Here is a 54,917-nt window from a genome sequence, read left to right on the forward strand (position 1 = left end):
TCGTCCTGCACGTAGCCCCACAGCAGGTTGTTCAGCGGGCGCAGCGGGTCGATCTCGACGTGCGCCAGCGCGTCGCGCTCGCCCGGCCCGCGGATGTTCTGGAAGCGCCGGGTGATGCTGTTGACGGTCTGCACCAGCATGCCTTCCTCCTGCCAGTACGACCAGATCAGCTCCAGCAGGCAGGGGTTGCCCAGCTTTTCCTGGAGGATGCCGTAGCAGTTGTCGCCCTGGCCGTCGCGGCCGTGGCGGACATCCTCGAAGCGGTTCAGCTTGAGCGGGATGTCCGGCAGCTTGGCGCGGATCACCGCCAGGTAGGGCAGGGTCTTGTTGCCCTGCACGTCGACCAGGTATTCCGCGCTGACCGGATAGGGCAGGTCGCGGCGGTCGAAGTAGGCCTCGTCCTTCTGCGCGTCGAACGGCCGCGGCTCGGCCAGCACCCCGCAGTTGACCATGACGAAGGCTTCGGTGGCGGCCTTGACCACCCGGTAGGCGTCGGCGCCGGCGAACGGCAGCAGCCGCTGGCTGCGCAGGGCGGCGAACTCCTCCGCCTTGTGCTCGAAGCGCTCGCTCTCGAAGGGCGCCAGGTCGGTGGGCTTGGCCTCTCCGCAGAACAGCCAGTTCATGTAGCCCAGGTAGTTGTTGAACGACAGCGCCTCGGTGCTGTTGAGGATGGCCTGCCAGAAGGCGGTGTCGGGGGTGGAGGTGGTCTGCGTGCGTCGGCGGCTGACCTGCAGTTCGCCGGCCACGTTCTGCACATTGGGCAGCACGCTGAGTTCGCCGTGCACGCTGAGTTCCGGGCTGCCGGTCAGCTGGGCGGTCCAGCTCATCAGGCCTTGGGCATGCGCGTGGTAGAGGTATTCGCGCACCTGCCGGTCGCCCTCCAGGCGTTCCTGGTAGCCGGGCATCACCGTGCCGCCGCTGGCGATCAGCGCGGTGGTGAAGTCGCGGCCCAGCGCCTTGCGCCAAGACAGGCGCATCAGCAGCGACTGGCCCTGGGGAATCTGGTTGCAGGGCGTCGTGGTGCAGTCGTCGCCGGCGCGGAAGGTCTCGACGGCGAAGCCGAACGGCAGCGCACAGCAGGCCTGCACCTGGCAGCCGGCGTGCACCTCGCCCTTCCAGCTGGCGGACAGGCCATGGGCCTCGGTGCTCGCCTGGTAGGTGCCGGCGCACGGCAGCGTCACCAGGCAGTGGCCATCCGCCCCCGTCATGCCCTTCCAGTCGAAACGGTCGTTGAATACCCGCACCGGGGCGCCGCTGATCGCGCCCTTGCTGCCGGCCTCGTCGTGGACGAACACGTCGAGCGTGGCGGGCTGGTGGGATCCTGAGTCGTGAGCTTTCATGTCAACCTCCTGCCGGCTAGCGGGTAGCCAGGCCATGTTCTGATTCCAGCCAGGCTCGGCTGGTGGCTCGCTGGAGCACCGCCGTGCGGCAGGCCGATGCCGTATCGAGGGTGCTGCGCAGCGCCCAGTGGGTGAGCAGTTTGCTCAGCAGGGCGCTCTCCGCCTCCGGACTCAGCCGCCCGTCGACGCGGCTCTGGCCGAGCACGGCGAACACCAGGGTGGGCGGCGCGCGGTACATGCCGGCCGGCGCCCGGCACCAGCTGCGGTACAGGTCCGCCAGGCGCCGCGGCTGTCGTTCGCGCACCGCCAGCGCTTCGTGCAGCGCCTTGCCGCGCAGGCGTGGCGGGCGATGGTTGACCAGCAGGCTGACGAACGCCGGCATGGTCGCCCGCAACTGGTCGAGCAGGCGCAGGCGCGCCGGATCCAGGCCCTGCGGCGGGTACAGCGATTGCCACAGCGCCGCCAGGCGCGCCCACTGCGGATGCGGGTAGAGGGCCTGGCCGATGGCGCAGCTCAGCGTGACCCTGATCCACGGCACCGGATGCGGATCGTCCAGGTTCAGGCGGAACATGAACGGCCGCGGCAGGCTGACCACGCCCATCAGGCCCAGCGTCGAGCAGATGCCGACCCGCGCCACCGACCAGAAGTCGGCGACGATCTCCGAGATCCAGCGCGCCCACAGCTGCCAGGCCTCGCGGTCGGCGGCGCTGCCGCGCTGCATGCCCTGCAGCAGCGGCCGCAGCGAGTCGACCAGATCGAGCAGCGCCGCCGCCTGATGGCCGACCTCGTGGATCAGCGAGGAGGCGATGCCGCTGCCGACCATCCGCTCGCGCGGCACGCGAATGATCGCCACCGGGTTGCTGCCGCCGCCCGGCAGGCGCGTGCGCGCCCGGCGGATGGCGGCGCCGATGCCGCGGTCCAGGTAGCAGATCACCGGCGGCACCGGGTAGTAGCTGCCCGCCAGGGTCAGGGCGTCGGCCGAGACCACGTCGAGGCCGGACATCCACACGCCGGTGTCGTGCTCGCTGCGCTGGGAGATCACGTCGTTGAACAGGTCGAACTGGGTGAGCACGGCGTTGAAGCGCAGACGCAGGAAGGAAAACCTGCGCTGCGCCTCGGCATCCGTGGCCAGCCGGGCCGACGGGCCGCCCAGCCAGCCGAGGAAACCCTGCACCAGCGCGCCGACATCCCGCTTGCCGGCCAGCAGATGCTGCTCGATGGCAGTCTGCGCGCCGGGCAGCAGGGCCGCTGCCGGGACCATCGGCTCCAGCAGGGCGAACGGGCGCACCTGGGCCAGCCGCGTCAGCAGCGCGCGTGCCTCCTGAGCGAGGATCCAGGCAGCGAAGGGCGACATGGCCGCTACACCCCGTAGAGGACGATCTTGTTGCCGTGGCGCACCCAGCGCCCGCTCATGCTACGGCCGCTTCGCGCCGTCGCCCCCAGCGGCTGCCGGCCGGCGCCGAGCAAGCCGGGCGCGAGCTGCCGCGAGGCGGCGATGGCGGCGGCCTGGGCCACCTTGTGCGGGTTGGCGCCGGGCGGGGCGGCGGCGGCCTTCTGCACGGTGTTGGCGGCCAGGCGCACGAACTGGCGGGCGCCCTCGAACTCCAGCTCCTCCTGCTCCATGGTCTCCGCTTCGAGGCCCAGGGCGCGGCCCGCCGCCGAGGCCAGGCCGCTGCCGATCTTGGCGCCCAGCGGCCCGCCGACGTAGGCGCCGAGGGCGCCACCGGCCAGCGGCAGGGCCTTCTTGGCCACCCCCTTGAGCACGCCGCCGAGCGCCTTGCCGACCGGCGAGCGGACCACCTGACCGACCGCGCGGCCGGCCTTCTTCAGCAGGTTGCCGAGGAACTGTTCGAGCTCCTCCTCGTTGCTCACTCCCAGCAGCTCGCCGGCCAGTTCCAGTTCGTCAGCCTCGCTGAGAATGGTTTCGTCGGCCATCTCGCCCGACCACTCCTGTTCGCCATATTCGAAACTCTCGGTTTCGAATGCCGACAGCTCGGGCATGTATTCCATTTGCGTGCGATCGATGTCGTGCATGATTGACTCCTTATGAGGGGAGGCGCCGGTCCGCGTGGGATCAGCTGTTGTCGACGATGATGTGGTGGCCCTGGCGAACCCAGCGCCCTTGCTCACTGCCCGGCAGGCCCGAACGGGCGCCTGCGGACTTGCGGCCCGGTTGCGCTGGCAGCAGGCCCGGCGCGTGGCGCTGCGCCGCCCTGTGCAGTGCCGCGCGGGCAACTGACTGCGCGTTGCCGCCCGGCAGCCGTAGCGCCGTGCGGGTCGCGCTGTTGGCCAGGCGCACGAAACGCCTGGCCGCCTCGAATTCCTGATCCTCCGGGCTCAGCCCTTCCAGCTCGAGGCCGAAGTAGCGCCCGGCCGCCGCCGCGGTGCCGGACGCGCGGGCGCTGCCCGGCCGTCCGCTCAGCGCCCGCTCCAGCACCGGCAGGGTGCGCCGCGCGGTGGCGCTCAGCAGTGCCGCCAGGGCGCGTCCCTGCGCCGAGCCGGGCGCCAGACCGGCGCGCGCCTGCAGGCGGGTGAGCAGCTGCGCCAACTGGGGCGGGCTGCGGACTTCCAGCAGCGCCGCGGCGAACTCCAGCTCGTCCAGTTCGTCCTGCTCGGCGGCGACGGGGCGCAGCGCCGGCTGCTGTAGCTCGAGGGCTGCGAACTGCGGCTGGTAGTCGAGAAGCGCGCGCGTCATGCCTGGATCCTCCTGTCGCGGCCGGTGCCGGCGGGGTGGCGAAGCCTGCAGGGCATATCGCAAGGGGCGTGCCAGCGGCGCAGGCGCGTTTGGCCGGGGTTAGCGTGGCCGTCGGGCGAAAGGAACTTCGCGCGGGGCGGCCGGCTTGGGGTGCGGGGGTGAAAAATGCTTCGCGCCTGGCGCAGGCAGCCGAACCCGCTGGCGCCCGGGGACGATCTGTCGTGGGAATGCCGTGCATTGCGCCGGCGGGATTGGCTAACCTGCGCGCATTCGCCAACAGGAGGTTTCCATGAGCTTCGAGATCCGTCCCGCCCAGCCTGCCGACGCCGAACAGATCCTCGCCTTCATCCGCGAGCTGGCCATCTACGAGCGCGCCGAGCACTCGGTGGTGGCCAGCGTCGACGACATCCGCCGCAGCCTGTTCGCCGAGGGCGCCCCGGCCCGTGCGCTGATGTGCCTGCGCGATGGCCGGCCGGTCGGCTACGCGGTGTACTTCTTCAGCTACTCGACCTGGCTGGGGCGCAACGGCATCTACCTGGAGGACCTCTACGTCACGCCCGAACAGCGCGGCAGCGGCGCGGGCCGTCAGTTGCTGCGCCACATCGCCCGCGAGGCGGTGGCCAACGACTGCGGGCGGCTGGAGTGGAGCGTGCTGGACTGGAACGAGCCGGCCATCGGCTTCTACCGCTCGCTGGGCGCCGAGCCGCAGGACGAGTGGGTGCGCTACCGCCTGGAGGGCGAGGCGCTGCGCAGCTTCGCCCGGGGCTGAAGCCGCGCAGCCGGGCTCAGCACTTCACCAGCGCCGGCCGCCACCAGCCGGGGAGCAGCGCGCGGACCGCGGGCTGGGCGAAGCGGTCGTCGAGCAGGTACACCACGCCCTCGTCCGAGGTGGTGCGGATCACCCGCCCGGCGGCCTGCACCACCTTCTGCAGCCCGGGGTACAGGTAGGCGTAGTCGTAGCCGTTGTCCGGGCCGAACAGCTGCGCCATGCGCGCCTTGACCTCCTCGTTGACCTCGTTGACCTGCGGCAGGCCGAGGGTGGCGATGAAGGCGCCGATCAGCCGCTCGCCGGGCAGGTCGATGCCCTCGCCGAAGGCGCCGCCGAGCACGGCGAAGCCGATACCGCGCGAGTGCTCGGTGAAACCGTCGAGGAAGGCCTGGCGCTCGCCCTCGTTCATGCTGCGGCTCTGCGCCGTGGTCGGGATGTCCGGATGCAGGGTGGCGAACAGCTCCAGCACCTGCTGCAGGTAGGCGTAGCTGCTGAAGAACGCCAGGTAGTTGCCCGGCCGCGCGCGGTACTGCGCGGCGATGACCCGGCAGATCGGCGCCAGGCTCGCCGCGCGGTGCTGGTAGCGGGTCGACAGGTTGCGCACGATGCGCACCGCCAGCTGTTCGGCGGCGAACGGCGACTCCACCTCCAGCCAGCGGCTGTCCTGCGGCAGGCCGAGCAGGTCGCGGTAGTAGTCGGCCGGGCGCAGGGTGGCGGAGAACAGCGTGGTGCTGTGGGCGTTGGCGAAGCGTTCGGCGAGGAAGGGCGCCGGCACCAGGTTGCGCAGGCACAGGGTCGAGCGGCTGCGACTGGCCTTGCCGGCATGCCGGCTGATGTCGAACAGCGAGTGCGGCCCGTAGGCCTCGGCGAGGCGGCAGAACTGCAGGGCATCCAGATAGAACTGCAGCAGGGCGCGCTCGTTGCCGTCGGGCTGGTCGGTCAGGTGGTCGGTGATGGCGCTGACCGCCTTCTGCAGCGCGGCGACGAACAGGTCCGGCACGCCGGGCAGGATCTGGTAGTCGCTGTCCTGGTCGCGGTTGAGCTGGTTCCAGTGGCGGCCGACCCGCTCCAGCGGGCTCTTCAGCTTGGCCGGCGCCGACTTGCGCATGTCCATGAACACGTGCTGGTCCAGCTCGGCGGTGTACATGCCGCGCGCCCGCTCGACCAGGTTGTGCGCCTCGTCGACCAGCACGGTCACCCGCCAGTCGTTGAGCACCGTCAGGCCGTGGAGCAGGGCGCTGAGGTCGAAGTAGTAGTTGTAGTCGCCGACCACCACGTCGGCCCAGCGGCACAGCTCCTGGCTCAGGTAGTAGGGGCAGACCTGGTGGGCGAGGGCGATCTCGCGCACCTCGGCCTGGGTCAGCCAGCGCCGCCCGAGCGCCGCCAGCCGCGCCGCCGGCAGGCGGTCGTAGAAGCCCTTGGCCAGCGGGCAGGACTCGCCGTGGCAGCTGCGCTCCGGGTGCTCGCAGGCCTTGTCGCGCGCCACGTGTTCGAGCACCCGCAGCGGCAGCTCGGCTTCCTGTTGGCGCAGGCTGGCCAGCGCATCCAGGGCCAGGCGCCGGCCCGGCGTCTTGGCGGTGAGGAAGAACAGCCGGTCGAGCCGTTGGCCGGGGAAGGCCTTGAGCTGGGGGAACAGGGTGGCGAGGGTCTTGCCGATGCCGGTGGTGGCCTGCGCCAGCAGCGTGTCGCCGTCGCGGGCGGCACGGTAAACCGCCTCGGCGAGCTGGCGCTGGCCGCGGCGGAACTCGGGCCAGGGGAAGCGCAGGCAGGTGAGGCCGGCGTCGCGCGCCACGCGGTGCGCCTGCTCCTGCTCTGCCCAGGCGATGAAGCGCTGGCACTGCAGGGCGAAGAAGGCCTCCAGCTCGGCCGCCGCGAAGCGCTCGCGCAGGACGGTCTCCTTCTGCGTGAGCACGTTGAAGTAGACGACCGCCAGCTCGATCTCGGTGAGGCCCTCGCTCTGGCACAGCAGCCAGCCGTACACCTTGGCCTGCGCCCAGTGCAGCTGGCGGTGGTTGTCGGGGATGCGCGCCACGTCGCCGCGGTGGGTCTTGATCTCCTCCAGCAGGTTCTCCAGCGGGTCGTAGCCGTCGGCGCGGCCGCTGACCCGCAGGCCGGGATAGCCGCCGGCCAGCGGTAGTTCGGCCCGGTAGTGCGGGCCGCGCCGCGCCACCACCGTCTGGTGGCCGGCGATGCCCTCCTGGGCGGTGGGCGCCGGGGTGAAACGCAGGTCGAGGTCGCCGGCCTTGGCGGTGAACTCGCACAGCGCACGCACGGCGACCGCATAGCTCATGCCGCGGCCCAGTTCACGTAGCAGACCTCGACCGGGATGCCGTGCGCGGCGGCGAAGGCCAGCCAGCGCTTCTGGTTGTCCTGCAGGCGGTCGCCCGGACCCTTCACCTCGATAAGCCGGTAGCGGCGCTCGGCCGGGTGGAACTGGATCAGGTCGGGCATGCCGGCGCGGTTGGCCCTGAGGTCGCCCAGCAGGCGTTCGCAGCAGGCGCGCAGGTGCGCGGCGGGGATGCAGTCCAGCGCCAGTTCGAGCAGCGCCTCGTCGAGCAGGCCCCAGAACACGAAGGGCGACTGGGTGCCGAACTTGTCGCGATGCAGCTGGCGCACGTGCGTCCGGTAGCTGCCGTCGTCCAGGCGCGCCAGGCAGGCGTCGAACAGCGGCTTGCGCCGTGCGTAAAAGTCGCTGCTGTACAGGTCGACCGGGCCGCTGTGGAAGGGGTGGAAGAAGGCCCCCGGCAGCGGCGCGAAGATCGCCTCCCAGCACAGCAGGCCGAACAGGCTGCACAGCAGGGTGTTCTCCACGTAGTGCACCGGCGCCTCCGCGCGGTGCAGATGCTCGCGCACCGCGTGTTCGACGCTGCCATGCGCCGGGCGCGCCAGCACCAGCTGGCTGTTCGTCTCGGCGACGGCGGTGCGGCGTTTCGGCGCCGGCAGGCCGAGCTTGCGCGCCAGGCGCGGCAGGGCGCGCTCCAGGCGCTGGGCTTCCTCGTCGTTGTGCGGGCTGGCGCTCGCCTGCACGGCCAGCGCGTGGGCCTCGGCGTGGCGTTCGAGCTTTTCCAGCACGCGGATCTGCCGCCAGCGCGCCTCGCCGTGGGCGCAGCGCCGGTACAGGTCCAGCGCCGCCTCGGCCGCGCCGTCCTTCTCCAGCTGCTGGGCCAGCTTGAACAGCAGCCGGGCGTGGCGCGACTGCAGGTAGGGGTTGGCACTGGCGAAGTCGAGCAGGCCGTCCAGCACGGACTCGACTGGCTCGCCAGCCTCGAAGCGCTCGCGCCGTTCGCGCAGGAACAGGTAGTCGTCGACGTCCGCGCGGCAACGGAAGCCGCGCGACTCGGGGCTGATCGGCACCGCTTCGTAGCGGAAGATGCCCAGGTCGGTGAGGACGAACTCCGACCAGTCCTGGCTCAGGTTGCCGAAGAACAGCAGGCGCAGGCGGTCGCACAGTGCGCCGACCTGCAGGCTGTACAGGCGCTCGTCGAGGCCCGGGCACCAGGCGGCGAATGGCTGCGCCGGCAGCTCGAGGGCCGCGAGTTGCGCCTCCAGTTCGGCCTTCTTCTGGCTGGCGCGGCGGTCGGCCAGCGGCAGATGGGCGAGCAGCTCGTCCTTGCGCAGCAGGGCGGCGACCTCGCGGGCCTCCAGCGGTGCGCGGTCGCTGAGCCAGCCCAGTTCGAGCAACGTCGCCGCCGCCGCGTGGGTGGCACCGATCTCGGCGTACTGCAGCTTGCTGGCGCGGAAGTGGCAGCCCTTGCGCATCACCATGCGCACCAGCAGCGCCTGCGCGGGCAGCGGCAGCGCGGCGAAGCGGGCGATGAAGGAGGATTCCTCGGCACTGAGCAGATCGGCATAGCGTTCGCCGACCCAGGCGAGCGCGGTGCGGAAGTTGCCGAGGTAATAGAGTTCGGGAGGCAGGGGCGCGGACATGGCGCGATGATCTGTATAGGCATCCAGCATGTCAACGCTGTGCGTCGGATTCGTTGCCGCCCGCGGGCGTCGTTGCCGGAGCGGGCGCCGGGGCGGAAGTCGCCATCGCGCGGATAAAAAAACCGCCCGTACCTCGCGGTACGGGCGGCCAAGATCGGGTAACGCCTCTGAAAACCCGATCAGCTCACAACATGCTCATGCAATTTGCTGGGCCTTGGCCGGCTGGATGTGCACCACCTGCACCGGCACCGCCTCGACCTTCGGCTGCGGCTTGGCATAGCGCTGCGGGGAGAAGGCGTGCAGCAGCTGCGCCTCGCGAGACTTGACGCGCTCGACGCTGGCCAGCTTGACGTGGCCGTAGCCGCGGATCTCCTCGGCCAGCGCGGCGATGCGCACGGCGGCGTCGAGGTTGTCCTCGGTCAGCTGCGGCAGCAGCTCGCGGATGCGCGCGGCGTAGTCCTCGATCAGCCGGCGCTCCATGCGCCGCTCCTCGGTCTTGCCGAACAGGTCCAGCGCGCTGCCGCGCAGGGCCTTGGCCTTGGCCAGCAGCGGGAAGACCTTGGCAAGCCACGGGCCCAGGGTGATCTTGCGCGCACGGCCGTCCGCGCCCGGGCGCGACAGCAGCGGCGGGGCCATGTGGAATTCCAGGCGGAAGTCGCCCTCGAACTGCGCTTCCAGCTGGGCGCGGAACTGCGGGTCGCTGTATAGACGCGCCACCTCGTACTCGTCCTTGTAGGCCATCAGCTTGGCGTAGCCGCGCGCCACCGCCGGGCTCAGGCGCAGCTTGGCCTGCGGGCCGAGCAGGGCGCGTTCGGCCTTCGCCACCTCGTCGACCAGTTGGCGGAAGCGGCGGGCGTAGGCGGCGTTCTGGTAGTCGGTGAGCAGCAGCTCGCGGTGGGCGACCAGCTCGTCGAAGTCCTCGATGGCGCGGAACTCGTCGATCTCGGCGCTGCGGCTGAGCAGCTGGCGCAGGCCCTGCGGGTTGGCGCGGGCCAGGCGGCCGAGCCCGAAGGCGGCCAGGTTCATCGGTACGGCGACGCCGTTCAGCTCGATGGCGCGCTCAAGCGATTCCAGGCTCAGCGGGATCAGCCCGGCCTGCCAGGCGTAGCCCATCAGCAGGATGTTGGCGCCGATGCTGTCGCCGAGGGCGCGCTGCGCCAGGCTCTGCGCGTCGCACAGCTCCAGGCCGGCCTCGCCGACGGCGTGGCGGATCTTCTCCAGCAGGCCTTCGGTCTGCAGGTTGGCGTCCGGGTTCTGCACGAATTCGGCGGTGGGTAGCACGTGGCGGTTGGCGACCACCCTGGTGCGGCCGTGCTTGACGCTCTGCAGGGCGTCGGCGGAGGCGGCGACCACCAGGTCGCAGGCGAGCAGGGCGTCGGCCTGCTGGGTGTCTATGCGCACCTGATTGAGGCGCTCCGGCACGTCGGCCAGGCGCACGAAGGACAGCACGGCGCCGCCCTTCTGGGCGAAGCCCATGAAGTCGAGCACGCTGGCCGACTTGAATTCCAGGTGGGCGGCCATGCTGATCAGCGCGCCGACGGTGACCACGCCGGTGCCGCCGACGCCGGTGACCAAGAGGTCGTAGGGCGCGTTCCAGACGTGGGCCGCCGGGCGCGGCAGGTTGTTCAGCAGCTCGGCGAGCGCGCGCTGGCCTGCTTCGCCCTGCAGGGCGCCGACGCCCTTGCGCACGCGACCGCCCTTGACCGAGACGAAGCTCGGGCAGAAGCCGTTGACGCAGGAGTAGTCCTTGTTGCACGACGACTGGTCGAGCTGGCGCTTGCGGCCCAGTTCGGTCTCCAGCGGCACCAGCGACAGGCAGTTGGAGGCCACGCCGCAGTCGCCGCAGCCTTCGCACACCGCCTGGTTGATGAACAAGCGACGGTCCGGATCGGGGAACTCGCCCTTCTTGCGGCGGCGACGCTTCTCGGCGGCGCAGGTCTGCTCGTAGATCAGCACGGTGACGCCGGCGGTTTCGCGCAGTTCGCGCTGGATCCTGTCGAGATCCTCGCGCGGGTGGAAGGCGGTACTGGCCGGGAAGCGGTCGCGCTGGCTGGCGTACTTGGCGATGTCGTCGCTGAGCACCACCACCTTGCGTGCGCCCTCGGCGGTGACCTGCTGGGCGATGGCGTCGACGGTGATGGTGCCGTCCACCGGCTGGCCGCCGGTCATGGCCACCGCGTCGTTGAACAGGATCTTGTAGGTGATGTTGGCCTTGGCGGCGATCGACTGGCGGATCGCCAGGTAGCCGGAGTGGTAGTAGGTGCCGTCGCCGAGGTTCTGGAACACGTGCGGCACCTGGGTGAAGCGCGAGTGCGCCGCCCAGTCGACGCCTTCGCCGCCCATCTGGATCAGGCCGCTGGTGTCGCGGTCCATCCAGTTGGCCATGAAGTGGCAGCCGATGCCGGCCAGCGCGCGCGAGCCTTCCGGCACCTTGGTCGAGCTGTTGTGCGGGCAGCCGGAGCAGAAGTAGGGCGAGCGGCGCACTGCGTCGGCCAGGTTGCTCAGCTGCGACGGCGCGGTGAAGTCGCGGACCAGGTGGCGGCGGTCGAGATCGGCGGTCTGGCGGGCCAGCCAGTCGGCCAGCACCGGCATGATGCGCGACGGGCGCAGCTCGCCGAGGGCGGAGAGCAGCGGCTTGCCGGCGGCGTCCTGCTTGCCGAGCAGGCGCGGGCGCAGCTCGCTCGGCTGGTTGTACAGCAGCTCGCGCAGCTGGCGCTCGATCACCGGCGCCTTCTCCTCGATCACCAGCACCTCGTCGAGGCCGCGCACGAAGTCCAGCGCGCGGTTCGGCTCGATGGGGAAGGACAGGCCGATCTTGTAGACGCGGATGCCGGCGCGGGCCAGGTCGTCGAGGGAGATGTCCAGGCGACGCAGGCACTCGAGGAAGTCGAGGTGCGCCTTGCCGCAGGTGACGATGCCGAAGCGCGCGTTGTCGCAGGCGACGATGGTCTTGTCGATGCTGTTGCTCTTGGCGAAGGCGCGCACCGCGTCGAGCTTGTCGGCCTGGCGGGCTTCCAGCTGCAGCGAGGGCAGGTCCGGCCAGCGATAGTGCAGGCCGCCGGCCGGCGGGGTGTAGTCCACCGGGGCGTCGAAGCGGGTCTGGATGCGGTCCAGATCGACGGTCGAGCCGCTTTCCACCACCTCGGACAGGGCGGTGAAGCCGACCCAGGCGCCGGAGAAGCGCGACAGCGCCCAGCCGTACAGGCCAAACTCGAGGTATTCGGCGATGGTCGCCGGGGAAACGGTCGGCACGCTCCAGGCCTGGAAGGCCAGGTCGCTCTGGTGCGGCATGGAGGAGGACACGCAGCCGTGGTCGTCGCCGGCGACGATCAGCACGCCGCCGTTGGGCGAGGAGCCGTAGGCGTGGCCGTGCTTCAGGGCATCGCCGGCGCGGTCGACGCCCGGGCCCTTGCCGTACCAGTAGGCGAACACGCCGTCGACGGTGCGCTGCGGGTCGGATTCGACCTGCTGGGTGCCGAGCACCGCGGTGCCGCCCAGTTCTTCGTTGATCGCGGGGAGGAATTCGATCTGGTTGTCGGCCAAGAGGCGCTTGGCCTTCCACAGGGCCTGGTCGACCATGCCCAGAGGCGAGCCCCGATAGCCGCTGATGAAGCCGGCGCTGTTGAGGCCGCGCGCGCGGTCGAGGGCGCGCTGCATCAGCGGCAGGCGGACCAAGGCCTGGGTGCCGGTGAGGAAGATCTGGCCGCGGGTGGCTTCGAGGCTGTCGCTCAGGCGGTAGTCGTCGCGCAGCTGCACGGTGCTGGCGCGCTCGGTCGCATGGGTCATTGTTGTTGTCCTGCGAGAGGTGTTGTTCTGTGGGGAATAGTGTTCCCCAGCGCAGGCGGTTTTTTGTTTCTCTTTTTCCCTGGTAGACGGTAGATTCGAGAAAAAATTAATCGATATTTCGGCAAAAGGAGAATGTCATGCTCGACAAGTTCGCCCGCCAGCTGCTCAGCGAACTGCAGCGCGACGCCCGGCAGACCATGCAGCAGCTCGCCGAGAAGGTCGGCCTGTCGACCACGCCCTGCTGGCGGCGCATCAAGGAGCTGGAGGAGGAGGGGGTGATCCGCCGTTACACGGTGCTGGTGGATCGCGAGAAGGTCGGCCTGCAGAACTGCGTGTTCGCCGAGGTGGCGCTGAGCCGCCACGCCGGCGACGTGACCGCCGAGTTCGAGGCGGCGGTGGCGGCTACCCCGGAGATCGTTGCCTGCTACGCCACCACCGGCAAGGCCGACTACCTGATCAAGGTGGTCACCAGCGACATCAAGGCCTACGATCAGGTGCTGCAGCAGCGCATCTTCCGCCTGCCCGGGGTGGCCAGCGTGCACACCAGCGTGGTGCTCCGGGAGGTGAAGGACGAGGTGAGCCTGCCGCTGTAGCGGGCGCTACCAGATCTGGTAGGGCGTGCCCTGGTCGGTGGTCCGGTAGCGGACGGGGGGAGCCGCTGGCTGCGGAATGCCCGGCGCTACGGGTTGCGCCTGCGGGCGCAGCGGTTGCGCCACGCTGCGCGAGGGCGGCTCGTAGCGCAGCGGCCGGGCCACGCTGGCGGCCAGGCTGCCCTCGATCTGGCCGGAGATGTGGTAGACCCCGGCCAGCACGCCGTTCTCATGGTTGCGCATCAGGTTCAGCCAGTCCTCCTGAAAGGCGGCCTGCAGGTTGTTGCGCAGGCGCGATTCCATCTTCGGGCGCTCCTTTTCCCGCAGGATGGCGCTGATGCCCGCGGTGCCCAGCGACAGCGCCATGCCGGCGGCGCCGCCGATCGCCGAGGAGATGGCGCCGGCGACACTGCTGGTGGCGAGCTCGTTGACCAGGCTTTCGCTGGTCTTCTGCGCCACGTTGGAAATTCCGGGGTCCGAGGACCAGTCCTTGCTGCGTCCGGGCGATTGCTGAATCCGCGCGATCAGCGCCTCGTAGGCCGGCATCCCGTCCAGCCGCTTCGCCTCCACGAGCTGGTACAGCGAGGCGCCGCCCGACGAGGAACCCAGCGAGATCGCCGGAATGGCCTGCAGATGATGGTCGAACTGATCCGCGGGCACGCCATAGCGCTGCGGCAGCTTGCGCACCTGCAGGCCGAGTTGCTGGATGTAATAGCGGGTGGCCTGCTCCATCACCTGGTCCGGATCGACCTGCCTGGCGACCGGCTCCAGCACCAGGTCGTGGTACTGCTCCTGCAGGTAGACCGCCAGGCGCTGCACGGTCGGATCCTTCTCGCCATCGGCATTCATCTTGTACCAGGCGACTTTCATGGTCAGCCACTGCCGGGTCCAGTAGCTGGAGTACCAGGGAATGAATTCGGCTTCGGTGCGCTGGTAGACCAGGTCCATCCAGCGCTGCATGTTCTGCTGGGCGTAGCTGGAGGCCTGCTCGCTGGCGCTCAGCGAGGCGGCGAAGATGTCGCTGTCGATCTGGCGCCAGGTGCTGGCCGAAACGTGCGGGGGCGGCGGCTGGGGGGGACGTTCCCTGCCGGCGCAACCGGCAAGGCTCAGCAGCAGCGCCACGATCAGCAGGCGCAGGCAGAGCAGCGGCGGGTCGACCAGCTGACTCGACAGGGCAACGACATCCGCTGTCTGGCGCGTCCCGGGCGGGGCCTTGACGTTGTACATGGGACTTCGAAGGCTCCGCAGACCTCAAGGGGCTGCGCTTTCCTTCCTCGCGAACTGCTGCGGAGCTCATGCAGTCGCCAGCCACGCCTGCGGGGCGTCCCGCAGGTCCGCCACCGTCGCTTTCAGTCTAGTCCTCGCCTGCGGCTCACGGAGCGTCATCCGGCGAGCGGTGCACCGGACTGGCGAAAGATGGGAGGTGGTGGCCGGGGCCAGCTGGAGAAGGGCTCCCGAAGGCGGCGCCTGGGCGCCACCTCCGGGAGGGGGTGACGCTTACTGCTTGGCTTCGACTTCCGCCTCGACGCGGCGGTTGATGGCGCGACCTTCGGAGGTGGCGTTGTCGGCCACCGGGCGGCTCTCGCCATAGCCGACCGAATCGACCCGATTGGGCGCGATGCCATACTCGTTGACCAGTACGTCACGCACGGCGTTGGCTCGCCGCTCGGACAGGCGCTGGTTGTAGGCGTCGGTGCCCACCGAGTCGGTGTGGCCTTCCACGACGGTGCTGGTCTGCGGGTACTCGTTCATGAAGTCCGCGACCGCCTTGATGTCGGCCTTGTAGCCTTCCTTGACCACGGACTTGTCGAAGTCGAACTTGACGTCCAGTTCCACGCGCACCACGGCGGGTGCCTGAGCCATGGGTTCGGGCTCGACCGGCGCTGCTACCGGCAGCGGGCAGCCACGCTCGTCCACCTGGGTACCCTTCGGCGTGTTGGGGCACTTGTCCTCCTTGTTGACCACGCCGTCGCCATCGGCGTCGCCGTGTACCCAGCAATAGGCCGCGCCGGTGATGGCGCCGATACCCAGGCCGCCGGCTGCCCAGCTGGAGCTTTCGATGGCGCCGAGGCTGGCGCCGACCACGCCACCGACTGCCGCGCAAGGCGGCCAGTCGCTCTGCACCAGTCCGGCGCAACCCGACAGCAGGCCGCTAACCAGAGCCAGGGGTAAAGCAGTCCGCACTATTCTCATTCTTGGTTCTCCTCGATTGATCGGGCGCATTGCTTAGCCGGCCTTGCACCTCGCACCTTGCAGGCAGACCAATGCAGGAAAGTGTTGCACCGGAAACGGCGTTGTCAAAAAGCCTGCGCGTTTAGTGCATAAAGACTGATGGATGTCATGCCGGAGGCGATCGATGTGAGCCGTCCGGGCGGATAGCCCGTCATGCCAACCCGAGCCACGGCCAGCCGGCGGGATACGCCGCGGCCGACCACTTCCAGGGAGTGCGCCATGAGTACCCACGAATCTTCCAGCCAGCTGTCCTCGTCCTTCGACTGCCCGCTGCGCGACGGCGAGCGGCTGATCCAGCGCATCGACGCGCGGCTGGCGCAGATCGGCGGCGGTATCCCGGTCAACCGCCTGCTGCCGTCGCGGCAGCGCCGGATGATCGGCGCTTGGTGCTTCCTCGACCATGCCGGCCCGGCGCGTTTCGAGCCGGGGCAGGGCATGCACGTCGGCCCGCACCCGCATATCGGCCTGCAGACCTTCACCTGGATGATCGAGGGCGAGGTGCTGCACCACGACAGCCTGGGCTCGGAGCAGGTAATCCGTCCCGGTCAGGTCAACCTGATGACCGCCGGACGCGGCATCAGCCATAGCGAGGTGTGCCTGGACGACCAGCGCGTGCTGCACGCGGCGCAGCTGTGGATCGCCCTGCCGGCCGCCGACGGCGAGTGCGCGCCGGCCTTCGAGCACTACCCGGATTTGCCGCGCTGGGCGCGCGACGGTTGCGATTTCACCCTGCTGGCCGGGCGCTTCGAGGGGCAGCGGGCGCCGACGCGGCTGTATTCGCCGCTGCTCGGCGTCGAGCTGCGCAGCGCGGCTGGCAGCCAGCTGGAGCTGACGCTGGAGAGCGCGTTCGAGTACGGCATCCTGCCGCTGGAAGGCGAGGTGCGCCTCGGCGCCGAGAGCTTCGCCGCCGACCAGCTGGCCTACCTGGGGCGCGGTCGCGAGCGCCTGCACCTGGAGCTGGCGCCGGGCAGCCGCGCCCTGCTGCTGGGCGGCGAACCGTTCGGCGAGGAGATTCTCATCTGGTGGAACTTCGTCGGCCACAGCAAGGCGCAGATCGCCCGGGCGCAGCGCGACTGGGAGGCCGGCAGCCCGCGCTTCGGCGGTGTGCCGGGCTACGACGGCGCCCCGCTGGTGGCGCCGCCGTTGCCGTGGCGGGAGGTCTGAGCCGGGGCGCTCAGCGCTCGATCGCCAGCGCCACGCCCTGACCACCGCCGATGCACAGGGTGGCGAGGCCGCGCCTGGCGTCGCGGCGGAGCAGCTCGTGCAGCAGGCTGACCAGGATGCGGCAGCCGGAGGCGCCGATCGGGTGGCCGAGGGCGATGGCGCCGCCGTTGACGTTGACCTTGTCGGCGTCCCAGCCCAGCTCCTGGCCGACCGCCAGCGCCTGGGCGGCGAAGGCTTCGTTGGCTTCGATCAGGTCGAGCTGCGCCAGGCTCCAGCCGGCCTTGTCCAGGCAGCGGCGGGTGGCGGCCACCGGGCCGATGCCCATGATCGCCGGATCGACCCCGGCATTGGCGTAGGCGGCAATCCGCGCCAGTACCGGCAGGCCGAGGCTGGCGGCCTTTTCGGCGCTCATCAGCAGCACCGCGGCGGCGCCGTCGTTGAGGGTCGAGGCGTTGCCGGCGGTGACGCTGCCGTCCTTCCTGAATGCCGGCTTGAGCTTGGCCAGCGCGGCGGCGCTGGTCTCGGCGCGCGGCTGCTCGTCGGTGGCGAAGACCAGCGGCTCGCCCTTGCGCTGCGGGATCGACACCGGGGTGATCTCGTTGGCGAAGCGCCCGGCCTCGATGGCGGCGCAGGCCTTCTGCTGCGAGGCGGCGGCGAAGGCGTCCTGCTCCTCGCGGCTGATGGCGTACTTCTCCACCAGGTTCTCGGCGGTGATGCCCATGTGGTAGTCGTGGAAGGCGTCCCACAGGCCGTCGTGGATCATGCTGTCGAGCAGTTGGGCATGGCCCATGCGCAGGCCGGTGCGCGCCTTGGGCAGCACGTAGGGCGCCAGGCTCATGTTCTCCATGCCGCCGGCGATCACCACCTCGGCGTCGCCGCAGCGGATCGCCTGGGCGGCCAGGTGCACGGCCTTGAGGCCGGAGCCGCAGACCTTGTTGAGGGTCAGCGCCGGCACCGCATGCGGCAGGCCGGCCTGGATGGCGGCCTGGCGCGCCGGGTTCTGCCCGGAGCCTGCGGTGAGCACCTGGCCGAGGATTACCTCGTCGACGCTGGCCGGGTCGAGGCCGGTCTTCTCCAGCAGGGCGCGGATCACGACGGCGCCGAGTTCGGGGGCGGGAATGTTGGCCAGCGCGCCCTGGAAGGCGCCGATGGCGGTACGGGTGGCGGCGACGATGACGACTTCGTGCATGGGGTCTTCTCTTGTTGTGATTGCGGATTGCGCTGGCGGACGAGGTGGCGCGCCGCCTGGGCGCTGGATGGTGGGAAATCGCTGCGCGAGTTTCCCACCCTACGCCGGTTCGGAGCCGGAGCGGGCTTCAGGCGAACTGCATTTCCGGGACATGCTCCGGGACGATCAGCTTGCCGGCGGTCTTGGCGACGATTTCCTCGACGCTCATCCCCGGCGCGCGCTCCTTGAGCACGAAGGCGCCGTTCTCGATCTCCAGCCAGGCGAGGTCGGTCAGCACCTTGCGGATGCAGCCGGCGCCGGTCAGCGGCAGGCTGCAGTACGGCAGCAGCTTGGACTCGCCGTCCTTGGAGGCGTGGGTCATCACCACGATGATGTTGTCCGCGCCGGCCACCAGGTCCATGGCGCCGCCCATGCCCTTGACCAGCTTGCCGGGGATCATCCACGAGGCGATGTTGCCCTGCACGTCGACCTCGAAGGCGCCGAGCACGGTGAGGTCGACGTGGCCGCCGCGGATCATGGCGAAGGATTGCGCGGAGTCGAAGATCGCCGCGCCGGTGCGCGCGGTCACCGTCTGCTTGCCGGCGTTGATCATGTCGGCGTCCAGCTCGTCCTCGCTGGGGAAGGCGCCCATGCCGAGCAGGCCGTTTTCCGATTGCAGCATCACGTCCATGCCCTCGGGCACGTAGTTGGCCACCAGGGTCGGGATGCCGATGCCGAGGTTGACGTAGTAGCCGTCCTTCAGCTCGCGCGCCACGCGCTGAGCCATCTGTTCGCGGGTAAGTGCCATCGCAGGTCTCTCTTGTCAGGTAATCGCGGGGCGCAGCGGCGCAGGGATCAGCCGCGCACGGTGCGCTTCTCGATGCGCTTCTCGAACGTCCCCTGGATGATCCGGTCGACGTAGATGCCGGGGGTGTGGATCTGGCTGGGTTCCAGCTCGCCGGGTTCGACGATCTCCTCCACCTCGACCACGGTGATGCGCCCGGCGGTGGCCACCAGCGGGTTGAAGTTCTGCGCGGTGTGGCGGTAGACCACGTTGCCGAAGTGGTCGGCCTTCCAGCCCTTGACGATGGCGAAGTCGCCGGTGATGGCTTCCTCGAGGATGTAGTGGCGGCCCCTGATCTCGCGCGCCTCCTTGCCTTCGGCGATCTGGGTGCCGTAGCCGGTGGCGGTGAAGAAGGCCGGGATGCCGGCGCCGCCGGCGCGGATGCGCTCGGCCAGGGTGCCCTGCGGGGTCAGCTCGACTTCCAGCTCGCCGTTGAGCAGCTGCTGCTCGAACAGCGCGTTCTCGCCGACGTAGGAGGCGATCATCTTGCGGATCTGCCGATCCTCCAGCAGCACGCCGAGGCCGAAGCCGTCCACGCCACAGTTGTTGGAGACCACGGTCAGCCCCCTGGTGCCGCGCCGGCGGATTTCCGCGATCAGGTTTTCCGGAATCCCGCACAGGCCGAAGCCGCCGGAGAGGATGGTCATGTTGTCGGTCAGCCCGGCGAGGGCCTCCTCGTAGCTGCCTACTCGCTTGTCGAGTCCACTCATGCTGGTGCGCCTCTTGTCTTTGTCGATCCGGCAGACCGGCTGCCGGGAAATGCCGGGGCACGCGCACGAAGCCTGTAGGGGCGAATTCATTCGCCCGGGAGGGCCGTGTTGGCGAATGAATTCGCCCCTACAGCGGACAGGCGTTGAAGCCGTTCATGCACTTGCCCTGGGGCACGTGCCGGAGAGCTTCACCGCTGGGTGTTGATTTGTTAAGTTTGTTTTTCAAAGCGATTGATTGGAAAAGCAAATCAATGACCGTCAAGCAACTGCGCGCCTTCCTCGCCGTGGCGCAGAGCCTGAGCTTCGCCCAGGCCTGCGAACGCCTGCACCTGTCGCAGCCGGCGCTGAGCCTGGCGATCAAGAGCCTGGAAGAGAGCCTCGGCGGACCGCTGCTGGTGCGCACCACGCGCAGCGTCAGCCTGACCCCGGAGGGCGAGACGCTGCTGCCGCTGGCCCAGCGCCTGCTGGCCGACTGGGACAACGCCGAGGAGCTGCTGCGCCAGCACTTCACCCTGCAGCTGGGGCGGGTGTCGATCGCCGCCATGCCATCCTTCGCCGCCAACCAGCTGCCCGCCGCGCTGAGGGTGTTCCGCGACCGCTTTCCCAGGGTGAACGTTGCCGTGCACGACGTGATCAACGAGCAGGTGCTGGACATGGTGCGCAGCCACCGCGTCGAGCTGGGCATCGGCTTCGAGCCGGAGCCGTCCGACACGCTGGCGTTCACCCCGCTGGGCACCGACCGCTTCGTCGCCGTGCTGCCGGCCGACTCGCCGCTGGCCGGGCAGGCGCAGGTGAGCTGGGCCGAGCTGCTGCAGCAGGACTTCATCGCCCTGCAGCGCCCGTCGGCCGTGCGCCTGCTGCTGGAGCAGAGCCTGGCGCGCGAGGGGCGCGCGCTGGCGGTGGCCTTCGAGAGCCATCAGCTGGTGACGGTCGGGCGGATGGTGGCCTGCGGGCTGGGGGTGAGCGCGGTGCCGTCGCTGTGCATCCGCCAGATGCAGGAGCTGGGCGCGTGCTGCGTGGCGCTGGTCGAGCCGGTCGTCGAACGGCGCATCGGTCTGGTCAGCCCGGCCGAGCGCAAGCTGTCGAGCGCGGCGCAGGCGCTGCGCGATGTGGTGATGGAGGTTGCGCGGACGAGCACGCCGCAGCTCGGGTAAAAAGGCGCGGCCGCCGGGGCGACCGCGCAAGCGCCGGAGAGCAGGACTGAAATCCCTCCGGCGTGGAGATGGGGGCGGTGCGCATGGCGCACCCTACGGGGTGTTGCAGGGTGCGCCATGCGTACCACGTCCGGCTCGTTGCCGGGCCGGACAGCCCCCGGCGATCAGCGGGCGGGTAGCAGGACTGAAATCCCTCCGGCGTGGCGATGGGGGCGGTGCGCGTGGCGCCCTACGGGGTGATGCAGGGGGCTCCATGCGCACCGCGTCCGGCGATCAGCGCGCCGGCAGCAGCACCCCGCGGCATTCGCCGAAGCCGATGGCCGGCTGGCCCTCGCGGCGGCAGCGGGCGCGCAGGATCACCTCGTCGCCGTCCTCGAGGAAGGTGCGCGTCTCGCCGCTGGCCAGGGTCAGCGGCTGCTTGCCGCCGAAGGTGCTCTCCAGCAGGCTGCCGAACTGGGTCGGTTCCGGACCGGACAGGGTGCCGGAGCCGAACAGGTCGCCCGGTTGCAGCTTGCAGCCGCCGACGCTGTGGTGGGCGACCATCTGCGCCACCGTCCAGTACATGTAGCGGGTGTTGCTCAGCGCCAGGCGTTGCGGTGCCAGGCCCTGCTCGCGCATGGCGGCGGTGAGCAGCAGCACTTCCAGCTCGATGTCGAGGCCGCCGTGGGCCTGGTCCTGCGCATCCAGCAGGTAGGGCAGCGGCTGCGGGTCGCCGGCCGGGCGCGGCGGCTGGGCGGCGCGGAACGGCTCCAGCGCCTCGGGCATCACCACCCAGGGCGAGACGCTGGTGGCGAAGTTCTTGGCCAGGAACGGGCCGAGCGGCTGGTATTCCCAGGCCTGCACGTCGCGCGCCGACCAGTCGTTGAGCAGGCAGAAGCCGGCGACGTGCTCGCCAGCCGCGCCGATGGCGATGGCCTCGCCCATCGCGTTGCCCTGACCGATCCAGATGCCCAGCTCCAGCTCGTAGTCCAGGCGCTTGCTCGGCCCGAAGCTCGGCGCTTCCTGGCCCGGCGGCAGGGTCTGGCCCTGCGGGCGGCGCACCGGCGTGCCGGAGACGCACACGGTGGAGGCGCGGCCGTGGTAGCCGATCGGCACGTGCTTGTAGTTGGGCAGCAGCGGGTTGTCCGGGCGGAACAGCTTGCCGACGTTGTTGGCGTGGTGGATGCCGACGTAGAAGTCGGTGTAGTCGCCGACCTTGGCCGGCAGCTGCAGCTGGCAGTCGGCCATGGCCGGCAGCAGGGCGTCGCCCTGGGCCTCCATCTGCGCCTGCGCCGGCGAGCCGGCGGCGAGCAGCTCGCTCAGCGCGGCGCGCAGGGCGCGGCGGGCGCTGGCGCCGAGAGCGAAGAAGGCGTTCAGGCAATCGCCGCTGGCGGCTGCGGCGGCGGCTTGCGCCTCGCCCTCGAACAGCCCGGCATCACAGGCGACCTTGAGGTCGAGGATGCGCTCGCCGATGGCGACGCCGCCGCGCGGCGCCTGGCCCGGCGGGCTGAAGATGCCCAGCGGCAGGTTCTGCAGCGGGAAGTCGGGGTGGCCGTTGGCCGAGGAAACCCAGCTGTTGCGGTTGGCTGCATTGCTCATGAATCAGTTCCCCTCCGGGGTGAAAGTCTTGGTGAGTCCGGCCCAGCAGGCGTCGTATTCGCGTTGCAGCTGCGGGCATTCCAGGGCGAAACGGGTCGGGCGCAGCACCTGGCCGCTCTCGAACATGAAGGCCATGGTGTTGTCGATCTTGTGCGGCTTGAGCTCGGCGGCGATGGCCTGGGCAGTGGTGGCGTTGTCCGGGCCGTGGGCGCTCATGCAGTTGTGCAGCGAGGCACCGCCGGGCACGAAGCCCTCGGCCTTGGCGTCGTACACGCCCTGGATCAGGCCCATGAATTCGTTCATCAGGTTGCGGTGGAACCACGGCGGACGGAAGGTGTTCTCGGCCACCATCCAGCGCGGCGGGAAGATCACGAAGTCGACGTTGGCCTTGCCGGGGGTGTCGCTCGGCGCGGTCAGCACGGTGAAGATCGACGGATCGGGATGGTCGAAGCTGACCGTGCCGATCACGTTGAAGCGGCGCAGGTCGTACTTGTAGGGCACCAGGTTGCCGTGCCAGGCGACCACGTCGAGCGGCGAGTGGTCCAGTTCGGTGGCCCACAGCTCGCCGCAGAACTTCTGTATCAGCGTGGTCGGTGCGTCGCTGTCCTCGTAGCGGGCGACCGGGGCGAGGAAGTCGCGCGGGTTGGCCAGGCCGTTGCTGCCGATCGGGCCGAGGTCGGGCAGACGCAGGGCGCAGCCGTGGTTCTCGCAGACGTAGCCGCGCGCCGAGTCGTCGAGCAGCTCGACGCGGAACTTCATGCCGCGCGGGATCACCGCGATCTCCAGCGGCGCGACCTCGAGCAGGCCCAGTTCGGTGGCGATGCGCAGGCGCCCGGACTGCGGGACGATCAGCAGTTCGCCGTCGGCGTCGAAGAACACCCGTTGCATCGAGGCGCTGGCCGCGTACAGGTAGATGCTGATGCCGCTGCTGACCTCGGCGGGGGCGTTGGCGGCCAGGGCGACCAGGCCGTCGACGAAGTCGGTCGGCGCCTGCGGGATCTCCAGTGGGCTCCAGCGCAGGCGGTTGGGGTCGACCGGGCCGAGGCCGCCGCCGGCGATCTGCCGCTCCAGACGCGCGAAGCGGCCGTGGGCGGCGGACGGGCGGATGCGGTACATCCAGGTGCGCCGCGATTCGCTGCGCGGCACGGTGAAGGCGGTGCCGGACAGCAGCTCGGTGTACAGGCCGTAGGGCACTCGCTGCGGCGAGTTCTGGCCGACCGGCAGGGCGCCAGGCAGCGCCTCGCAGCTGAACTCGTTGCCGAAGCCCGCCAGGTAGGCGAGGGCTTCAGGGGAGGGTTGTGCGTGCATAGGCATCTCGAATGTTTTTGTTATTTGCGTAAATTAATTTCGATAATCGTAATTATCCGCCGCGAATGGCGTCAAGCGCAGGCCATCGCAGGGGCCATGGCTCTGCTGTAGGGGCGAATTCATTCGCCTAGCAGGCCAAAGGCCTGCGCCTTTGAGGGCTGGGGGTGCTGCGCACCCCTTGGCGAATAAATTCGCCCTACAGGCCGCGAGATTGGCTTTGGCATCGGCCGCTGCGCCTGCCTTACCGGAACATCTCTTTGTAGCTGCCGTCATGCATCCACGCCGCGTGCTTCGGCGCGCGCTTGGTCTGCGCCCACTCCTCAAGCATGGCCCACTTCACTTCATCCAGCGCCGCGAGCATCTTCGGCGAGCCGGTGTTGGCGGCCAGCTCCAGGCGGTGGCCGTTGGGGTCGAAGAAGTAGATCGACTGGAACAGCGCGTGGTCGGTCGGGCCGATGACCTTGATCCCGGCCGCCTGCAGACGCTCCTTGGCCGCCAGCAGCACCTCCATCGACTCGACCTGCAGGGCCAGGTGCTGGGTCCATACCGGGGTGTTGGGATCGCGGCCCATCTCCGGCTGGGTGGGCAGCTCGAAGAAGGCCAGCACGTTGCCCATGCCGGCATCGAGGAAGATGTGCATGTACGGATCGGCCTCGCCGGTCGACGGCACGGCGTCCTCGGCGATCGACAGGATCAGCTTCATGCCCAGGTGCTGTTCGTACCAGCGGGCGGTTTCCAGAGCGTCCTTGCAGCGGTAGGCCACGTGATGGACTTTCTGCACGATCGGATTCATGACGGTCTCCCTTGCTCGATGGTTGCTGCGGCTTGCCGGTTCGGAAGAGGCCGATGGCGTGCGCGCATTTTGTTATGTGTAATTAACTTACGCAAAACGTAACTCGCGTCTCGGGGAGCGTCAAGCGTAGAATTCGCCATCCATCGCCACGCACAGGAAGGACCATGACAAGCGATACCGAGCGCGCCGCGGCGCCGCGGCGGCAGAAGGTGCAGTCCGCCGAGGTCGGCACCGACATCCTCAAGGGCCTGGCCGAACTGGCGCCGGCCACCTCGCTGTCGCGTCTGGCCGAGCACGTCGGCATGCCGGCGAGCAAGGTGCACCGCTACCTGCAGGCGCTGATCGCCAGCGGCTTCGCCGAGCAGGACGAGAGCAGCGGCCACTACGGCCTGGGCCGCGAGGCGCTGTTTGTCGGCCTGGCCGCCATCGGCCGCCTGGACGTCACCAAGGTGGCGCTGCCGCGCCTGGTCGAGCTGCGCGACGCGCTCAACGAGACCTGCTTCCTCGCCGTGTGGGGCAACAAGGGGCCGACCGTGGTGCACGTCGAGCAGGCGGTGCGCGCGGTGACCGTGGTCACCCAGGTGGGCTCGGTGCTGCCGCTGCTGGGTTCTTCCACCGGCCTGGTGTTCGACGCCTTCCTGCCGGAGGTGGAGAGCGCCGCGCTGCAGGCTCAGGCCCTGACCGAGCCGGGCGCGCCGACCGCCGCCGAGCTGCAGGCGCTGCGCGCGCAGATCCGCGCGCGCGGGCTGCACCACGTGCACGGGCTACTGATGTCGGGAGTCAACGCGCTGTCGGCGCCGCTGTTCGCGGCGGGCGGCAAGCTGGTCGGGGTGATCACCGTGGTCGGTACCGCGCCGGGTTTCGCCGCCGATCCGCAGGGGAAGCAGGCCGAGCGCCTGCTGGCGGTGGCGCGGGAGATCAGTGCGCGGATGGGCGGGCTCGCGCCGCAGTAGCGCGGGCTGCAAGGAAAAACGGCAACCCGGACGGTGAAAGCTGCCAGGCTGTCCGGGTTGCCGTGGAGGGAAACGGTTGGAGCCCTCTCCCGCGAGCGGGAGAGGGGAAGTGCGTTTACTCGGTGCTGAGCACACCGCGACGGATCTGGTCGCGCTCGATCGACTCGAACAGCGCCTTGAAGTTGCCCTCGCCGAAGCCGCTGTCGCCCTTGCGCTGGATGAACTCGAAGAACACCGGGCCCATCAGGGTTTCGGAGAAGATCTGCAGCAGCAGGCGCTGTTCGCCATTCTCCGCGGCGCCGTCGAGCAGGATGCCGCGCGATTGCAGCTCCTCGACCGGCTCGCCGTGGCCGGGCAGGCGGCTTTCCAGCATCTCGTAGTAGGTCGCCGGCGGCGCGGTCATGAAGCGCATGCCCAGGGCCTTGAGGGCGTCCCAGGTCTTGATCAGGTCGTCGGTGAGGAAGGCCACGTGCTGGATACCCTCGCCGTTGAACTGCATGAGGAACTCCTCGATCTGTCCGGCGCCCTTGGAGGATTCCTCGTTGAGCGGGATGCGGATCAGGCCGTCCGGCGCGGTCATCGCCTTGGAGGTCAGGCCGGTGTACTCGCCCTTGATGTCGAAGTAGCGGATCTCGCGGAAGTTGAACAGCTTCTCGTAGAAGTCCGCCCAGTAGGCCATGCGCCCGCGGTAGACGTTGTGGGTGAGGTGGTCGATCAGCTTGAGGCCGGCGCCCTGCGGGTGACGGTCGACCCCCTCGATGAACTCGAAATCGATGTCGTAGATCGAGTTGCCTTCGCCGAAGCGGTCGATCAGGTAGATCGGCGCACCGCCGATACCCTTGATCGCCGGCAGGCGCAGCTCCATCGGCCCGGTGGGGATGTCGATCGGCTGGGCGCCCAGTTCGAGGGCGCGGGCGTAGGCCTGGTGCGAGTTCTTCACCCGGAAGGCCATGCCGCAGGCGGACGGGCCGTGTTCGGCGGCGAAGTAGGAGGCGAGGCTCTTCGGCTCCTTGTTGAGGATCAGGTTGATGTCGCCCTGGCGGTACAGGTCGACGTCCTTCGAACGGTGGGTGGCCACCTTGGTGAAGCCCATCATGGCGAAGATGGGTTCCAGGGTGTTCGGCGTCGGGGCGGCGAATTCGATGAACTCGAAGCCCATCAGGCCCATCGGGTTTTCGAACAGATCGGTCATTTCGGTATCTCGCTTTCTAATCTCGTTGTCTTTGAGTCTGGCAGGTCAGCGGGCGCATGCCGGCACCGGCGGTGCGCAGGACACGCCACGGACGCTGCGAGCGAGGAAATCGCCGATCAGCAGCTTGAGGCCGAGGATCTTCATGGGCGTTGGCTCAGGCCGGCTTGTCGGCCTGGGCGTCCGGATGGGCCTTCTGGAAGGCCGGGTGCTCGAGGGCCAGGCGCTCGACGCGGCCGATGCGCGGGTAGGGCGACAGGTCGACGTTGAAGCGGCGTGCGGCGTACAGCTGCGGCAGCAGGTAGACGTCGGCCAGGCCCGGTGCACCGAAGCAGAAGCCCTCGTCGCCGATCAGCGCCTCGACGGCGCGCAGACCCTCGCCGATCCAGTGGGCGATCCACTGCTGCACCTGCTCCTCGTTCAGCCCCAGGCCGCGCAGGCGGTTGAGCACCGCGACGTTGTGCAGCGGATGGATGTCGCAGCCGATCAGCGCCGCCACGCCACGCTGGCGGGCGCGCTCGAGCGGATCGCCCGGCAGCAGCGGGACCTGCGGATAGCGCTCCTCGAGATACTCGATGATCGCCGGCGACTGGATCAGCAGCGCGCCCTCGTCGCTGCGCAGGGCCGGCACGCGGGCCTGCGGGTTGATCGCGCGGTAGGCCGGCTGCAACTGCTCGGTGACGCCCGGCGCCAGGTTGACCGGCAGGTGATTGGCCTCCAGGCCCTTCAGCGCCAGGGCGATGCGCACGCGGTAGGAAGCGGTGGAGCGATAGTAGGTATAGAGGTCCATGGGCGCGTGCTCGTCGTAATTATTTTATGCGTAACGCATTTATGTTTTGTGCAATTTGCGGGTTGGCGGTGCCAGTGTCAAGTCGGAAAGCGCTCATGCCCGGGCGGCGCAGGCCGCCGCCACGACGAGGGCGGCAGGCGCTGCGCGTCTCGGTTGCCCTCAGTGCCTGATCATCACGTGGCGCACCACCGTGTAGTCCTCCAGACCGTACAGCGACAGGTCCTTGCCGTAGCCCGAGTGTTTGACGCCGCCATGGGGCATCTCGCTGACCAGCATGAAGTGGGTGTTGACCCAGGTGCAGCCGTACTGCAGGCGCGCGGCCAGGCGATGGGCGCGGCCGATGTCGGCGGTCCATACCGAGGAGGCCAGGCCGTAGTCGGAGTCGTTGGCGTAGAACAGGGCCTGTTCCTCGTCGGTGAAGGCGGTGACCGACACCACCGGGCCGAACACCTCGCGGCAGACGATCTCGTCGTCCTGGCGCAGGTCGGCGAGCACCGTCGGCTCGAAGAAGAAGCCGGGGCCGGGCACCTTGTTGCCGCCGGTGACCACGCGCACGTGCGGTAGCGCTCTGGCGCGCTCGACATAGCCGGCCACGCGCTCGCGGTGAATCTCGGTGATCAGCGGACCGAGTTCGGTGGCCGGATCGTCCGGGAGGCCGTGGCGGATGCTGGCCACCGCCGCGCCGAGCCGGTTGACGAACTCCTCGTAGATGCCTTTCTGCGCGTAGATGCGGCAGGCGGCGGTGCAGTCCTGGCCTGCGTTGTAGAAGCCGAAGGTGCGGATGCCGGCCACCGCCGCGTCGATGTCGGCGTCGTCGAAGATGATCACCGGCGCCTTGCCGCCCAGCTCCATGTGCAGGCGTTTGATGGTGCCTGCGCTGCTGGCGATGATGTTCGAGCCGGTGGCGATGGAGCCGGTCAGCGACACCATGCGCACCTGCGGGTGTTCGATCAGCGGCTGGCCGACGCTCGCGCCGCGGCCGAAGACGATGTTGACCACCCCGGCCGGGAAGATCTCGGCGAGCCACTCGGCCAGCTTCAGCGCGGTGAGCGGGGTCTGCTCGGACGGCTTGAGCACCACACAGTTGCCGGCGGCCAGCGCCGGGGCGAGCTTCCAGGCGGCCATCATCAGCGGGTAGTTCCACGGCGCGATGGAGGCGACCACGCCGACCGGGTCGCGGCGGATCATCGAGGTGTGGCCGGGCAGGTACTCGCCGGCGGCCGAGCCGGGCAGGCAGCGACAGGCACCGGCGAAGAAGCGGAACACGTCGGCGATCGCCGGGATCTCGTCGCCCAGCACGGCGGCTAGCGGCTTGCCGCAGTTGGCCGACTCCAGGCGGGCCAGTTCCTCGGCGTGGGCCTCGATCCTGTCGGCGAGCCTGAGCAGCAGGGCGGCGCGGTCCTTCGGAGGGCTTTCCGCCCAGGCGGGAAAGGCGGCCTCGGCGGCGTGCACCGCCGCATCCACCTGGAGCTCGCTGGCCTCGGCGATGCGCACCAGGACGCTGCCGCGAGCGGGGTCGAGCACGTCCTGCAGGGGGCCATCGCCGGCGACCAGTCGGCCATCGATCAGCAGTCGGGTTTGCATCGCGTAGTCCTCGCTCGTGGAGTTGGATGGTTCATTTGCCGCTGCCGGCCACCGATTCGCCACCCCGGGTCAGGTAGTAGGCGGCGAGGATCGGCAGCATGGTGGCGAGCATCACCAGCATGGCGACCACGTTGGTCACCGGCACGTCGCGCGGGCGCGACAGCTGGTTGAGCAGCCAGATCGGCAGGGTCTTCTCGTGGCCGGCGGTGAAGGTGGTGACGATGATCTCGTCGAACGACAGGGCGAAGGCCAGCATGCCGCCGGCCAGCAGCGCCGAGCCGAGGTTGGGGAGGATGATGTAGCGGAAGGTCTGCCAGCCGTCGGCGCCGAGGTCCATGCTGGCCTCGATCAGGCTGTAGCTGGTGCGCCGGAAGCGGGCGATCACGTTGTTGTAGACGATCACCACGCAGAAGGTGGCGTGGCCGACGACGATGGTGAACGCCCCAGGCTCGATGCCGAGCTGCTTGAACGCGGCGAGCAGGGCGAGGCCGGTGATGATGCCGGGCAGGGCGATGGGCAGGATCAGCAGCAGCGAGACGCTTTCCTTGCCGAAGAAGTCGCGGCGGTACAGCGCGGCGGCGGCCAGGGTGCCGAGCAGCATGGCAATCAGGGTGGCCAGCGCCGCCACCTCGACCGACAGGCGGATCGCCTCCAGCACGTCGGCTCGGGCGAAGGTCACGGCGATCCAGCGCAGGGTGAAGCCCTGCGGCGGGAAGCTGAACGCCGCGTCCTCGGTGTTGAAGGCGTAGATCAGGATGATCAGGATCGGGAAATGCATGAACACCAGGCCGCCCCAGGCGGCGATCCTGAGTCCCCAGGAGGCGCGCTCAGAGTGCATCGAAGGCTCCCAGCCGCTTGACGATGGACAGGTAGATGGCGATCAGCACGATGGGCACCAGGGTGAAGGCGGCGGCCATCGGCATGTTGCCCACCGCGCCCTGCTGGGCGTAGACCATGGTGCCGATGAAGAAGCCGGGCGGGCCGATCAGTTGCGGCACTATGTAGTCGCCGAGGGTCAGGCTGAAGGTGAAGATCGAGCCGGCGGCGATGCCCGGCACCGACAGCGGCAGGATGATCGCGGTGAAGGTCTGCCGCGGCGTGGCGCCGAGGTCGGCCGAGGCCTGCAGCAGCGACGGCGGCAGACGCTCGAGGGCGGCCTGGATCGGCAGGATCATGAACGGCAGCCAGATGTAGACGAACACCCCGAAGCGGCCGAGGTGCGAGGTGGACAGGGTGCTGCCGCCGACGCCGGGGATGCCGAGGATCAGCTCCAGCACGGACTGCAGGTGCAGCGCCTCGAGGAACCACTGCGCCACGCCCCCTTTGGCCAGCAGCAGGGTCCAGGCGTAGGCCTTGACGATGTAGCTGGCCCACATCGGCAGCATCACCGCGATGTAGAAGAATGCCTTGGTCCTGCCGCTGGTGTAGCGCGCCATGTAGTAGGCGATGGGGAAGGCCAGCGCGGCGCAGGCCAGGGTCACGGCGGTGGCCATGGCCAGGGTGCGCAGGATGATGTCGAAGTTGGCCGGCTGGAACAGTGCCTTCAGGTTGGCCAGGGTCAGCTCCGGCGTCACCGCCATGGTGAAGTCGTCGAAGGTGTAGAAGCTCTGCCAGAGCAGGCCGAGCAGCGAGCCGAGGTAGACCACGCCGAACCACAGCAGCGGCGGCACCAGCAGCAGCGCCAGATAGAGGTTGGGGCGGCGGTAGAGCAGGGTGGACATCCGCCGCAACGGGCCTTGTTCCGGCGCGGGGAGCGCGGTTGCATGCACGTCAGATTCCCTCGTCTTTCAGCGGCACCATGGCCGCCCGCGGCCAGCGTGCAGTGACCCGCTCGCCGATGTGGCGGGGCGGGGCGATCGGCTCGAAGCGGTCGTTGCTCTGGTAGACGGTGAAGCGCTGGCCGTTGTCCAGTTGCAGCTCGTAGCGAGTGGCGGCGCCGAGGAAGTGGATATCGTGCAGCAGACCCTCGACCTCCATCTCATCGGCGCTCAGCGCCTCGCCCGCGCTCAGGTGGCTGTGCTCGGGGCGCACGGTGAATAGCGCCGTGCTGCCGGAAAGGCGCTGCGCCAGCTCGCCGCGCAGCACGTTGGAGGTGCCGACGAACTCGGCGACGAAGGCGTTGACCGGCCTGAGGTAGAGGTTGCTCGGACTGTCGACCTGCTCGATGTGCCCCTTGTTGAATACCGCGACCCGGTCGGACATCGACAGCGCCTCGCCCTGGTCGTGGGTGACGTAGATGAAGGTAATGCCGAGCTGGCGGTGCAGTTTCTTCAGCTCGCCCTGCATCTGCTCGCGCAGCTTGAGATCCAGCGCGCCGAGCGGTTCGTCGAGCAGCAGCACGCGCGGCCGGTTGATCAGCGCGCGGGCCAGCGCCACGCGCTGGCGCTGGCCGCCGGAGAGCTGCGCCGGCTTGCGCCGCCCCAGGCCGGCGAGGGCGACCATGGCCAGCATCTCCTCGGCCCGGGCCAGCCGCTCGGCCTTGGCCACGCCCTTGACCTTGAGGCCGAAGGCGACGTTGTCGCGCACGTTCATGTGCGGGAACAGCGCGTAGTCCTGGAACACCGTGTTGACGTCGCGCTGGTAGGGCGGCAGGCCGGTGGCCTCAACCCCGTGGATGCGCACGCTGCCGCTGTTGGGCTGCTCGAAGCCGGCAATCAGACGCAGGCAGGTGGTCTTGCCCGAGCCGGATGGGCCGAGCATGGAGAAGAACTCGCCGTCCTCGATGTCGAGCGATACCCGGTCGAGGGCACGCACCTCTCCATAGATGCGGGAAACATCGATGAACTGCACGGCGCTCGCCATGCTCGGCCTCCCGGGCAGCGACCGCTCAGCGACCGCCCATGATCGAGATGTAGTCCTGGGTCCAGCGGCTGTAGGGCACGTACTTGCCGCCCTCGGCCTGCGGGGTCTTCCAGAAGGCGATCTTGTCGAACTGGTCGAAGCCGTTGGTCTTGCAGCCCTCGGCCCCGAGCAGTTCACTGGCACCACAGGCTGCCGGCACCGCGGGCAGCGAGCCGAACCAGGCGGCGACGTCGCCCTGCACCCTGGGTTCCAGCGACCAGTTCAGCCACTGGTAGGCGCAGTTGGGGTGCTTGGCCTCGGCATGCAGCATGGTGGTGTCGGCCCAGCCGGTGGCGCCCTCGGCCGGTACGGTGGAAGCGACCGGCTGTTTGTCGGTCTGCAGAGCGTTGACCTGATAGGGCCAGGCGCCGGAGGCGACCACGCCCTCGTTCTTGAAGTCGTTCATCTGCACGGTGACGTCGTGCCAGTAGCGGTGCACCAGTTTGTGTTGCTGGCGCAGCAGTTCCAGCACCGCCGCGTACTGCTTCTCGTCGAGTAGGTAGGGATCCTGGATGCCCAGCTCGGGCCTGGCCTTCTTCAGATAGAGCGCCGCGTCGGCGATATAGATAGGTCCGTCGTAGGCCTGCACGCGGCCCTTGTTGGACTTGCCGTCGGCCAGGTTCTGCTCGGCGAACACCACGTTCCAGCTGGTCGGTGGCGTCTTGAACACGTTGGTGTTGTACATCAGCACGTTCGGCCCCCACTGGTAGGGGGCGCCGTAGGTCTTGCCTGCCACCACGTACCAGGGGGCGCCATGCAGGCGCTGGTCGATGTTCTTCCAGTTGGGAATCAGTCCCGGATCGATCGGCTGCACGCGCTTGCCGGCGATCAGGCGCAGCGAGGCGTCGCCCGAGGCGGTGACCAGGTCGTAGCCGCCCTTGGTCATCAGGCTGACCATCTCGTCGGAGGTGCCGGCGGTCTTGACGTTGACCTTGCAGCCGGTGGCTTTCTCGAAGCCGGTCACCCAGTCGTAGTTCTTGTCGGTGTCGCCGCGCTCGATGTAGCCGGGCCAGGCGATGATGTCGAGCTGGCCTTCGCCCGGGCCGACGGTCTTGGGCGGCTCCGCCGCCTGCAACGCGGAGCTGGCCAACAGGGCCGTGGCCAGGGCGCCGGGCAGGAACTGATGGGTAGTGGACATTGCTGGATCCTTCTTCGGGCATTGGTAGGCGGGCAGGTCGCTGACGACTGCCTGCGCCTGCCGGTCGATGACTCGCGACTTTCAGCTTAGATGCTGTTTGTGCCTCGTTGGCTGGCAACGCCGCGATTCCGGCTTGTGGAGAGGGTGTAGGACCGCTGAGCGAGGCTTGCACGCCGGGAACGAGTCGCGACGGGATTTATCGAAGCGTGGCTTATGCGCTATTTGACATAATGAATTGATGGGGGTGATTGTCCATCATCCCAACTCCTCAGCCAGGGCCTGGCTGAACAGGCCTGGAAAAGCTGGGCAGGGCGGTTGCCGGCAGGTAGGCAAGGAGCATGGAAAAAAGAGCGCGTTCGAGGGGCTGGCGCCGATTGTAAGGCGCCCGTGCCCTCATTAGACTTGCCGCCCCAGAACCCTCCCACCTGTAAGGCTTCTCTCAGATGATCAAGAAGTGCCTCTTCCCGGCTGCCGGCTACGGCACCCGCTTCCTGCCCGCAACCAAGGCCATGCCCAAGGAAATGCTGCCGGTGGTGAACAAGCCGCTGATCCAGTACGCCGTCGAGGAAGCCCTGGATGCCGGTCTCAACGAGATCGCCATCGTCACCGGTCGCGGCAAGCGCGCGATCGAGGACCATTTCGACATCAGCTACGAGCTCGAGCACCAGATCCGCGACACCGACAAGGAGAAGTACCTGGTCGGCATCCGTCGCCTCCTCGACGAGTGCACCTTCTCCTACACCCGTCAGATCGAGATGAAGGGCCTGGGCCACGCCATCCTCACCGGCCGCCCGCTGATCGGCGACGAGCCGTTCGCCGTGGTGCTGGCGGACGACCTGTGCCTGAACCTGGAAGGCGACGCCGTGCTGGCGCAGATGGTCAAGCTGTACAAGCAGTTCCGCTGCTCCATCGTCGCCATCCAGGAAGTGCCGCGCGAGGAGACCAACAAGTACGGCGTGATCGCCGGCGAGATGATCCGCGACGACATCTACCGGGTGAACACCATGGTCGAGAAGCCCAAGCCGGAGGATGCGCCGTCCAACCTGGCGATCATCGGCCGCTACATCCTGACCCCGGACATCTTCGACCTGATCGAGCAGACCCCGCCCGGCAAGGGCGGCGAGATCCAGATCACCGACGCGCTGATGAAGCAGGCCCAGGACGGCTGCGTCATCGCCTACAAGTTCAAGGGCAAGCGCTTCGACTGCGGTGGTGCCGAGGGCTACGTCGAGGCCACCAACTTCTGCTTCGAGAACCTGTACAAGGCCGGCAAGGCCTACTGAGTTCGAGCTGCAGCCACGAGGCCGCCTGCGGGCGGCCTCGTCGTTTCAGATCGTGAACAGGCTCTCAGGGGATCGGCATCGCCTCCGAGCCTGGCCCCAGCGGCTGGCCGTAGCTGAACTCCACGTAGTTGCCGGCCGGATCGCGCAGGCCGCAGTAGTAGCCGACCGGGTAGGGCTCGTCGCGCGGCGGCCAGATCAGGCAACCGACCGCGGCGGCGCGCGCGGCGATGGCGTCCACCGCCTCCTTGCTGTCCATGGCGAAGCCGAAGTGGCTGTAGTCGTCCGCAGCCAGCTCGCGGCGGGTGCCGCCGGGCATGATGACGAAGATGAAACGGTGCTCCTGGCCCGGCTCGGCCATCCACACGATGCGCGAACCCTTGCCGGCGCGCTCGTGGATGACCCGCATGCTGCAGAAGTCGCGGTAGAAGGCGATGCAGGCGTCGAGGTCCGGCACGTGCAGGGCGACATGGGTGAGGGTGGTGGCCATCGTCGATCCTCCCGACTGCTCTGGCAGAGCATACACGCTCCGGCCGGCGTTCTCCGGTATCCTGCCAGGCCTGCAAGGAGGAAAAGCATGTCCTACGACTACGATCTGTTCGTCATCGGCGCCGGCTCGGGCGGCGTGCGTGCGGCGCGCTTCGCCGCCGGCTTCGGCGCCCGCGTGGCGGTGGCCGAGAGCCGCTACCTGGGCGGCACCTGCGTCAACGTCGGCTGCGTGCCGAAGAAGCTGCTGGTCTACGGCGCGCACATGGCCGACGAGTTCGAGCAGGCGCGCGGCTACGGCTGGTCGCTGGAGGGGGCGCAGTTCGACTGGCCGACCCTGATCGGCAACAAGACCCGCGAGATCCAGCGCCTCAACGGCATCTACCGCAACCTGCTGACGGGCAGCGGCGTCACCCTGCTGGAAGGCCATGCGCGCATTCTCGGTCCCCACGAGGTCGAGGTGAACGGCCAGCGCTACAGCGCCGAGCACATCCTGATCGCCGTCGGCGGATGGCCGCAGGTGCCGGACATTCCCGGCAGGGAACTGGCGATCACCTCCAACGAGGCCTTCTACCTGGAGCAGCTGCCGCGCCGCGTGCTGGTGGTCGGCGGCGGCTACATCGCCGTCGAATTCGCGTCGATCTTCCACGGTCTCGGCGCACAGACCAGCCTGCTGTACCGCGGCGAGCGCTTCCTGCGCGGTTTCGACGAAGCGGTGCGCACGCATCTGGAGGAGGAGCTGCGCAAGAAGGGCCTGGACCTGCAGTTCAACAGCGACATCGCCGCCATCGAGCGCCAGGCCGACGGCAGCCTGCTGGCCAGCCTGCGCGACGGCCGCGTGCTGGAGACCGACTGCGTGTTCTACGCCACCGGGCGGCGGCCGATGCTCGACGATCTGGGCCTGGAGAACGCCGGTGTGGCGCTGGACGCGCGCGGCTTCATCGCCGTCGACGACGAGTTCCGCACCAGCGTGCCGTCGATCCTCGCCATCGGCGACGTCACCGGCGGCGTGCAGCTCACCCCGGTGGCGCTGGCCGAGGGCATGGCGGTGGCGCGCCGGCTGTTCCGCCCGGAGCAGTATCGCCCGGTCGACTACGCGCTGATCCCCACGGCGGTGTTCAGCCTGCCGAACATCGCCACCGTCGGCCTCACCGAGCAGCAGGCGGTCGAGCAGGGCCACCGGATCAAGGTGTTCGAGAGCCGCTTCCGGCCGATGAAGCTGACCCTCACCGACTGCCAGGAGCGCACCCTGATGAAGCTGGTGGTGGATGCCGACAGCGACCGCGTGCTCGGCTGCCACATGGTCGGCCCGGAAGCCGGTGAGATCATCCAGGGCCTGGCAGTGGCGCTCAAGGCCGGCGCGACCAAGGCGGTATTCGACGAGACCATCGGCATCCACCCGACGGCGGCCGAGGAGTTCGTCACCATGCGCGCGCCGCGGGCGGACTGATAGCTGGGGCCCGCCGCATTGGCGGGCCCTGTGTTGCCAGGAGTTCGGACCGCGCTCCTATCCTGCAACAAGGGAAATTCCTTACGGATGTATATTGCATGCGGATGCAGTTGCAATAAGTTTCGAACAGTCATCTGTAAAGATAGTGCAACTCTCATGCACTAGAACCGGCATTGCAGTGATTCTGCCATCTGTAACTCCGATTTGAGCTAACTGCTTGCTCGACGCTCTTCAGGTGCCGATCCAAACTGACAATCTTGATAGGGTTATTCGTGATTGGCAGGGCTTTGTCATGGCATCCTTCATTTACGGTCAGAAGCGGATCAACACCTACACTACAGGAGATCAGCTGGCACAGAAAATGACCCCTCTTGCCGATGGTGGTTACTTGCTGGTGTGGACATCCGTAGGCCAGTACCAGCAAGCCGATATATTCGGCCAGAGGTATGACGCCAGCGAAAACAAAGTTGGCAGTGAGTTCAGAGCGAACCATGCAACCGCGGCGGGTAACCAGGTTGATCCAAGTGTGACCCTCTTGACCAGTGGCTCATACGTGGTTTCATGGTTCGACACGGTTTCGGATGATGCACTGCTCCAGCGCTACAGCAGTTCTGGAGCGCGGCTGGGCTCGGAAATACGCATTTTCGATGCGGAAAGCCCGACCATTTCGGCGATGGTTGATGGTGGCTTCGTGGCTGTCTGGGAGCGCGAATCGGTATTCACGGGATACAACCTGTATGCCCAGCGCTTCGATGCGAATGGCGTCAAGCTGGGCGGAGAGGTTCTGGTCAATACCACCGTTTTGGGGGATCAGGTCTCCGGAGAGGCGGTGGGGCTCGCCGGTGGCGGTTATGTGATCGTCTGGGAAGCATCACGGCAGGATGGCAGTGGATGGGGAGTCTACAGTCAAAGGTTCAGCGCATCCGGAAGCAAGCTCGGTGTCGAAACTCGGGTCAACACCAGCATAGTCGGCGATCAAGACGAACCGGCCGTGGCTGCGCTTGAAAATGGCGGCTATGTCGTCGCCTGGCAGGGGCTGGACAGCTCGCAAACCGGAATTTTCGTGCAGCGCTTCGATAGCAACGGCAGCAAGCTGGGCGGGCAAGTCAGGGTCAACAGCGTCACCAGCTATGACCAGGTGGATCCGTCCGTAGCAGCCCTGAGCGGCGGAGGTTTTGTAGTCAGCTGGACTTCTGAGTATCAGGATGGCGATGGCTACGGTATCTACGCCCAACGTTACGATGCCAATGGCAACAGGCTGGGCTCCGAATTTCGCGTCAACAGCCAGACAATCGGCGACCAGAGCGATTCGGTGGTAGCTGCCCTGGCCGATGGCGGGTATGTGATCAGTTGGACGCACAGCCTAGGTGGCGGTCAAACAGATATATACAGCCAACGCTATGACGCCAATGCTTTTAAACTGGCAGGAATAAACGGAGACGATGCCGCCAATACTCTGGTCTGGGATGGCGTCAACAGCGTAATCATCAATGGCTACGCGGGAAACGATGTTCTCAAGGGCAATAGCGGCAACGATCATCTAAACGCTGGCAGCGGAAACGACATCCTCGATGGAAGAGCAGGCAATGACCGCATGACCGGCGGTGACGGCTCCGATATCTATTACGTCGATAGCCTGGGCGATGTCGTGGTCGAAACCAATGCTCTTGCCGGCACGGGAGGGGTCGACACGGTCTATAGCTCCTTGAGCGGCTACCAGTTGGGCGCCAATGTCGAGAACGGGCGTATTCTCTCCAGCGGTTCAGCCAGTCTGACGGGAAACAGCCTGAATAACGTTCTCTATTCCGGAGCCGGTAACAACGTGCTCAACGGCAGTACTGGCACCGATACCGTCTCCTACGCCTATGCCGGTAGTGCGGTCAGCGTCCACCTCGCCGTGTCCACAGCCCAAGAGACCGGTGGGGCGGGAATCGATACGCTGATCAGCATTGAAAACCTCAATGGCTCCAACTTCAACGACAGGTTGACGGGCAGTGGCGGCAACAACCTGCTTAACGGCGCGTCTGGGAACGATACCTTGTCGGGAGGCTCAGGAAACGATCGCTTGATCGGCGGGGCAGGCAGGGACTCGCTCACTGGCGGGGCCGGTAATGACATTTTCGACTTCAACACCCTTGGCGAGACGGGGTTGGATAGCACCACGCGGGACATCATCAACGATTTTGTGCGAGGTCTCGACAAGATCGACCTGTCGACAATAGACGCCAACACGGCCACCGCTACCAATGATGCCTTTACCGCGATCATCGGCAGCGCAACCCCCTTCACCATGGCTGGGCAACTGAAGGTGGTCAGTGGCGTGCTCTACGGCAACACGGATGCGGACGCTGAGGCCGAGTTTTCCATTCAGGTCACGGGGATAACCAGCCTGTCGAGCGCAGATTTTGTCCTCTGAGCGGTCATGCGCACGCCTCGGGAGTACTGGAGCCATCAACGATAAGACCGGATATCACTGCATGGCCAGTGATATCGGAGGCCTTTGCACCTGTCATCCTCGCTAGCGTCAGTCTGCGCATGATGCTGGCGAGGATGGGGCACGGATTACTGGCGGCAGCTGCAAAGGCTTCACTGTGAGGCCTGCATCATCGCTCTGAAGTCGATTAACTGCTTGCGGCGATAGGGATCGCCAATCCGCAGTTCGCGCTCGGTGAATGTCTGCGAAACCAGGCTCTTGCTCGCGTCGTAATTCCGGTAGCTCAGGCCCGCCAGATCGGACCAGGTGTGAATGAAGTCGTACAGCGCATAGGGGCGGTCGCGCATCGACGAAAACTCCCGTGCATCGCGCGCTCGCCATGACTCCGAACGCCAGATCAGGAAGGGCACCGCGTACATCGGTACGGTCGGGCTGCTTTCATTGCGGCCAAGCATGCGGTGGCCTGGCGAATCGAAGACGTCCTCGCCATGGTCAGAGGTGTACAGCAGGAAGCCGTTGGCCCGCGAGTCGCGGAAGCGCTCGATCAGGGTCGAGACGATGAAGTCATTGAACAGGACCGCGTTGTCATAACTGTTGATCACCGGCACCTGCTCGGCAGCGGCCCAGTCCGCCAGCCCCTGGCGATCCTTGAATACCTCGTACTCCGGCGGGTAGCGGTAGTCGTATTTCATGTGCGTGCCCAGCAGATGGACGACGATGAACTTGCGCTCCGCCGGATCGTTGAGGATGCGCTGGAAGGGCTCGAGCACGTTGCTGTCGTACTCCCGGGCATTCTGTGCGCGGCTGTGGTTGAGGTAGACCTGCTCGTCCGTTTGCTGGGAGAAATAGGTCAGCATGGTGTTGCGCTTGGTCAGCGTCTGCTGGTTGGTGATCCAGAACGTCTTGTAGCCGGCCTGCTTCATCATGTTCATCAGCGACGGCTCGCTCAGATAGCGGTCGGGACTGTCCGGATCGGCAAAGGTCAGCGTCTGCTGCAGGGTCTCGATGGTGTAGGGCCGCGCACTGATCACCTGATCGAACACCTCGAGGCCGGGCAGTGCCTGCAAGCGCGGCGTGGTCGGCCGGGGATAGCCGTAGATGCCCATGTGCTGGCGATTGGTCGACTCGCCGATGACCAGCACCAGCGTAGCCGGCAGGCCGGCATGGGCATCCTTCAGGTCCTGCAGCGGCGGCAGGCGATGGTTCTGGTCCAGCAGGGCCTGCATTTCGGCGAGACGCTTGCGGTATTGCGTGTAGCCGAAAATGATCTGCCAAGGCGTGGCCGGCTCCATGCGCTTTTCGTAGGACTCGACGGCGTTGTCCAGCGACAGCTGGCCGGCATTGGCCAGCTTGACCGCGGGGTAGCCGAACAGGCTGGCGGCGATGAACACCGCCACCCCCAGCGCCCGCGGCCGCGCGATGACGACCGGCCGCAGGCGCCGCCAGAGCAGGTAGCCACCCAGCGTGTAGGCCAGCAGCACCGGCACCATCCACCAGACGAAATACTGCGCGAAGTATTCGCTCGCCTCCTGGGTGTTCGATTCGAACATGATGAAGATGACGCTTTGCGAGAACTCCTGCCAGTAGATGAGGAAGTAGCTGAGGCTGGCGAGGGAGCAGAGCCAGAGGATGCTGCCGATGCCCGCCGCGATCTGGCGCGTGCGCTGCGGAAACAGCAGCACGGGGATCAGCCAGAGCGTGCTGACGATGACCGACTGGCGAAAGCCGACGAAGATGGTCGCGTCGAAAACCTGCAGCAGAACATGGTAGACCCCGGAGAAGTACCAGAAGAACAGGTATGCCCAACCCAGGGCAGCCCAGTCGGTGGCGCGAGTGGGCTTCGTCGAAGGTGCGGGAGGCATGGCAGAGGCGGCTTGTGGCATTTGTTGTTCCGTTACGCGCAAGGAGGCAGCGCAACAGCTTGAATTGCCTAGCTTAAGACAGTCTGAAGTAACTCGCTGAAGAGGCCACTTGCCGCCGGGGGCCACGCGCCTTCGGGATTCCCGCCTGCGCGGGATTGGCGACTTCTTCGGGATGCGCTACGTGAGGCGGTGCCTGCAGCGTCCAGAATGAAAAACCCGCCGAAAAGGCGGGTCTTCTTCTGGCAGATATCGCACGGCAGGCGGCGGCAGGGCTTCCCCTCGGATCAGTGCCCCTGATGGCTGCCGTGATCCATCGGCATCTGGTGCCCCATGCCATGGCCATCGGCGCTTTCCACCTGCACCTGCACCTCGACCTTGCCGGCCTTCTCGAATTCCAGGGTCAGCGGGAACTCGTCGCCGGCCTTGAGCGGCTTGTCGAGGCCGAACAGCATCACGTGGTTGCCGCCCGGCTGGAAGGTCACCTCGCCCTGGGCGGGGACGTCCACGGCGGAAATCCGCTGCATCTTCATCAGTCCGTCCTGGTGCACGTGGGTGTGCAGCTCGCTCTTCTGTGCGCGCGGCGTGCTGGCCCCGAGCAGGCGGTCGGCGGCGCCGGCGTTCTTCAGGGTGAAGTAGGCGGCACCGGCCGGCGCGTTGGGCGGCAGCTCGCGCGACCAGGGATGGTCGATGGTCAGCTCGCCGACCTGGTAGTCGTGGGCGAAGCCCGGCAGGGCGACGGCGAACAGGGCGGCGAGGCTCAGGGTACGGATCAGCATCAGGCAGTTCCTCGGAATGACTAGCCCAGTGGGCTTGGCGCGCGCACCTTAGCACAGCGTGCCGGCCGCCCAGCAGGCGACCAAAGCGCGCACGGCGTCACTGCCACAGGCGGCGCACGAAAATCTATACAAGGATTGTCTGCAATGCCGTATCGAGGTCCATTCAAGCCGCATATTCGCTGGGATAATCAGACGTGTCGCCGATATCTGTATAATTTTATTGTACAGATTTGTTTTCTGGTATAGGTTTTATCCAGGGTTCAGCTGGAGCGCCGTCGCAACTTGTCAGGTACCCGGTGACGCGACACTGAACCCTGCCATTTTTCAGCGAGGGCCTGTGCGATGAACGACTATCTGTCCGATCACTACCGCGGCATCCTCGTCGGCCTCGGCGAAAACCCCGAGCGCGAGGGACTGCTGGATACCCCCGGGCGCGCCGCCAAGGCCATGCAGTACCTGTGTCGCGGTTACCGGCAGAGCCTCGACGAGATCGTCAACGGCGCGCTGTTCGCCTCCGACAACGACGAGATGGTGATCGTCCGTGACGTAGAGCTGTACTCGCTGTGCGAGCACCACCTGCTGCCCTTCATCGGCAAGGCCCACGTCGCCTACATCCCCACCGGCAAGGTGCTCGGCCTGTCCAAGGTGGCGCGCATCGTCGACATGTACGCCCGCCGCCTGCAGATCCAGGAGAACCTCACCCGGCAGATCGCCGAGGCGATCCAGAGCGTCACCAACGCCGCCGGCGTGGCCGTGGTGATCGAGGCGCAGCACATGTGCATGATGATGCGCGGGGTGGAGAAGCAGAACTCGGTGATGAACACCTCGGTGATGCTCGGCGCGTTCCGCGAGAGCTGCAACACCCGCCACGAGTTCCTCCAGCTGATCGGCCGGCGGCACTGAGATGCCCAGGCTGCGTATCGCGCTGCTCGCGCTCTGCCTGCTCAGCGGTAGTGCGCTGGGCAACTGGCGGGAGGCGCTGCCCGAGGCCCGTCTGGTCGGCGAGGGCGAACTCAGCGTGTTCGGCTTCCGTCTGTACAGCGCGCGGCTGTGGAGCCCGGTCGCGGCTTTCGACGCCGGCCGCCCGTTCGCCCTCGAGCTGATCTATCACCGCGAGATCAGCCGCGAGCGACTGGTCGAGGTGAGCATCGACGAGATCCGCCGCCTGCATGGTGACCGCTACGACTCGGCGCGGCTCGCCGGCTGGGCCGCGCAGATGCGCCGCGCCTTCGTCGACACCGCGCCGGGCTCGCGCATCACCGGCCTGTACCTGCCGGGCTCCGGCGCGCGCTTCTACGCCGGCGACCGGCTGCAGCACGAGGTGCGCGACGAGGAGTTCGCCCGTACCTTCTTCTCCATCTGGCTGGATGCCCGCACGCGCAACCCCGAGCTGCGCGCCAGGTTGCTGGGCACCGCCGCACCCTGAGGGCATTCCATGCTGAAGAAACTCCTGCTGTCGCTCTGCGTCTGCCTCGGCGGCTGCAGCCAGATCGACGTCGAGCACTACCGCGAGCAGCAGCCGCAACTCGACCTGCCCAGCTACTTCGACGGGCGGGTGGACGCCTGGGGCATGTTCCAGAAGCGTTCGGGCGAGGTGATCAAGCGCTTCCACGTCGAGATCAACGGCCGCCGCGAGGGCGACAGGCTGATCCTCGACGAGGACTTCACCTACAGCGACGGCAGCAAGCAGAAGCGCGTGTGGACCCTGCACCCCGACGGCCCCGGCCGCTGGCGGGGCACGGCCGCCGACGTGGTCGGCGAGGCGCGCGGCGAGGTGGCCGGCAACGCCCTGCGCTGGCGTTACGTGCTCAGCCTGCCGGTGGACGGCAAGGTCTACCAGGTCGACTTCGACGACTGGATGTACCTGCTCGACGAGCGCACCATGGCCAACCGTTCGTTCATGACCAAGTTCGGCTTCGAGCTGGGCCAGGTCACCCTGTTCTTCCGCAAGGAAGCGCCCTGATGGACTCCTTTCCCGACGGCTACCGCGCGCTGGTGATCGGCGCCTCGGGGGGCATCGGCGCGGCGTTGGTCGAGGCGCTGCGTGGCGATCCGCGCTGCGCGGCGGTGCTCGGCCTGTCGCGCGGCTCGCAGCCGGCCCTCGATTTGGCCGACGCTGCGAGTATCGCGGCGGCGGCCGAGGCGCTCGCCGCGCAGGCGCCGTTCCAGCTGATCGTCAACGCGGCCGGCGTGCTGCACGGCCCGGCGTTCATGCCGGAGAAGAAGCTCGGCGACCTCCACTACGACCAGCTGCTGCACACCTTCCAGGTCAACACCTTCGGCCCGGCGCTGCTGCTGCGCCACTTCGCCCGTCTGCTCGACCGCCGCCGCGGCGTGCTGGCCATGCTCTCCGCCAAGGTCGGCAGCATCGGCGACAACCGCCTGGGCGGCTGGTACAGCTACCGTGCCTCCAAGGCGGCGCTGAACATGCTGGTGAAGACCGCCGCCATCGAGGTGCGCCGCAGCAACCCCAACGCCGTGCTGCTGGCCCTGCATCCGGGCACCGTCGATTCCGCGCTGTCGCGGCCGTTTCGCGGTGCGGAGATCGGTCGCGCGCCGGCGCTGGCGGCCAGGCAGTTGCTGCAGGTGATCGACGGGCTCGGCCCCGAGGCCAGCGGCGGCTTCTATTCGTGGAACGGCGAGCAGCTGCCCTGGTAGGTGCTCAGCGAGCCACTGCCAGACGCAGGCGCAGGCCGTGCAGCAGCGGCACCAGCAGCGCCCAGATCAGCGCCAGCAGAAGCAGGCTCGGCCACAGGCCCAGCGGCAGGCCGACGCCGGCCAGACGGGCGCCAAGCAGGTAGGATAGCGGCCCGCCGAGAGCGCCGAGCAGGCTGCCCAGCCACCACGGCCGGGCGCTCCAGGCCAGGCTGTGGCCGAGGGTGGTGGCGAACAGCGCCCACAGCAGCGCCAGCCACAGCGGCAGCACGCGGCTGTCGCCGGCGAAGTCGAAGACCCCGAGATTGAGCAGCAGGCTGTCGAGGACACAGCCGGCGAGGGTCGCCGCGCCGACCACCCTCAGCTCGCCAGCTCTGCGCTCGACCAGCGCAAAATGGGCCAGCAGGCAGGCGCCGGCGACCAGCAGCAGCTCGGGCCGCTGCGCCCCGAGCACGCAGGCGAACCAGCCGAGCTGGAACAGCACCGCGTTGGCCAGCAGACGCATGTCAGGCCTGCAGGCGACCGAGCAGCGGCGCCGGGCGGGCCGCCGGCTTGGCCAGCAGCAGCTGCACGGTGCCGATGCTGCGTTCGAGGAAGCCACCCTCGCAGTAGCACAGGTAGAACTCCCAGAGGCGGAAGAACTGCTCGTCGTAGCCGAGCTGCTCGAGGAAGTGCCGCGCGCGGCGCAGGTTGTCGTGCCACAGGCGCAGGGTGCGCGCGTAGTGCTGGCCGAACTCCTCCATGTGCAGCAGGTTGAGGTCGGTGTCGCGGCCGACGATATCCAGCATGCGGGCCACCGAGGGCAGCGCGCCGCCGGGGAAGATGTAGCGCTGGATGAAGTCCACCGAACGGCTGGCCTGCGCGTAGCGCTGGTCGCGGATGGTGATGGCCTGCAGCAGCATCAGGCCGTCGTCCTTGAGCAGGCGGGCGCACTGGCGGAAGTAGGTCGGCAGGAAGCGGTGACCGACCGCCTCGACCATCTCGATCGACACCAGCTTGTCGTACTGGCCCTGCAGGTCGCGGTAGTCCTCGAGCAGCAGGGTGATGCGATCCTGCAGGCCCTGCTCCTCGATGCGCCGGCGGGTGTAGGCGTACTGCTCCTGCGACAGGGTGGTGGTGGTCACCCGGCAGCCGTAGTGGGTCGCCGCGTACAGCGCCATGCTGCCCCAGCCGGTGCCGATCTCCAGCAGGTGGTCGCTGGGCTGCAGGTCGAGCTTGCGGCAGATGCGCTCGAGCTTGTTGAGCTGGGCCCGCTCGAGGCTGTCGTCTTCGCGCTCGAACAGTGCCGCCGAGTACATCATGGTCGGGTCGAGGAACTGCTCGAACAGCGCGTTGCCGAGGTCGTAATGGGCGGCGATGTTGCGCCGCGAACCCTGGCGGGTGTTGCGGTTGAGCCAGTGCAGGCCCTGCAGCAGCGGCCGGCCGAGGCGGGCGATGCCGCTGTCCATGGCGTCCAGCACGTCGAGGTTGGCGACGAACACGCGCACCACTGTAGTCAGGTCCGGGCTGCTCCAGTAGCCGTGGATGTACGCCTCGCCGGCGCCGATCGAGCCGTTGCCGGCGACCATCGCCCAGGCGGCCGGGTCATGGATGTGGATCTCGCCGTGCGGCTCGCTGCCGTGCTGGCCGTAAGTGCGGCGCTCGCCATCCTCGCAGACGGTCAGCTGGCCGAGGCGCAGGCCGCCGAGCTGCCGCAGCACGGCACGCTTGAGCAGGCCAGCACCCAGTCCGTTGCCGGCGAACAGGCCCGGCTTGGCCGGGGAAAGACTAGTGCTCTTCATGACTGGGCTCCGGTCGGGCGGTACGGTGGTCACCGTCCGCGGGTTGATGGTCGAAGATCGGCACGCGCTTGAGCGCCAGACGCAGGGCCTGCCAGTAGATGGCGGCGACGGTCTTGGCGGTCATCGCGGGGAAGGCCTGCAGGTGGCGGTGCAGGCTGCGACGGTCGAGCTCGACGCGGGTCAGGCCGAGTGCGGCCTCGAACAGCTTGGCGTCGCCCTGCCAGTCCTCCATGTGGATGCGCAGCTGCGCTCCGGGAGCGGAGAAGCGCATGCGGTACTCCAGGTCGCGCGGCAGGAAGGGCGATACGTGGAAGCCCTTGGCCACCCGGTGGCGCGACTCGCCCGTGGCGTTCACCGGCAGCACGTAGTGGTAGCGCTCCAGCCAGGGCGTGTTGCTGACCTCGCAGAGGATCGCGGCGAGGCGTCCGTCGGCCTCGAAGCAGTAGAAGAAGCTGGCCGGATTGAAGGCCAGGCCCCAGCTGCGCGGCTGGGCGAGTAGGCAGATGCGGCCCTGCGGCACATGGCCGAGCGCCTCGCCGACGCGCAGGCGCACGGCGTCGGCCAGCGGCATGCCGGTGGCGGTGAGCTGCGGCAGGAAATCCGTCTCGCGCAGGGCGAACGGCGCCCAGCGCGAACGCCCGGCCAGCGGCGAGAGGGCCAGCACCGCGTCCAGCTCGGCGAGATCCAGGTAGAGCAGGCCGATGCGGTAGCGGAAGGCGTGGCCGCGCGGCAGGAAGCGCCGGTGGCCGACCCAGCCCTGATACAGCGCGCTGTTCACAGGCGCTCCCCGAAGGCATCGGCCACGCGCAGCGCGCTGACCACGCCGTCCTCGTGGAAGCCGTTGGCCCAGTAGGCGCCGCAGTAGAAGGTGTGCTGCTGGCCGTACAGCTCGCGCCAGCGCGCCTGGGCGGCGATGCCGGCGAGGCTGTACTGCGGATGGGCGTAGTTGTAGCGGCCGAGGATCTTCGCCGGGTCGATGGCGGCGGTCTGGTTGAGGCTGACGCAGAAGGTCTTTGCTGCCTCGATGCCCTGCAGGATGTTCATGTTGTAGGTCACCGCCGCCGGCTGGCGTGCCGGGCCGCCGAGGCGGTAGTTCCAGCTCGCCCAGGCCAGCGGGCGTTGCGGCAGCAGGCGGGTGTCGGTGTGCAGCACCACGTCGTTGTCGGCGTAGCGCAGCGCGCCGAGGATCTGCCGCTCGGCCGGACTCGGCGCGGCGAGCAGCGCCAGCGCCTGGTCGCTGTGGCAGGCGAACACCACCTTGTCGAAGCGCTCGCGGCCGGCCGGGCTGAGCAGGGTGACGCCGTCCTCGTCGCGCTCGACCAGCCACACGGGGCAGTTGAGGCGGATGCGCTCGCGGAAGCTGGCGGTCAGCGGCGCCACGTAGGCGCTTGAGCCACCCGCGATGACCCGCCACTGCGGGCGGTCGTTGACCGACAGCAGGCCGTGGTTCTTGAAGAAGCGCACGAAGAACTGCAGCGGGAAATCCAGCATGTCCTCCAGCGACATCGACCAGATCGCCGCGCCCATCGGCACGATGTAGTGGTCGATGAAGCGCCGGCCGTAGCGACCGCGCGCCAGGTAGTCGCCGAGGGTGATGTCGCCGCCGATGCGCTCCTCGGCCAGGTCCCTCAGCGCCTCGCGGTTGAAGCGCAGGATGTCGCGCAGCATGCCGAGGAAGCTCGGCGACAGGAGGTTGCGGCGCTGGGCGAACAGGCTGTTGAGGTTGTTGCCGTTGTACTCGCAGCCGCTGTCGGGATCGTGCACCGAGAAGCTCATCTCGGTGGGCCGCGAGGCGACGCCGAGCTGCTCGAGCAGGCGGATGAAGTTGGGGTAGGTCCAGTCGTTGAAGACGATGAAACCGGTATCGATGGCGTAGTCGCGGCCGTCCAGGCGCACGTCCACGGTATGGGTGTGCCCGCCGATCCAGTCACTGGCCTCGAACAGGGTGACCTCGTGGCGACGGTTGAGCAGGTAGGCGCTGGTCAGGCCGGCGATGCCGCTGCCGATGATGGCGATCTTCATGGACGGTCTTCCGTGGTGGTGCGGGACATGCGCCGGCCCAGGGCCAGCTGCAGGCGGCGCGGCAGGTGGGCGAGCAGCAGCAGGATGGCGACGAAGGCGCCGGGGAAGGCAATCTCGAACGGCCGCCGCGGCAGCCGTTCGGCGATGTGGCGGGCGGCGCGGTCCACGGGCCAGCGCATGGGCATGGGGAAATCGTTGCGGCGGGTCAGCGGGGTGTCGACGAAGCCGGGGCTGACCAGGGTGACGGCGATGCCCTCGGCGGCCAGGTCGAGACGCAGCGACTGGCACAGGTAGCGCAGCGCCGCCTTGGACGCGCCGTAGGCCTCGGCACGCGGCAGCGGCAGGAAGGTCACCGAGCTGGCCACCGCCACCAGCTGCGGCGCGTGGCCACGGCGCAGCAGCGGCAGCGCCGCCTCGATGCAATGGGCGGCGGAGAACAGGTTGGCGCGCACCACGCGCTCGACCATGGCCGCCTCGAAGGCGCGCGCATCGAGGTACTCGCAGGTGCCGGCGTTGAGGATGGCGCAGTCCAGCGCACCCCAGGCCGTGGCGATGCGCTGGCCGATGGCGCGCACCTGCTCGGCGTCGCCGAGGTCGCCGGGCAGCACCAGCACCTGCTGCGGCCAGCGCGCGGCCAGGGCCTGCAGGGGCGCCTCGCTGCGCGCGCTGAGGGCCAGGTGGTGGCCCTGCTGCAGGAGGATTTCCGCCAGCGCGGCGCCGATGCCGCTACTGGCCCCGGTGAGCCAGATGCGTTTCATGCCAGCCTCCGTTTCAGCCAGGCGATGACGCCGCCCAGCACGGGCAGGTGTTCGTAGAGCAGGGCGCCGGCATCGAAGTAGTCGCGGTGGCGGTACACCCGCTCGTCGTGCCAGCGCAGGTGCGAGCAGCCGTCGACGCGGATCGGCGCGCCGCGGCGCAGGCGCGGGTGGCGGTAGCTCATGGTCCAGCGCAGGTAGCCCTCGCCGGCGCCGACCTGGTCGAAGCCGTGGAAGTCGAAGCGCAAATCCTGCACGTTGGCGTACATTTCGCCGAAGTAGTCCCGCAGGGCGGCCAGCCCGCGGATCTCGTGCAGCGGATCGCGGAACACCACGTCGCTGGTGTACAGCCTGTCGAGCCGCTGCAGCTGGTGCCGGTCCAGGCGGGCGAACTCGTCGGCGAAGCGGCGCAGGAAATCAGCCATGGGCGGCGGCCTGCGGCGCCAGGTCCTTGAACGCCTGCAACGCCCGCTCGCGCGAGCGCGCCAGGTCGACGATCGGCGCCGGGTAGCCGGACACCCCGAACAGGCCGAGGGCGGCCGGGTTGTGGATGTCGCGGCGGTTGAGGTGGGCCAGCTCGGGCAGCCAGCGGCGGATGAAGGCGCCGTCCGGGTCGAACTTCTCCGACTGGCTGAGCGGGTTGAAGATGCGGAAGTAGGGCGCCGCGTCGGTGCCGGTGGACGCGCTCCACTGCCAGCCGCCGTTGTTGGCGGCCAGGTCGCCGTCGATCAGGTGGCGCATGAACCAGCGCTCGCCGTGGCGCCAGTCGATCAGCAGGTTCTTGGTGAGGAACATGGCGACGATCATGCGCAGGCGGTTGTGCATCCAGCCGGTGGCCAGCAACTGTCGCATCGCCGCATCGACGATGGGGATGCCGGTGCGGCCCTGCTGCCAGGCCTCGAGATCGTCGGGGGCGTCGCGCCAGGCCAGCGCCTCGGTGTCGACGCGGAAGGCGCGGCCGCGCGAGACGCGCGGATAGCCGACCAGGATGTGCTTGTAGAACTCGCGCCAGAGCAGCTCGCTGATCCAGCTGACCACGCCGGGGTTGCCGTCGGCGAAGTCGCCGGCGTTGACGCCGAGCGCCGCGTGCAGGCACTGGCGCGGCGACAGCACGCCGGCGGCCAGATAGGGCGACAGCGCGCTGGTGCCGGGACGCGCCGGGAAGTCGCGCTCGTCCTTGTACCAGGGCAGGTGCTGGTCGGCGAAGCTGGCCAGCTGGTGGTGCGCGGCGGCTTCGCCGGCCGGCCACAGCTGGCGGAGGCTGTCGCTCGGCGTGGCGAAGCCGTCGATTGCCGCCGGCACCGGATCGCCGGCGATCGAGAGCGGTGCCTGGATGCGCGGCAGCGCCTGCAGCGCCGGCAGCGACTGGGCCAGACGCGCGTAGCAGCTCTTGCGGAACTGGCTGAATACCTGGAAGTAGCCGCCGCTCTGGGTCAGCACGCTACCGGGAGCGAACAGCACCTGGTCGACGTGGCTGTGCCAGGCGATGCCATTGGCGCGCAGCACCTGCGCCACCGCGCGGTCACGGCGGCTTTCGTGGATGCCGTACTCGTCGTTGACGTGCACGGCGCCGAGGTCGTGCTGGCGGCACAGCTCGAGCAGCGCCGCCGGGGCGTCGTCCCAGCGCTCGGCGCGGCGCACCAGCAGCGGGATGTTCAGCGCGGCCAGGTCGTCCTGCAGCGCGGCCAGGTTGCGCAGCCAGAAGTCGACCTTGCACGGCGCGTCGTCGTGCTCGCGCCACTGGCCGGGACTCAGCAGATACACCGCCACCACCGGGCCGGCGGCGGCCGCCGCGCTCAGCGCGGTGTTGTCGCGTACCCGCAGGTCGTTACGGAGCCAGATCAATTGGCGCATGGCGCACTTCTCCTTGCAGACCGAGCAGGCCGAGGCGATGCAGGCACTGCTGGGCGTCGAGGGGGTCGGGGGTCAGGTGCAGGTCGGCGATTGCCGCCAGCTCGTCGTGCTGGCGTTGCACCGCCGGCCCGCACAGCAGGCACGGGCAGGCGACGCCCTGCAGCAGCCGGGCGAGTTCATCGCGCTGCAGCGGTTCGCTGGCGTAGAGCAGCACGGCGCGTGGCTGCATGCGCTGGACGGCCAGCGCCAGCTGCGGCGCCGGCAGCGGCCAGTCGAGCACGCTGACCGGGCATTCGGCGCTGCCTGCCAGCCAGGCGCACAGCCACAGCGCGGGCTCCAGCGGCGCCGAGGAACAGTTGACCAGCAGCAGGGGCGCGCTGCCGAGCATGCGGTTGCTGTGGTATAGCCGGGCGCCGAGCTTGCTGCGCAGCCAGGAGAGGAAGAAGGTGCGTTCCAGCTCGGCATTCGCCCGGATGGCCCAGCGCCGCTGCAGGTCGTCGAGCAGCGGCAGCAGCAGATGGCGGCACACGGTCGCCGGCGGATACAGCGCCACCGCCTGGTTGAAGGCGTCGTCGAGGGTCCGCTCGCTCAGGCTGACGATGGCGTCCAGCAACTGCTGGCGGCGGGCGCCCCAGCCGTGGTCGTCGGCGCCGCTGGGCACGCGGGCGTCGCTGAGCAGGCCACGCACCTGGCTGACCGACACGCCGCGCTCCAGCCAGTCGAGGATCTGCCGCACCTGCGCCACCTGCGCCTGCGAGTACAGGCGGTGGCCCTTGGCGGTGCGCTGCGGCACGATCAGGCCGTAGCGCCGCTCCCAGGCACGCAGGGTCACCGGGTTGACCCCGGTGCGCCGCGCCACCTCGCGGATCGGCAGCAGGCCGGCCAGCTCCTCGTCGGTCGGGTTGTCGCGTGCTTCGCTGTCGTCGTGCATGGTCAGATCGCGTTGCGCAGGCTGAGGGTTTCCGGATGCGGCTGCAGGTAGGCCTGCTGCGCGATGTAGTCGTGCGGATGGCGGCGGAAGTGGTGTTTGAGCAAGGTGATAGGCACCACCAGCGGTACGACCCCCTGGCGGTAGCTGTCGATCAGCTGCTGCAGCTCGCGGCGCTCCTCGCTGCCCAGGGCGCGCTTGAGGTAGCCGCTCAGGTGCTGCAGCACGTTGCTGTGCGTGCCGCGGCTGGCCGGGCGGCGCAGGGCGGCCATGAACTGGCTGAAGTAGCGCTGCGCGAGATCGTCCAGCGGCTGGGCGCCGAGATCGGCGACCAGGCGGCCGAGGGCGCGGTACTGCAGCGGGTCGCTGGCCATCAGCTGGTACTTGTAGCGGGCATGGAAGGCCACCAGCGCCTTGCGGGTAATCCCGGCGGCGAGCAGGCGCTGCCATTCGGCGTAGGCGAATACCCGGGCGAGGAAGTTCTCGCGCAGCACCGGGTCGTTGAGCCGGCCGTCTTCCTCGACCGGCAGCTCCGGGCGGGCGCGCATCAGCGCGGCGGCGAAGATGCCGCTGCCGCCGCCGGGCTGGCTGTAGCCGTTCTCGGCGTAGACCTTGACCCGCTCCATGCCGCAGGACGGCGACTTCTGCATCAGCACGAAGCCGCTCATGTCGTCGAGATGGGCCGCGGTCTGCTGGCCAAAGCCGTCGAGGGCCTCGGTGACGTCCAGCTCGGGGTGGCGGCTGCCGACCGCGCGCGGGCTGGCGGGATCGCCGACCAGGCGGATGGTCTCGCGCGGGGTGCCGAGACCTATCGACACCTCGGGGCAGGCCGGCACGAAGTCGAAGTGGCGGGCGAGCACCTCGCTGCACAGTTGCGACTGCTTGTGGCCGCCGTTGAAGCGCACGGGCTTGCCGAGCAGACAGGCACTGATGCCGAGCTTGATGCGGGGAGATGGGCTGGTCATGGCGGCCTCCAACTTGTACGTCGCAAGATTGCTGTACAACCTTGCTACAGGATAAGTCGTTGCCGCTGGCGGTCAATAGGTCTTGTATAGATTTTGTATAAATATTTGTAGCGGTCGCCGCGTCAGTGCCAGCCCATCCGCCAGCGCGCGCCGTCACGCAGTTCGCGCCAGTCCAGGCACTGGCTGCGCCCGCTGTACACCGCCTGCAACTCGACCGCGAGCAGGTTGCCCGCTTCATCCTCGAGCAGTTCGACTACCAGGAAGTGCTTTTCGCGGTTGCGCGGCTGGCGGGCGGTCCACTTGGACAGCCGCAGCTTGCGCGGATTGAAGCGGTTGGGCGGGCAGCCCGCAGCGGACGGTTCGATCTGGCTCATCGCTTGGCCTCGGCTGGAAACTTCTACAGGCTACGCTGGTTGGCAAAACCTGTACAAGATGGCCGGGGAGCTGAGCGCGTTATCCGGGGCTGCGGACGGGGCAGTCAGGTGCAGGAAGCGCGGGCGACGCTGCAGTTCGGCCTGCAGCGCCGGGGTGGTCAGTTGCTGGCCTGCAGAGCGGCGAGCTGGTTCCGCAGCTCGGCGACCTCGGCTTCCAGCTCGCGCACGCGCTGCTGCGCCTCGACCTCGGCGCTGACGTCTTTCTGGATGCCGATGAAGTAGGTGAGCTGGTCGGCCTCGTTGAATACCGGGGTGATCGACAGCTCGTTCCAGAACACGCTGCCGTCCTTGCGGTAGTTGCGGATGATCTGCCGGCACGGCTGGTTGTGCTTCACCGCCTCGCGGATCGCGGCGAGGCCCGGCTGGTCGCGGTCGCCGGCCTGGAGGAAGCGGCAGTCCTGGTAGAGGATGTCGTCGACGCTGTAACCGGTCAGGCGCTCGAAGGCGGGGTTGGCGTAGATCAGGATGTTGTCGTCGCCTTCCTGTTCCGCGACCACGATTCCGTCGTTGGAGGCTTCGATCACCAGTTGCAGCAGCTTGGCATTGATCATCTTGCAGATCCCGGGTGGTTTCAGCGCATCTTAATGCAACTGCGCCATCGTGGGGCAGCTCGCATGTCTTCCCCGGCCACGGAAGACCAGAGCTTGACGCAGACACGCCTTGCAAAGCCGAGCTCTGCGATACAATGGCACGTCATCCAGTCCCTCGAGCCATTGCCCATGACCGAACTCACCGCAGCCCCGTCCTCCGCCAGCGGCCTGCCCTCGGGGGAGGAGCTGTTCCCGATTCGTGAGGTGGTGCGTCTCACCGGCGTCAATCCGGTGACCCTGCGCGCCTGGGAGCGGCGCTACGGGCTGATCCAGCCGGTGCGCACCGAGGGCGGCCATCGCCTCTACTCGCAGAGCGACATCGAGGCGATCCGCAGCATCATCGCCTGGACCGAGCGCGGCGTGGCGGTGAGCAAGGTCGGCAGCCTGCTGGCCCGCAACCACGAGGACAAGGCCGCGCGACCGGTCGAGGAAGGGGTCTCCAGCGGCGAGTGGGGCGAATGGCAGGAGCGCCTGCGCGAGGCGGTGCGCCACTTCGACGAGGCGCGCCTGGAGCAGCTCTACGGCCAGGTGTTCTCCACCTATCCGCTGGCCGTGGTGTTCCAGGACGTCCTCATGCCGCTGTGGCAGGAGTTGCAGCAGCCGAGCGGCTTCGGCCAGGCCAGCCAGTGGCTGTTCCTCGATGCCTTCCTGCGCGCGCGCGTGCTGCAGCGTCTGCAGTTTGCCCGGGCCGGAGCGCGCGACTGCGTGCTGGTGGCGGCGATCCCCGAGCAGTCCCGCGAGCTGGAGCTGCTGGTCACGGCGCTGCTGCTCGGCGGCGACAGCAATCCGGTGCGGGTGCTGGGTCTCGGTCAGCCGCTGGAGGAGCTGCCGCTGGTCTGCCAGGAGGTCAGTCCCCAGGCGCTGGTGCTGTATTCCACCCAGGCGCCCAGCGCCGCGCTGCTGCGCCAGCTCGCCCGCCTGGTGTTGACCCTCGACTGCCCGCTGGCCCTGGCCGGCGAGGCTTCGGTGCTCGGCGAAGACAGCCTGGCCGGCAGCGCCATCGCCTGCCTGGGCAACTCCGGGCGCCTCATGCAGCGCCGTCTGGCGCAGTTTCTCGTCGGCCACCTCGATACCTGAGGCGCGCCGTCTTACCGCTCGTCGTCGCCCGGCGCGGCTAGCGCGCGCGCCGGCTCGGCCGGCCGCAGCGCGAGACCGCCGAAGGAAATCGCCGGATCGATGTAGCGCAGCGCCGAACTGGCGTCCTTCCAGCCCACGTAGCTCATCAGTGCCTTGAGATCCCAGCCGTTGCGCGTCGCCCAGGTGGCGAAGCCGCGACGCAGCGAGTGACTGCTGTATGCGCCGGCGGCGATGCCGGCGCGGCCGAGGATCTGCCGCAGCAGGGCGATCAGGCTGCCGGCGTGCAGGCCGTCCTCGCCGAGGTTGCCCCAGCGGTCGATGCGGCGGAACACCGGCCCCTGCTGCAGGCCGGAGGCGCTCAGCCAGTTCAGATAGGCCTCGACCGGACACAGTCGCGCCAGCGCCGGCGCCTGGTAGGTGGTGCCGCGATGCGCGCGGTCGCCCTTGGCGTGGGGCAGGAACAGGCTCATGCCGCTGCCGGCTTCGGCGCGGATGTCCTCGACGCGCAGACGGCTCAGCTCGTCGCTGCGAAAGCCGCGCCAGAAGCCGATCAGCAGCAGCGCGGCATCGCGCCGGCAGCGCAGCAGGTTGGCGCGCTCGCCGCGCAGGGCGGCGTCGATCGCCTCGCGCTCCAGCCATTTCACCGCCTGCTCGAGATGCTGCAACTGCAGCGGCGCGGCCTGTCTGGGTTGCGCCGGGTGCAGGGCGCGGATGCCCTTGAGCACCTGGCGCACCGCCGGCGCCTTGGTCGGATCGGGAAAGCCCTGGCTGAGGTGCCACTGCGCCAGCGCCGCCAGCCGCTGCTTGAGGGTGCTGTAGGCCAGCGTGCCGGCGTGGGCGGCCAGGTAGCGCAGGATGCTCTCGCTGCTCGCCGGCAGGAAGCCGCCCCAGCTCACCTCGAAGTGCTCGATGGCCGACTGATAGCTGCGCCGGGTGTTCTCCCGCGTGCCGGCCTGTATGTAGCGCTCGACCTCGTTCATCGCCCCGTTCCCGCGGCAAACGTACCGAAAGGCAG

Annotated in this window: 50 protein-coding genes (1 of these 50 running past the window's edge); 13 read left to right on the forward strand and 37 right to left on the reverse strand. The window is 68.5% G+C overall.

The features are described from left to right. The 4 genes in view from BLT78_RS05975 to BLT78_RS05990 are tightly spaced (at most 40 nt apart) and all read right to left on the reverse strand, a layout consistent with a single transcriptional unit that may run on beyond the window. Window positions 1-1,340, reverse strand: the 5' portion of a protein-coding gene (locus tag BLT78_RS05975) for a hypothetical protein (RefSeq protein WP_157719492.1). Its footprint begins 682 nt before the window's first position; only the first 1,340 of its 2,022 coding nucleotides appear in the window; it begins with the start codon at window positions 1,338-1,340; its stop codon lies off the left edge, out of view. Window positions 1,341-1,356: 16 nt separating this feature from the next. After that, window positions 1,357-2,694 (reverse strand): hypothetical protein, encoded by a 1,338-nt coding sequence (locus BLT78_RS05980; RefSeq protein WP_090348085.1) that lies wholly within the window; start codon window positions 2,692-2,694, stop codon window positions 1,357-1,359. 5 nt (window positions 2,695-2,699) lie between these two features. Continuing rightward, entirely contained in the window at window positions 2,700-3,374 is a 675-nt protein-coding gene (locus BLT78_RS05985) for a hypothetical protein (RefSeq protein WP_090348087.1), read from the reverse strand. Window positions 3,375-3,414: 40 nt separating this feature from the next. Beyond that, the gene (locus BLT78_RS05990) at window positions 3,415-4,035 is read right to left on the reverse strand and encodes a hypothetical protein (RefSeq protein WP_090348088.1); all 621 of its coding nucleotides are present in this window, start codon (window positions 4,033-4,035) and stop codon (window positions 3,415-3,417) included. A 289-nt stretch (window positions 4,036-4,324) separates the two neighbouring features. On the opposite strand from BLT78_RS05990, the gene BLT78_RS05995 reads away from it, so the two are divergent. Next, window positions 4,325-4,804, forward strand: a complete 480-nt coding sequence (locus BLT78_RS05995; RefSeq protein ID WP_090348089.1) for a GNAT family N-acetyltransferase — start codon at window positions 4,325-4,327, stop codon at window positions 4,802-4,804. A gap of 16 nt (window positions 4,805-4,820) precedes the next feature. Here BLT78_RS05995 and BLT78_RS06000 read toward each other — a convergent pair whose 3' ends face one another. The 3 genes from BLT78_RS06000 to BLT78_RS06010 form a co-directional block, all read right to left on the reverse strand. Beyond that, window positions 4,821-7,094, reverse strand: a complete 2,274-nt coding sequence (locus BLT78_RS06000; RefSeq protein ID WP_090348090.1) for an ATP-dependent DNA helicase — start codon at window positions 7,092-7,094, stop codon at window positions 4,821-4,823. Continuing rightward, entirely contained in the window at window positions 7,091-8,731 is a 1,641-nt protein-coding gene (locus BLT78_RS06005; protein WP_090352165.1) for a VRR-NUC domain-containing protein, read from the reverse strand. The genes BLT78_RS06000 and BLT78_RS06005 overlap by 4 nt, the downstream gene beginning before the upstream one ends. Window positions 8,732-8,926: 195 nt before the next feature. Further along, window positions 8,927-12,517, reverse strand: a complete 3,591-nt coding sequence (locus tag BLT78_RS06010; protein WP_090348091.1) for an indolepyruvate ferredoxin oxidoreductase family protein — start codon at window positions 12,515-12,517, stop codon at window positions 8,927-8,929. A gap of 137 nt (window positions 12,518-12,654) precedes the next feature. On the opposite strand from BLT78_RS06010, the gene BLT78_RS06015 reads away from it, so the two are divergent. Next, window positions 12,655-13,110, forward strand: coding sequence for an Lrp/AsnC family transcriptional regulator (locus BLT78_RS06015; protein WP_090348093.1), 456 nt, complete (start codon window positions 12,655-12,657; stop codon window positions 13,108-13,110). Window positions 13,111-13,116: 6 nt separating this feature from the next. Here the strand turns inward: BLT78_RS06015 and BLT78_RS06020 are convergent, their stop codons facing one another. Together BLT78_RS06020 and BLT78_RS06025 are read right to left on the reverse strand one after the other, a co-directional pair. Continuing rightward, complete coding sequence (locus BLT78_RS06020; protein WP_197673144.1) at window positions 13,117-14,334, reverse strand: hypothetical protein; 1,218 nt, start codon at window positions 14,332-14,334, stop codon at window positions 13,117-13,119. Window positions 14,335-14,604: 270 nt separating this feature from the next. After that, window positions 14,605-15,300: an OmpA family protein gene (locus tag BLT78_RS06025; RefSeq protein WP_090348094.1), complete on the reverse strand. Its 696-nt coding sequence runs from the start codon at window positions 15,298-15,300 to the stop codon at window positions 14,605-14,607. Between the two features lie 258 nt (window positions 15,301-15,558). On the opposite strand from BLT78_RS06025, the gene BLT78_RS06030 reads away from it, so the two are divergent. Then, on the forward strand, window positions 15,559-16,503 hold the full coding sequence (locus BLT78_RS06030; protein WP_090348096.1) for a pirin family protein: 945 nt from the start codon (window positions 15,559-15,561) through the stop codon (window positions 16,501-16,503). 10 nt (window positions 16,504-16,513) lie between these two features. Here the strand turns inward: BLT78_RS06030 and BLT78_RS06035 are convergent, their stop codons facing one another. From BLT78_RS06035 to BLT78_RS06045, 3 genes are all read right to left on the reverse strand, one after another. Continuing rightward, window positions 16,514-17,692, reverse strand: coding sequence for an acetyl-CoA C-acetyltransferase (locus BLT78_RS06035; protein WP_090348097.1), 1,179 nt, complete (start codon window positions 17,690-17,692; stop codon window positions 16,514-16,516). A 127-nt stretch (window positions 17,693-17,819) separates the two neighbouring features. Beyond that, complete coding sequence (locus tag BLT78_RS06040) at window positions 17,820-18,479, reverse strand: CoA transferase subunit B (protein ID WP_090348099.1); 660 nt, start codon at window positions 18,477-18,479, stop codon at window positions 17,820-17,822. Window positions 18,480-18,526: 47 nt separating this feature from the next. Next, window positions 18,527-19,225: a CoA transferase subunit A gene (locus BLT78_RS06045; protein WP_090348100.1), complete on the reverse strand. Its 699-nt coding sequence runs from the start codon at window positions 19,223-19,225 to the stop codon at window positions 18,527-18,529. A 251-nt stretch (window positions 19,226-19,476) separates the two neighbouring features. Here BLT78_RS06045 and BLT78_RS06050 point away from each other — a divergent pair, with 251 nt between their 5' ends. Continuing rightward, a complete protein-coding gene (locus tag BLT78_RS06050) occupies window positions 19,477-20,379 on the forward strand; it encodes a LysR family transcriptional regulator (protein WP_090348101.1) in 903 nt (300 codons plus the stop codon). Between the two features lie 273 nt (window positions 20,380-20,652). Here the strand turns inward: BLT78_RS06050 and fahA are convergent, their stop codons facing one another. The 3 genes from fahA to BLT78_RS06065 form a co-directional block, all read right to left on the reverse strand. Then, on the reverse strand, window positions 20,653-21,957 hold the full coding sequence (gene fahA / locus BLT78_RS06055) for a fumarylacetoacetase (RefSeq protein WP_090348103.1): 1,305 nt from the start codon (window positions 21,955-21,957) through the stop codon (window positions 20,653-20,655). Window positions 21,958-21,960: 3 nt separating this feature from the next. Continuing rightward, a complete protein-coding gene (hmgA, locus tag BLT78_RS06060) occupies window positions 21,961-23,265 on the reverse strand; it encodes a homogentisate 1,2-dioxygenase (protein WP_090348105.1) in 1,305 nt (434 codons plus the stop codon). A gap of 241 nt (window positions 23,266-23,506) precedes the next feature. Then, a complete protein-coding gene (locus tag BLT78_RS06065; protein ID WP_090348106.1) occupies window positions 23,507-24,058 on the reverse strand; it encodes a VOC family protein in 552 nt (183 codons plus the stop codon). A 164-nt stretch (window positions 24,059-24,222) separates the two neighbouring features. Between BLT78_RS06065 and BLT78_RS06070 the strand changes: the two genes are divergently transcribed. Then, entirely contained in the window at window positions 24,223-25,011 is a 789-nt protein-coding gene (locus BLT78_RS06070; RefSeq protein ID WP_090348107.1) for an IclR family transcriptional regulator, read from the forward strand. 115 nt (window positions 25,012-25,126) lie between these two features. Here BLT78_RS06070 and hppD read toward each other — a convergent pair whose 3' ends face one another. The 7 genes from hppD to ydcS all read right to left on the reverse strand — a co-directional run bounded on the left by hppD (window position 25,127) and on the right by ydcS (window position 32,553). After that, the gene (gene hppD, locus BLT78_RS06075) at window positions 25,127-26,203 is read right to left on the reverse strand and encodes a 4-hydroxyphenylpyruvate dioxygenase (RefSeq protein WP_090348109.1); all 1,077 of its coding nucleotides are present in this window, start codon (window positions 26,201-26,203) and stop codon (window positions 25,127-25,129) included. Window positions 26,204-26,357: 154 nt separating this feature from the next. After that, window positions 26,358-26,990 (reverse strand): maleylacetoacetate isomerase, encoded by a 633-nt coding sequence (gene maiA / locus BLT78_RS06080; RefSeq protein WP_090348111.1) that lies wholly within the window; start codon window positions 26,988-26,990, stop codon window positions 26,358-26,360. Between the two features lie 159 nt (window positions 26,991-27,149). After that, window positions 27,150-28,574 (reverse strand): gamma-aminobutyraldehyde dehydrogenase, encoded by a 1,425-nt coding sequence (locus tag BLT78_RS06085; protein WP_090348112.1) that lies wholly within the window; start codon window positions 28,572-28,574, stop codon window positions 27,150-27,152. Window positions 28,575-28,605: 31 nt separating this feature from the next. Then, window positions 28,606-29,412 carry an ABC transporter permease gene (locus tag BLT78_RS06090; protein WP_090348113.1) on the reverse strand — a complete coding sequence of 269 codons (807 nt, stop codon included), beginning with the start codon at window positions 29,410-29,412 and terminating at the stop codon, window positions 28,606-28,608. Next, window positions 29,402-30,295, reverse strand: a complete 894-nt coding sequence (locus BLT78_RS06095) for an ABC transporter permease (RefSeq protein WP_090348114.1) — start codon at window positions 30,293-30,295, stop codon at window positions 29,402-29,404. The genes BLT78_RS06090 and BLT78_RS06095 overlap by 11 nt, the downstream gene beginning before the upstream one ends. 49 nt (window positions 30,296-30,344) lie before the next feature. Further along, window positions 30,345-31,376: an ABC transporter ATP-binding protein gene (locus tag BLT78_RS06100; protein WP_090348117.1), complete on the reverse strand. Its 1,032-nt coding sequence runs from the start codon at window positions 31,374-31,376 to the stop codon at window positions 30,345-30,347. A 25-nt stretch (window positions 31,377-31,401) separates the two neighbouring features. Further along, on the reverse strand, window positions 31,402-32,553 hold the full coding sequence (gene ydcS, locus BLT78_RS06105; protein ID WP_090348118.1) for a putative ABC transporter substrate-binding protein YdcS: 1,152 nt from the start codon (window positions 32,551-32,553) through the stop codon (window positions 31,402-31,404). Between the two features lie 443 nt (window positions 32,554-32,996). On the opposite strand from ydcS, the gene galU reads away from it, so the two are divergent. Next, window positions 32,997-33,836, forward strand: coding sequence for a UTP--glucose-1-phosphate uridylyltransferase GalU (gene galU / locus BLT78_RS06110; protein WP_090348120.1), 840 nt, complete (start codon window positions 32,997-32,999; stop codon window positions 33,834-33,836). A 64-nt stretch (window positions 33,837-33,900) separates the two neighbouring features. Here galU and BLT78_RS06115 read toward each other — a convergent pair whose 3' ends face one another. Next, complete coding sequence (locus BLT78_RS06115; protein WP_090348122.1) at window positions 33,901-34,323, reverse strand: VOC family protein; 423 nt, start codon at window positions 34,321-34,323, stop codon at window positions 33,901-33,903. Window positions 34,324-34,410: 87 nt separating this feature from the next. On the opposite strand from BLT78_RS06115, the gene gorA reads away from it, so the two are divergent. Beyond that, window positions 34,411-35,769, forward strand: a complete 1,359-nt coding sequence (gorA, locus tag BLT78_RS06120; RefSeq protein WP_090348123.1) for a glutathione-disulfide reductase — start codon at window positions 34,411-34,413, stop codon at window positions 35,767-35,769. Window positions 35,770-35,986: 217 nt separating this feature from the next. After that, a complete protein-coding gene (locus tag BLT78_RS06125) occupies window positions 35,987-38,185 on the forward strand; it encodes a calcium-binding protein (RefSeq protein WP_090348125.1) in 2,199 nt (732 codons plus the stop codon). Window positions 38,186-38,355: 170 nt separating this feature from the next. On the opposite strand, the gene cptA is transcribed toward BLT78_RS06125, so the two are convergent. Both cptA and BLT78_RS06135 read right to left on the reverse strand, forming a co-directional pair. Then, entirely contained in the window at window positions 38,356-40,086 is a 1,731-nt protein-coding gene (cptA, locus tag BLT78_RS06130) for a phosphoethanolamine transferase CptA (RefSeq protein ID WP_231975723.1), read from the reverse strand. 263 nt (window positions 40,087-40,349) lie between these two features. Then, window positions 40,350-40,841, reverse strand: a complete 492-nt coding sequence (locus BLT78_RS06135; protein WP_090348127.1) for a copper chaperone PCu(A)C — start codon at window positions 40,839-40,841, stop codon at window positions 40,350-40,352. A 342-nt stretch (window positions 40,842-41,183) separates the two neighbouring features. On the opposite strand from BLT78_RS06135, the gene folE reads away from it, so the two are divergent. From folE to BLT78_RS06155, 4 genes are read left to right on the forward strand one after another with little or no spacing between them, the layout of a single operon-like run. Continuing rightward, complete coding sequence (gene folE / locus BLT78_RS06140) at window positions 41,184-41,744, forward strand: GTP cyclohydrolase I FolE (protein ID WP_090348128.1); 561 nt, start codon at window positions 41,184-41,186, stop codon at window positions 41,742-41,744. Between the two features lies 1 nt (window position 41,745). Then, window positions 41,746-42,267 carry a chalcone isomerase family protein gene (locus tag BLT78_RS06145; RefSeq protein WP_090348129.1) on the forward strand — a complete coding sequence of 174 codons (522 nt, stop codon included), beginning with the start codon at window positions 41,746-41,748 and terminating at the stop codon, window positions 42,265-42,267. Window positions 42,268-42,276: 9 nt separating this feature from the next. Beyond that, the gene (locus BLT78_RS06150) at window positions 42,277-42,804 is read left to right on the forward strand and encodes a DUF3833 domain-containing protein (protein WP_090348130.1); all 528 of its coding nucleotides are present in this window, start codon (window positions 42,277-42,279) and stop codon (window positions 42,802-42,804) included. Then, on the forward strand, window positions 42,804-43,499 hold the full coding sequence (locus BLT78_RS06155; protein WP_090348132.1) for an SDR family NAD(P)-dependent oxidoreductase: 696 nt from the start codon (window positions 42,804-42,806) through the stop codon (window positions 43,497-43,499). The genes BLT78_RS06150 and BLT78_RS06155 overlap by 1 nt, the downstream gene beginning before the upstream one ends. Before the next feature lie 4 nt (window positions 43,500-43,503). Here the strand turns inward: BLT78_RS06155 and BLT78_RS06160 are convergent, their stop codons facing one another. The 11 genes from BLT78_RS06160 to BLT78_RS06210 all read right to left on the reverse strand — a co-directional run bounded on the left by BLT78_RS06160 (window position 43,504) and on the right by BLT78_RS06210 (window position 52,786). Further along, entirely contained in the window at window positions 43,504-44,001 is a 498-nt protein-coding gene (locus tag BLT78_RS06160; RefSeq protein ID WP_090348134.1) for a DUF2878 domain-containing protein, read from the reverse strand. Window position 44,002: 1 nt separating this feature from the next. Beyond that, complete coding sequence (locus tag BLT78_RS06165) at window positions 44,003-45,277, reverse strand: SAM-dependent methyltransferase (protein WP_090348135.1); 1,275 nt, start codon at window positions 45,275-45,277, stop codon at window positions 44,003-44,005. After that, the gene (locus BLT78_RS06170; RefSeq protein ID WP_090348137.1) at window positions 45,264-46,055 is read right to left on the reverse strand and encodes a DUF1365 domain-containing protein; all 792 of its coding nucleotides are present in this window, start codon (window positions 46,053-46,055) and stop codon (window positions 45,264-45,266) included. Before BLT78_RS06170 ends, BLT78_RS06165 begins: the two co-directional genes overlap by 14 nt. Beyond that, entirely contained in the window at window positions 46,052-47,299 is a 1,248-nt protein-coding gene (locus BLT78_RS06175) for an NAD(P)/FAD-dependent oxidoreductase (protein WP_090348139.1), read from the reverse strand. The genes BLT78_RS06170 and BLT78_RS06175 overlap by 4 nt, the downstream gene beginning before the upstream one ends. Then, window positions 47,296-48,057, reverse strand: a complete 762-nt coding sequence (locus BLT78_RS06180; protein WP_090348141.1) for an SDR family NAD(P)-dependent oxidoreductase — start codon at window positions 48,055-48,057, stop codon at window positions 47,296-47,298. Before BLT78_RS06180 ends, BLT78_RS06175 begins: the two co-directional genes overlap by 4 nt. After that, window positions 48,054-48,479: a nuclear transport factor 2 family protein gene (locus BLT78_RS06185; protein ID WP_090348143.1), complete on the reverse strand. Its 426-nt coding sequence runs from the start codon at window positions 48,477-48,479 to the stop codon at window positions 48,054-48,056. Before BLT78_RS06185 ends, BLT78_RS06180 begins: the two co-directional genes overlap by 4 nt. Then, complete coding sequence (gene phrB / locus BLT78_RS06190) at window positions 48,472-49,908, reverse strand: deoxyribodipyrimidine photo-lyase (protein WP_090348144.1); 1,437 nt, start codon at window positions 49,906-49,908, stop codon at window positions 48,472-48,474. Before phrB ends, BLT78_RS06185 begins: the two co-directional genes overlap by 8 nt. Then, window positions 49,883-50,839, reverse strand: coding sequence for a MerR family transcriptional regulator (locus BLT78_RS06195; RefSeq protein WP_090348147.1), 957 nt, complete (start codon window positions 50,837-50,839; stop codon window positions 49,883-49,885). Before BLT78_RS06195 ends, phrB begins: the two co-directional genes overlap by 26 nt. 2 nt (window positions 50,840-50,841) lie before the next feature. After that, the gene (locus BLT78_RS06200; protein ID WP_090348149.1) at window positions 50,842-51,801 is read right to left on the reverse strand and encodes a YbgA family protein; all 960 of its coding nucleotides are present in this window, start codon (window positions 51,799-51,801) and stop codon (window positions 50,842-50,844) included. 122 nt (window positions 51,802-51,923) lie between these two features. Continuing rightward, the gene (locus tag BLT78_RS06205; RefSeq protein WP_090348151.1) at window positions 51,924-52,175 is read right to left on the reverse strand and encodes a TIGR02450 family Trp-rich protein; all 252 of its coding nucleotides are present in this window, start codon (window positions 52,173-52,175) and stop codon (window positions 51,924-51,926) included. Window positions 52,176-52,333: 158 nt separating this feature from the next. Next, window positions 52,334-52,786, reverse strand: a complete 453-nt coding sequence (locus BLT78_RS06210) for a PAS domain-containing protein (RefSeq protein ID WP_090348152.1) — start codon at window positions 52,784-52,786, stop codon at window positions 52,334-52,336. Between the two features lie 168 nt (window positions 52,787-52,954). Here BLT78_RS06210 and BLT78_RS06215 point away from each other — a divergent pair, with 168 nt between their 5' ends. After that, window positions 52,955-53,902, forward strand: a complete 948-nt coding sequence (locus BLT78_RS06215) for a MerR family transcriptional regulator (protein ID WP_090348154.1) — start codon at window positions 52,955-52,957, stop codon at window positions 53,900-53,902. Window positions 53,903-53,913: 11 nt separating this feature from the next. Here BLT78_RS06215 and BLT78_RS06220 read toward each other — a convergent pair whose 3' ends face one another. Next, window positions 53,914-54,882, reverse strand: a complete 969-nt coding sequence (locus BLT78_RS06220) for a site-specific integrase (RefSeq protein ID WP_090348155.1) — start codon at window positions 54,880-54,882, stop codon at window positions 53,914-53,916. Between the last annotated feature and the right edge of the window lie 35 nt (window positions 54,883-54,917).

Source organism: Pseudomonas oryzae (assembly GCF_900104805.1).
In the GTDB taxonomy this organism is placed as follows: domain Bacteria; phylum Pseudomonadota; class Gammaproteobacteria; order Pseudomonadales; family Pseudomonadaceae; genus Geopseudomonas; species Geopseudomonas oryzae.

Excerpts from the sequence above, each read along its gene's own strand:
- BLT78_RS05980 (WP_090348085.1), bottom strand. The coding sequence starts at position 2,694 with ATGTCGCCCTTCGCTGCCTGGATCCTCGCTCAGGAGGCACGCGCGCTG.
- BLT78_RS05985 (WP_090348087.1), bottom strand. The coding sequence starts at position 3,374 with ATGCACGACATCGATCGCACGCAAATGGAATACATGCCCGAGCTGTCG.
- BLT78_RS05990 (WP_090348088.1), bottom strand. The coding sequence starts at position 4,035 with ATGACGCGCGCGCTTCTCGACTACCAGCCGCAGTTCGCAGCCCTCGAG.
- BLT78_RS05995 (WP_090348089.1), top strand. The coding sequence starts at position 4,325 with ATGAGCTTCGAGATCCGTCCCGCCCAGCCTGCCGACGCCGAACAGATC.
- BLT78_RS06000 (WP_090348090.1), bottom strand. The coding sequence starts at position 7,094 with ATGAGCTATGCGGTCGCCGTGCGTGCGCTGTGCGAGTTCACCGCCAAG.
- BLT78_RS06005 (WP_090352165.1), bottom strand. The coding sequence starts at position 8,731 with ATGTCCGCGCCCCTGCCTCCCGAACTCTATTACCTCGGCAACTTCCGC.
- BLT78_RS06010 (WP_090348091.1), bottom strand. The coding sequence starts at position 12,517 with ATGACCCATGCGACCGAGCGCGCCAGCACCGTGCAGCTGCGCGACGAC.
- BLT78_RS06015 (WP_090348093.1), top strand. The coding sequence starts at position 12,655 with ATGCTCGACAAGTTCGCCCGCCAGCTGCTCAGCGAACTGCAGCGCGAC.
- BLT78_RS06020 (WP_197673144.1), bottom strand. The coding sequence starts at position 14,334 with ATGTACAACGTCAAGGCCCCGCCCGGGACGCGCCAGACAGCGGATGTC.
- BLT78_RS06025 (WP_090348094.1), bottom strand. The coding sequence starts at position 15,300 with ATGAGAATAGTGCGGACTGCTTTACCCCTGGCTCTGGTTAGCGGCCTG.
- BLT78_RS06030 (WP_090348096.1), top strand. The coding sequence starts at position 15,559 with ATGAGTACCCACGAATCTTCCAGCCAGCTGTCCTCGTCCTTCGACTGC.
- BLT78_RS06035 (WP_090348097.1), bottom strand. The coding sequence starts at position 17,692 with ATGCACGAAGTCGTCATCGTCGCCGCCACCCGTACCGCCATCGGCGCC.
- BLT78_RS06040 (WP_090348099.1), bottom strand. The coding sequence starts at position 18,479 with ATGGCACTTACCCGCGAACAGATGGCTCAGCGCGTGGCGCGCGAGCTG.
- BLT78_RS06045 (WP_090348100.1), bottom strand. The coding sequence starts at position 19,225 with ATGAGTGGACTCGACAAGCGAGTAGGCAGCTACGAGGAGGCCCTCGCC.
- BLT78_RS06050 (WP_090348101.1), top strand. The coding sequence starts at position 19,477 with ATGACCGTCAAGCAACTGCGCGCCTTCCTCGCCGTGGCGCAGAGCCTG.
- fahA (WP_090348103.1), bottom strand. The coding sequence starts at position 21,957 with ATGAGCAATGCAGCCAACCGCAACAGCTGGGTTTCCTCGGCCAACGGC.
- hmgA (WP_090348105.1), bottom strand. The coding sequence starts at position 23,265 with ATGCACGCACAACCCTCCCCTGAAGCCCTCGCCTACCTGGCGGGCTTC.
- BLT78_RS06065 (WP_090348106.1), bottom strand. The coding sequence starts at position 24,058 with ATGAATCCGATCGTGCAGAAAGTCCATCACGTGGCCTACCGCTGCAAG.
- BLT78_RS06070 (WP_090348107.1), top strand. The coding sequence starts at position 24,223 with ATGACAAGCGATACCGAGCGCGCCGCGGCGCCGCGGCGGCAGAAGGTG.
- hppD (WP_090348109.1), bottom strand. The coding sequence starts at position 26,203 with ATGACCGATCTGTTCGAAAACCCGATGGGCCTGATGGGCTTCGAGTTC.
- maiA (WP_090348111.1), bottom strand. The coding sequence starts at position 26,990 with ATGGACCTCTATACCTACTATCGCTCCACCGCTTCCTACCGCGTGCGC.
- BLT78_RS06085 (WP_090348112.1), bottom strand. The coding sequence starts at position 28,574 with ATGCAAACCCGACTGCTGATCGATGGCCGACTGGTCGCCGGCGATGGC.
- BLT78_RS06090 (WP_090348113.1), bottom strand. The coding sequence starts at position 29,412 with ATGCACTCTGAGCGCGCCTCCTGGGGACTCAGGATCGCCGCCTGGGGC.
- BLT78_RS06095 (WP_090348114.1), bottom strand. The coding sequence starts at position 30,295 with ATGTCCACCCTGCTCTACCGCCGCCCCAACCTCTATCTGGCGCTGCTG.
- BLT78_RS06100 (WP_090348117.1), bottom strand. The coding sequence starts at position 31,376 with ATGGCGAGCGCCGTGCAGTTCATCGATGTTTCCCGCATCTATGGAGAG.
- ydcS (WP_090348118.1), bottom strand. The coding sequence starts at position 32,553 with ATGTCCACTACCCATCAGTTCCTGCCCGGCGCCCTGGCCACGGCCCTG.
- galU (WP_090348120.1), top strand. The coding sequence starts at position 32,997 with ATGATCAAGAAGTGCCTCTTCCCGGCTGCCGGCTACGGCACCCGCTTC.
- BLT78_RS06115 (WP_090348122.1), bottom strand. The coding sequence starts at position 34,323 with ATGGCCACCACCCTCACCCATGTCGCCCTGCACGTGCCGGACCTCGAC.
- gorA (WP_090348123.1), top strand. The coding sequence starts at position 34,411 with ATGTCCTACGACTACGATCTGTTCGTCATCGGCGCCGGCTCGGGCGGC.
- cptA (WP_231975723.1), bottom strand. The coding sequence starts at position 40,086 with ATGCCACAAGCCGCCTCTGCCATGCCTCCCGCACCTTCGACGAAGCCC.
- BLT78_RS06135 (WP_090348127.1), bottom strand. The coding sequence starts at position 40,841 with ATGCTGATCCGTACCCTGAGCCTCGCCGCCCTGTTCGCCGTCGCCCTG.
- folE (WP_090348128.1), top strand. The coding sequence starts at position 41,184 with ATGAACGACTATCTGTCCGATCACTACCGCGGCATCCTCGTCGGCCTC.
- BLT78_RS06145 (WP_090348129.1), top strand. The coding sequence starts at position 41,746 with ATGCCCAGGCTGCGTATCGCGCTGCTCGCGCTCTGCCTGCTCAGCGGT.
- BLT78_RS06150 (WP_090348130.1), top strand. The coding sequence starts at position 42,277 with ATGCTGAAGAAACTCCTGCTGTCGCTCTGCGTCTGCCTCGGCGGCTGC.
- BLT78_RS06155 (WP_090348132.1), top strand. The coding sequence starts at position 42,804 with ATGGACTCCTTTCCCGACGGCTACCGCGCGCTGGTGATCGGCGCCTCG.
- BLT78_RS06160 (WP_090348134.1), bottom strand. The coding sequence starts at position 44,001 with ATGCGTCTGCTGGCCAACGCGGTGCTGTTCCAGCTCGGCTGGTTCGCC.
- BLT78_RS06165 (WP_090348135.1), bottom strand. The coding sequence starts at position 45,277 with ATGAAGAGCACTAGTCTTTCCCCGGCCAAGCCGGGCCTGTTCGCCGGC.
- BLT78_RS06175 (WP_090348139.1), bottom strand. The coding sequence starts at position 47,299 with ATGAAGATCGCCATCATCGGCAGCGGCATCGCCGGCCTGACCAGCGCC.
- BLT78_RS06180 (WP_090348141.1), bottom strand. The coding sequence starts at position 48,057 with ATGAAACGCATCTGGCTCACCGGGGCCAGTAGCGGCATCGGCGCCGCG.
- BLT78_RS06185 (WP_090348143.1), bottom strand. The coding sequence starts at position 48,479 with ATGGCTGATTTCCTGCGCCGCTTCGCCGACGAGTTCGCCCGCCTGGAC.
- phrB (WP_090348144.1), bottom strand. The coding sequence starts at position 49,908 with ATGCGCCAATTGATCTGGCTCCGTAACGACCTGCGGGTACGCGACAAC.
- BLT78_RS06195 (WP_090348147.1), bottom strand. The coding sequence starts at position 50,839 with ATGCACGACGACAGCGAAGCACGCGACAACCCGACCGACGAGGAGCTG.
- BLT78_RS06200 (WP_090348149.1), bottom strand. The coding sequence starts at position 51,801 with ATGACCAGCCCATCTCCCCGCATCAAGCTCGGCATCAGTGCCTGTCTG.
- BLT78_RS06205 (WP_090348151.1), bottom strand. The coding sequence starts at position 52,175 with ATGAGCCAGATCGAACCGTCCGCTGCGGGCTGCCCGCCCAACCGCTTC.
- BLT78_RS06210 (WP_090348152.1), bottom strand. The coding sequence starts at position 52,786 with ATGATCAATGCCAAGCTGCTGCAACTGGTGATCGAAGCCTCCAACGAC.
- BLT78_RS06215 (WP_090348154.1), top strand. The coding sequence starts at position 52,955 with ATGACCGAACTCACCGCAGCCCCGTCCTCCGCCAGCGGCCTGCCCTCG.
- BLT78_RS06220 (WP_090348155.1), bottom strand. The coding sequence starts at position 54,882 with ATGAACGAGGTCGAGCGCTACATACAGGCCGGCACGCGGGAGAACACC.